Source organism: Pseudonocardia sp. P-1, from assembly GCF_058111925.1.
The window spans coordinates 5,308,485-5,366,155 of sequence record NZ_CM176614.1; the positions used below are offsets into that span (position 1 = coordinate 5,308,485).

Genomic DNA, 57,671 nt, shown 5'->3' on the forward strand with positions numbered 1-57,671 from the left:
GCGCTTCCTCGCGGGGTTCGTCCGGAACAGCACGCCGGCCCGGCACCGGCGGGGGTTGGCCGCCTACCGTGACGTCAACGAGCTGGCGCTGGACGCCGTCGACGAGATCGCCGCCGGCGGTGCCGATCTCGCGATGCGCCCGGCCGGGGAGTTCCTGGTCTGCTTCGACGACCTCGCGGGGCGCGGCGAGCTGCTCGCGGAGCTGGCGGCGATGGCCGAGACCGGTCAGAAGGTCGGACACGACGTGCTCGACGGCGACGAGGCCCGGTCCCGGGCCCCGATGCTCTCCGACCGGGTGGCCGGCGCGGTCGCCCTGCACGACCAGCGGTTCGTGGACCCGCCCCGGTGCCTGGCCGGCCTGGCCGGTGCGGTCACCTCCGGCGGTGCGCTGCTGCGGGAGGGCGCCGGCGTCACCGGTGTGCACGACGACGGCGGTGCGGTCACGGTCCGCTGGACCCAGGAGGGCCGGCCCGACGAGACCCGGTTCGACGCGGTCGTGCTCGCCACCGGCGCGCTCGGCACCGGGCTGTCCCGGCCGTTCGGCGTGCGGACCCCGGTGCAGGCCGGGCGCGGGTACAGCTTCGCCGTACCGGTGACCGAGCTGCCTGAGGGGCCGGTGTATCTCCCGGCCCAGCGGGTGGCCATGACACCGCTGGGGGACCGGCTGCGGATCGCGGGGATGATGGAGTTCCGGGCACCCCAGGAGCCGCTCGACCCGCGCCGGATCGCCGCGATCACCCGCGCGGTGGAGCCGTTCCTGCGGGGTGCCGATCTCACCGACCGGGCCGACGAGTGGGTCGGTTCCCGGCCGTGCACCCCGGACGGACTCCCGTTGGCCGGGCCGACCCGTTCACCGCGGGTGTTCGTCGCGGGCGGGCTGGGGATGTGGGGCATGGTGCTGGGCCCGCTCACCGGCCGGCTGGTGGCGGAGAACATCGTGACCGGCCGGGTCCCCGACGCGCTGCGGCCGTTCGCCCCGACCCGCTGAGGCGGCTCCGCGGGGTCGCCCCCGCAGAGCCTGCCCTCAGTGGTGATCCGTTCAGTGGCAGTTCCTCGACTCCACCGGTGGCACGTCCAGCGCCGGGTTGCGATCGAAGAAGCCGGCCGGCTTCAGGACGAAGCCGGTGTAGTCGACCGGCATGACCGGCCAGTCCTCCGGCCGCGGGAAGTGGGTCAGCCCGAAGGTGTGCCACAGCACGACGTCCTGGCCGTCGAGGTCGCGGTCCGCGGCCACCCAGGACGGCAGCCCGTCCCCACCCGGGTTCTGGTTGACGAAGTCACCGGCCGGGTAGCGCTGCGCCGGGTCGTAGCGGGTCACCCACAGCGCCTTCGAGGCGAACGTCGCCCGCGCGTGGATCGACGACGCCGGGTCCGCCAGCAGGGTGGGCTGCCCGTGCGGGTGCAGGACGTAGCCGACCGGCCGTCCCAGCGCGTTGGTCTTCTCGGTGTTCTCCACGTGCCAGACCCGCCCGGACCCCGGGTCGGCGTCCCGCTGGGCGTGGGACTCCGAGGTCAGCCGGGTCGCCGAGCGGGCGAACGCGTTGCCGTAGGCGTTGCCCTCGCCCATCGGCACGCGGACCGCCTCGACCTCCTCGACGGCGTTGGCCGTGCCGTCGACGGTCATGTCCAGCCGCGCGGAGAACAGATGCTGGTGGAACGGCGCGCCCAGGCCGGGCGCGACCTCGGTGGCGTACTCGCCGGGCGTGCCGGAGGTGAACACGATGCCGGTCGCCTTGCACTCCAGCTCGATGGTGCCGTCGAGGTAGAGGTACCAGTAGAAGCCGTAGTCGTAGTTGCCGATCGGGGTGAAGAACGAGATCACCAGGCGACGCTGGCGGCGCACCTCACGGGCGCCGGTGAAGATGTCGGTGTGCTTCCAGAGGACGCCGTGGTCCTCCTCGTGCATGCAGATGGCGTTGCTGATCGTGCGCGGGTTGCCCAGGTCGTCGGCGACCACCGCGTCGAGGTAGTGGATGTCGCCGAGGCAGTCGCAGCCCAGCTGCAGGGAGTCGGCGTAGCGGGCGAACATGTACTCGCCGCAGTCGAAGTAGTTCTGCCAGAACCGCACCGGCGCCGGGTCGGCATAGGGCACGACCATCTCCGCGACCGAGGCGCGGTAGCAGATCGGGCGCTCGTCGAAGGCGATCTGGTGCAGGGTCAGGCCCTCGCGCTCGTTGAACCCGACCCGCAGGTCCCACTTGCCCCAGCGGACCCGGCCGTCGGTGACGGTGAACGAGCGCCCCTCGGGCTGCGTGATCTCGATCGGCTTGAGCGAGGTCATGTGCTCGCCCTGTACGGCCGGGTCGTCGAAGTTCCCGCTGGTCGCGGGCACCGGCACGACGCCGGTGTCGATCACCCGGTCGACCGTGCGGGCGGTGAGGTCGACGTAGGCGACGAGCCCGTCGACGGGATGTGCCCAGGCGTGGTCGGCCTCGTGGTCCTGGCGGAACCCGAAGGCGCGGGCGAGGCGGCGGCCCTTCTCCCCGGGGATGTCGTAGACGCCGGCCGACAGCGGCACGGCGCGCACCGAGGCGGGCTCCAGCCCGCGCTTCTCCAGCGCGGCGAGCCAGTCCGGCGAGGCGTTCAGGACGTCCTCGATGAACTCGAACTCCGAGTCGATGATCGGCGGCTGCCCCTCCCGCTCGGGCTCCAGCTCGCGGCAGGACACCAGCTCACGACGGGTGGCCGAGACGACCGTGTCGTGGGAGCGCCCGGTGCCCAGGTCCAGCAGCACCGCGCGGAAGCTGCGCTCGGCGTCGGCGCCCTCGGGGTGGGCGAGGACCTCGGACTTGGGCGGCTCCTCGGGGGCGAAGAACGCGAAGCGGACGTGCTCGGTGAGCAGCCCAGCCGCGGCGAGGACCTCGCGGACGACGGTCACCTCGGCCTCCGTGGTCGGGGCCAGCGGGTGGCTCGCGGTAGTGCGCGGCTCCTGGACGGCGGTCATCGGGTCTCCTCCTGGAGGTCGGTTCCGGCGGTGTCGTGCCCGGTGTCGTGCCCGGTGACGGTTCCGGGCGCGTCGGGCGAGGGCAAGGTCCCGGGGCGGTCACCCGTGAACCGGGTCAGGACCGTCCCGAGCACGAACGCGGCGACCAGGACCCCGCCGATGGCGGTGGCCAGCGCGGGGGAGCCGCCGATGAGCGTCGGGAAGTTCGCGACGGTCAGCCACAGGCAGACCAGCAGACCGGCCAGCCCCAGCGCCGGGGCCAGGGCGGTGTGCCAGAACCGGGTGTCGACGCGCGAGCGGCGGAAGAACACGAGCACCGCGGCGCAGGTCAGCGCCATCAGGGCGAGCACCCCGAGGGTTGCGGTCCCGGTCATCCAGGCGAACACCTGGGTCACCGGGTCCATCCCGGTCACCGCGAACACCGCGATCAGCGCCAGCGCGGTGCCCGACTGGGCCGCCGAGGCGGCGTGCGGCGAGGCGTGCCGGGCGTGGCTGCGGCCCAGCGCGGCGGGCATCGAGCCGGCGTTGCCGAGGGCGAACAGGTAGCGCGAGAGCACGTTGTGGAACGACAGCAGCGCCGCGAACAGGCTGGTGACCAGCAGGACCTGGGCCAGGTCGCCGCCGACGGGGCCGAGCACCGCGGTGATCGTCGCGACGATCATGTTCCCGGGGTCCTCGGTCGCGCGGGCCACGGCGCCGTCGTCGCCCCAGGCGGAGACGACCGCCCACGACGACAGCGTGTAGAACGCGCCGATCAGCACGAGGGCCAGGTAGGTCGCGCGGGGGATGGTGCGCCCGGGGTCGCGGGCCTCGTCGCGGAACACCGCGGTGGCCTCGAACCCGATGAACGACGCGATCGCGAACATGATCGCGATGCCGAGCGAACCGGACAGGAACTGCGACGGCACGAACAGCGCCGTCGAGCGGCCGGAGCCGAGCCCGCCGGTCGCGGCGACGACGGCGTCGAACACCAGCACGATCGCGACCTCGGCGACCAGCAGCGTGCCCAGAACCCTGCCGGACAGCTCGATGTGGCGGTAGCCGAGCACCCCGGCGACGACGAGCGCCAGGGCCGCGTAGAGGTACCAGGGCAGGGCGGGCCCGCCGTAGTGCTGCACCAGCGCGTCGACGGTCGCGCCCAGGTAGCCGTACACCGCGGCCTGCACCGCGGTGTAGGTGACCAGCGCGAGGAAGGCCGAGCCCAGGCCCGGCGCGGCGCCGAGCCCGCGGGCGACGTAGGCGTAGAACGCGCCGGCACCCGGCACGTGCCGCGACATCGCGCAGAAGCCCACCGCGAACAGCAGCAGCACCACCGCGCACAGCACGAAGGTCATCGGGAACGCGGCGCCGTTGCCCGCGGCCAGTCCCAGCGGCACCGTCCCGGCGACGACGGTCAGCGGCGCGGCCGCGGCGACCACCATGAACACGATCGACCCGGCGCCCAGCGTCCCGCGCAGACGGTGCCGGTCCGCGGGCTCCGGGGACGGCGACGGTGGTGACGGGCGGGGCGCGGGTGCGCTCACGGTTCCTCCTGGCGGTCGAGGCGGACGTCGGGTGCCGGGACGGTGGCCGGTGCCGCGGACCGTGCACAACGCCGGATCCCGTGTGGTGCGAATCACCGGCGGTGGTGTTCCCGCGCTGCGGGAACGGCGCCGGAGTGTTTCTCGTTCGACCCGTCGTCGCTGGTCATGGCGTCGACACGGGGAGCTAGTGTCCGCGGGCGAGGATCACCGGTGAGGGCGGGAGGGGGCGTCGTGACGTCGTTGCGTGATCGGTCACCGGTGCACGGTCTGGCCCGGCGACGGGTGGGCCCGGCCGACGTCGCGGCGCAGTCGATCGCCGGCTCGGCACCCTCGGCGGCGATGGCGGCCACCCCGGTGATCGTCGCGGGAATGGCCGGGGCGGGGACGGTGTGGTCGTTCGTCGTCGCCGGTGTGCTCGCGCTGCTCGTCGCCGCCTCGGTCGCCCGGTTCACCCGCCGGATGGCGGCACCCGGGGGGATCTACACGCTGACCGCGCAGGGCCTCGGCGCCGGACCGGCGTTCGCGGCCGGGATCGCGACGCTGGCCGGGTACCTGCTGCTGTGCGGCGCGGCGATCGCGGGTGCCGTGGCCTACCTCGGCCCGTTGTGCGGGCCGTGGGCGACCGGGCCGCTCGCGTCGGCACTGCTCGCCGTCGCGGTCGGCGCGGTGGTGACCGCGCTGGTCGTGCGCGGGGTCCGCCCCGCGGCCCGGGTGGTGCTGCTGGTGGAGGCGGTCGCGGTCGCGGTGCTGGTCGGGGTGTTCGTGGTGCTGCTCGTCGGCGGCCCGCTGCCCGGCCCCGGCGCGCCCGTCCCGCCCGCCGGCCCGGGAGCGGTCGCCGCGGGCGTGGTGCCCGCGCTCGCGGCGTTCATCGGGTTCGAGGTGGCGACCTCGCTCGGGGCCGAGGCCCGGCGCCCGTTCCGGTCGGTGCCGCGCGCGGTCACGGCGACCGCGGCGGTGACCGCGGTGCTCTACGTCTTCGCGGCCGCGGTGCAGGTCGCCGGGTTCGCCGCAGTCCCGGGCGGGCTCGCCGGGCAGACCCAGCCGGTGCAGGTCCTCGCCGTCGCCCGCGGCTGGTCCTGGATCCCCCCGCTGCTCGACGCCGCGCTCGTCCTGTCCTTCCTCGCCTGCGCGGTCGCGACGACCACCGCGCTGTCGCGGGTGCTGTTCGCCCTGGCCCGCGACGGCGTCGTGCCCCGCCCGCTGGGGCGTACCCACCGCCGGTTCCGGACCCCGCACGTCGCCGTCGGGCTCGGGGCGCCCGCGGCGACGCTCGCGGTCGCCGTCCCGGTCGCGCTGGGCGTCCCCGTCGGGACGGTGCTCGCCGCGCTGCTCGGCGTCGCGACGGTCGGATTCCTCGTCGGCTACGTGCTGGTCTGCCTGGCCGCGCCGGCGTTCCTGCGCCGCATCGGCGAGCTGACCCCGGCCGCGGTCGCGACCGCGGTGGTGGCCGTCCCGTCGCTGGTCGCGGCCCTGGTCGCGTTCGTCGTCGCCGCCCCGGCCACCGGGATCGCGCTCGCCGCGGCGCTCGGGGCCGGTGCGGTGTGGGCCGTCGTGCTGCGCCGCCGCGGGCGGCTGCACGGCCTGGGCGTCTACGACGAGACCGTCGCCTCCGACGTCTGGGGGCGGGCCCGGTGACGGTGGACCCGGCGACGATCAGCGGACGCCAGCCACGGGCCGTGCGGACCGCGCTCGCGGTGCTCGAGGAGGTCGTCGCGGCCGGACCCGGGGTCACCGCCAAGGAGATCTCGACGGCGCTGCGGCTGCCCCCGGCGACCACCTACCGGGTGCTGAACCTGCTCGTCGGCGAGGAGTACCTGGTCCGGCTGCCCGACCTGCGCGGCTTCGCGCTCGGGCGCCGTGCCGCGCGGCTGTCCCCGGTCGCGGTCCCGCGGTTGCCGACCGCCGCGCGCACCGTCGTCGACCACCTGCGCGGCCGCGTCCGGTGGGGCGTGCACCTGGCGATCTTCGACGGCGCCCGGCTGCAGGTCCTCGACCCGGACCCGGACCACCCGCCCAGCGACGCCGACCTGCTCGCCCGGCTGCCCCAGGCCTCCGCGCTGGGCAGGCTGCTGCTCGCCGAGCAGCCCGACTGGCGGGCCCTGGTCCGCGACCTGCGCCCGGTCACCGACCGCACCGTCACCGACCCGGACGCGCTCGACGCCGTCCTCGACGCCGTCCTGGCCACCCAGACCGGTCAGCTGCGCCCGGACCGCGGGTGCCTGGCCGTACCGGTCCGTTCGCCCGCCGACGGGGCGCTCGTCGCGGGTCTCGCGCTGTCCGGCCCGGCGACCCGGGTCGCCGACCCGGACCCCGAGCTGGTCACCCTCCTGCGCGAGCACGCCACGACACTGGGGCCGCTGCTCGGCTGAGCCACCGCGCCGGTCACCCCGGCGCGGTCACTGCTCCAGCTCGGCCAGGTCCTTGCGGGCCTGCTCCAGCTCGGCCTCCAGCTCCGCCACCCGCGCGGCCTTCGCCGACCGGGCGCCCTCGATGAGCTCGTCGACCGGGCCGGACAGGTCGGCGTGCAGCGCCGCAGCCGCCGCGGACACCGCCGACGCCGTCACCGGCAGGCCGCGGGCCACCCACGTGGTGCCCTGCTTCAGCTCGGCCTGCCAGTCGCCGTCGGCGGAACCGCTGACCGTCAGGGTCATGGTCACGACCCGGGTGGTGCGGGCCGTCGAACCCGGTGGCCTGCCCCGCCTCCGCTTCGGCGGCTCGGGCGCCGGGGTGCTCGCGGTGTCCGCGGGCGGGGTCTCCCCGCCGGTCGTCAGCTCGTCGTCCACGTGCGTCCTCGTCCCTCTCCACCCGGCTGCACGGCCAGGTACAAGGGCGATTCACGAACGCCCGTTCGCCCGTAGCGACCCGCCCGATTGGTCCGTGTGGGTGTCGACGTCGGACGCCCGGTCGCGGTCCGGGGCGGTGGCGGTCACCCACAGGAGGATCTGCGTCCGGGTGGCCCGGCTGCCAGCATCGCGGGCATGCGCATCGACCACCTCGACCACCTGGTGCTGACCGTCGCCGACATCGACGCCACCGTCGCCTTCTACACCCGCGTGCTCGGGATGGAGGCCGTCGAGTTCGGCGGCGGGCGCCGCGCACTCGCCTTCGGCCCGAGCAAGATCAACCTGCACGAGGCGGGGCGGGAGTTCGAGCCGAAGGCCGAGCGGCCCACTCCGGGCAGCGCCGACCTGTGCCTGATCACCCTCGACCCGATCGAGCAGGTCCGGCGCGAGCTGGCCGAGGCCGGCGTGGCCGTCGAGGAGGGGCCGGTCGAGCGGACCGGGGCCCGGGGTCCGCTGCTCAGCGTCTACCTGCGCGATCCGGACGGGAATCTCGTCGAGATCAGCAACGAGGTCTGAGCCTCACGCGGTGTCCGGCGTGCCCGCCTGCGCGCGGGCCCGCGCCGCGCGGTGCTCGGGGAACAGCCGCTCGGCGACGGCCGAGACCGGGACGGTCAGCAGCCAGGACAGCATCGCCCAGGTCGGGCTCAGCGGGGCGATCACCAGCGACGGCAGGAACGACACCACCGGCGCCAGCCCGTTGACCAGCGTGTGGCGGGCCTCGTCCGGGGTCACGTCGGCGCGGGTCAGGCGGCCTCGGTAGGAGCCGTAGGCCCACATCGCGGCGGAGAACGAGCCGATGACGACCAGCGTGGCCGCATAGAGCACGACGGCCGCGGTGCTGTCGCCGTGCCCGCCGAGCAGCGACGTCGGGAACGGCAGGAACGCGATGCCGAACAGGTAGCCGAGGTTGAGCGTCATCATCCGGGCGTCGGCGCGGTCGAAGCGGGCGAACAGCTGGTGGTGGACCGTCCAGTACCGCCCGATCACCGCGAAGCTCAGCGCGAAGGTGAGCATCCGCGGCAGCAGCTCCACCAGCTGCGGGGCGACCGGGCCCGGGCCGATCTCGGCGTCGGTCAGCGGCAGCACCAGCAGCGTGATCGCGATGGCGAACACCCCGTCGCTGAAGAACGTGATCCTTTCCAGCCCGACCTCGACCCGACGCCGCATCCCTGTCCTTTCCCCGTGCAACGGCGCTCATCGTGCCCCACCGGCCGCCATGGACCTAGGCTGGTCCGTCGTGACGTCCCCGCTCGTGCGCACCGTCCGCTTCCACTCCACGGGCGGCCCGGAGGTGCTGCGGATCGAGCGGCTGCCGCTGCGCGCCCCGGGCCCGGGGGAGGTGCGGATCCGGGTGCACTCGGTCGGGCTCAACCGCTCCGAGGTCAACTTCCGCCGCGGCACCTACCTCGTCGCCCCGGTGCTCCCCGCGGGCCTGGGCAGCGAGTGCTCGGGCACCGTGCTCGGGACCGGTCCGGGGGTGACGGGCTGGGCGCCCGGCGACGAGGTGTGCGTGATCCCGGCGTCGTCGCAGAACGAGCACCCGGTCTACGCCGACGAGGCCGTCGTACCGGTCCGGTCGCTGCTGGCCCGCCCGCCCGGTCTCGACGACGACGGCGCCGCCGCGCTGTGGATGCCGCTGCTGACGGTGTGGGGCATGACCCGCCACGCCGTCCGGCTGCGGGAGGGGGACCGGCTCGTCGTCACGGCCGCGGCGAACAGCATCGGGGCCGCGGCGCTGCAGGTCGCGCGGCACCTCGGGGTGCACGCCGTCGCCGTCGTGCCCGACGACCGGCACGCCGCGGTCCTGCGCTCCGCCGGGGCCGCCGAGGTGCTGACCGGCACGCCCGACGCCGAGACGCTGCGGTCCGCGCTCGGCGGCGGTGCCGACCTGGTCCTCGACGCCGAGGGCGGGCCCGGCGTCGCCCGGCTGGTGCGGGCCTGCGCCCCGGGCGGCGCGGTGATCGTCCACGGCGGACTGTCCGGGGAGCCGACACCGCTGCCCGCGGCCGGGTACGCGCCGGTGTGGCTGCGCCGCTTCCACGTCCGCGAGGTCACCGGCGACGCGGCGGTGCTGGCCCGCGCCGAGGCGTTCGCCCGCGCCGGGCTCGCCGCGGGCACGCTCACCCCGCTGGTGGAGCGGGTCTTCGACCTGGACGACGGCGTCGCGGCCGTCGCCGCCGCGCACGCGCACCTGGAGTCACCGGACCGGGCTCCGGGCAAGCCGGTGCTGCGGACCGGTCAGCGGAACAGGTAGGCGCCCAGCAGGGCGTTCCCGACGCCGGCGACCAGGCCGAGGCCGCCGAGCGCGATCGCGACGACGGCGGTGCGCCCCGCACCGCGCCGGCGGGCCGTGACACCCATCCACATCGCGACCGCCCCGCCGGCCCAGCCGAGCACGGCCAGGAGCAGGGCGCCGATCGCGGCGAGCGCGCCCAGGAACGCGGCCTGCCGGGCGAGACGGTCGGCCTCGGCGGCGGTGTGCGGCACGGGGCCTCCTCGACGGCGGGGGCCCCGACCGTAGCGGGACATGGGCACGGTCACGGTCGTTCGCATTGCTCATGACATGTGTTGCGTGATGCAATGTTCACCAGGTCCGATACGTCCATGATCTCTCCGGGGTCCGTTCCCGGGGGAAGGCGATGACATGTCCCGAACATCCGGTGCGGCGCACGCCCCCAGCCCGTTCCGCCAGCCCAAGGCCGTCTGGGCGGTGGCGTTCGCCTGCGTCATCTCGTTCATGGGCATCGGGCTGGTCGACCCGATCCTGCCGTCGCTGTCCGGGCAGCTGCACGCCACGCACGCCGAGGTCGAGCTGCTGTTCACCAGCTACCTCGTCGTGACCGCGATCGCGATGCTGGTGACCGGCTGGGTGTCGTCCCGGATCGGCGCGAAGAGGACCCTCATCACCGGCCTCGCGCTGATCGTGGTGTTCGCGGCGCTGGCCGGGGCGTCGTCGGGGATCTGGGGCATCGTCGGCTTCCGGGCCGGCTGGGGCCTGGGCAACGCGCTGTTCATCGCGACCTCGCTCGCGGTGATCGTCGGCTCGGCCTCGGGCGGCTTCGCCGGTGCGATCGTGCTCTACGAGACCGCGCTCGGCGTGGGCATCGCCACCGGTCCGCTGCTCGGCGGCCTGCTCGGCAACGTCTCCTGGCGGGGACCGTTCTTCGGCGTCTCGGTGCTGATGCTGATCGCGCTCGTCGCGACCGTCGTGCTGCTGGAACCGACGCCGGTCCCGACCCGCAAGGCACGGTTCTCCGAACCGCTGGCCGCCCTGCGCCACCGCGCGCTCGCCACCACCAGCGGGGTCGGGCTGTTCTACAACTGGGGCTTCTTCACCCTGCTCGGCTACGCACCGTTCCTGATGGGCGGGCTCGACCCGATCTCGCTCGGTGCGGTGTTCTTCGGCTGGGGGCTGCTCGTCGCGGCCTTCGCGGTGTTCGGCGCGCCCTGGCTCAAGGACCGCTTCGGCACCGCGCGCACCCTCTACGGCGCGCTCGTCGGCATCGCGGTGCTGCTCGCGGCCATCGGGCTGTTCGACGACGTGCCCGCCGTGGTGATCGTCGCGGTGATCCTGTCCGGCATCGTGGTCGGCGTCAACAACACACTGGTGACGACGGCGGTCATGTCGATCTCGCCGGTGCCCCGCCCGACCGCGTCGGCCACCTACGGGTTCGTCCGGTTCATCGGTGGCGGCCTCGCCCCGTTCGCCGCGGGACTGATGGCCGCGGCCGTCGGCGCCTCGGTGCCGTTCCTGATCGCCGCGGTCGTCGTGCTGGTGGGAGTGGCGCTGCTCTCGACGATCCGCCGTGACCTGGACGCCGCCGACGCCGAGGCCGAGCAGCCCGGCCCGTCGCACGAGCGCGCCGCCGCCGAGGAGGCCGTCCGGGAGGTGCCCGGGCTGCCGACCGAGGCGGTGATCGCCGAGGACGCGCTGCAGCACGACCGGCGCTGAGACCCTCCGCCCCGACCGGGCCCCGTCCGGACCGTCCGGACGGGGCCCCTCCGTGTCGTGCCGCCCGGGCCGGTGGCGCGGTCAGCCGGTGACGAGGGCGGCGAAGCGGTCCAGGTCGACGTTGCCACCGGAGATCGTGACGCCGATCCGCATCCCCGCCCACCGCTGCGGGTCCGCGGCGACGGCCGCCCGCACGCCCGCGAAGGCCAGCGCCCCGGTCGGCTCGACGAGCACCTTGTAGCGCGCCGCGAACAGCGCCATCGACTCGACCAGGGCGGTGTCGGGCACGGTCACGATGTCGGTGACGAGCTGCGCGATCACGGGGAACGTGTGGTCGCCGAGGTGGGTGGTGGCGGCGCCGTCGGCGAGCGTGCGGGGCTGCGGGATGCGCACGACGTGCCCGGCGCGCAGGGACTGCAGGCCGTCGTCGCCGGCCTCGGGCTCGACGCCGTACACCTGGGCGTCGGGGGACAGGGCCTGCGTCGCGAGCAGTGATCCGGAGAGCAGCCCGCCCCCGCCGAGGCAGACGAACAGCGCGTCGAGCGGGCCGTGGTCCTCCAGCAGCTCCAGCACCGCGGTGCCCTGCCCGGCGATGACGTGCGGGTGGTCGTAGGGCGGGACGAGGGTGAGCCCACGCTCCTCCGACAGCGCGGTCGCGATGGCCGCGCGGTCCTCGGCGTAGCGGTCGTAGCCGACGACCTCGGCGCCGTAGCCGCGGGTGGCGGCGAGCTTCGAGGCCGGGGCGTCGTGCGGCATCACGATCGTCGCGGGGACCTCCAGCAGCTGCGCGGCCAGCGCCACGGCCTGGGCGTGGTTGCCCGAGGAGTACGCGACGACCCCCGCCCGCCGCTGTGCCGTGGACAGCCGGGACAGCGTGTGGAACGCCCCGCGGAACTTGAAGCTCCCGGTGCGCTGGAGGTTCTCCGCCTTCACGAACACCTGTGCGCCGAGCTCGGCGTCGGTGAGCCGGGAGGTGAGGACGGGGGTGCGGTGGGCGTGGCCGCGCAGGATCGCTGCCGCGGCACGGACGTCGTCGGGGGTGGGGAGAGCGTTCACCGGACCACCTTCCGCCGCCCGGCGGAGCCGGTTCAAGCCCGTTCGGATCCATTCACGATCGGGTGTAACGACCGACACGTCCGGATCGCTGCTACCTGCGTGGCTCCCCCCACGTTCCCCGGAAGGACACCCCCGATGCGCCTCCGCTCCCTGTCCGCCGCCGTGCTCCTCGCGACCGCGGCCGCCCTCCCGCTCGCCGGTACGGCCTTCGCCCAGGACCGCAACTGCGACGACTTCGCCGGCCAGGCCGACGCCCAGTCTGCCCTGACCCCGGGTGACCCCTACGGACTCGACCGCGACAACGACGGTCAGGCCTGCGAGGACCACGACTACGGCAGCGCGGCGTCCCCGGCCGCGGTCGAGGCCGCCTCCGACGACTCCACCCAGGTCACCGCGACGCCGGTCGGTGGCGTCGAGGCCGGTGGCGGCCCGGCCGACGTGCTGCCGCTGGCGCTCGGTGCCGTCGTCGCCGGTGGCATCGGCGCGGTCGCGGTGCGGCGCGTCGCCGCCGGTCGCCGCGGCTGACCCCGGCACCGTGCCCGGTCCCGTCCTCCCGGTGCCCGGACCCGCCGCACCGCCCGGTGCGCGGGCCGGGCGCCGCCCCGTGGCCGGGGACCGGTCCGGGCGCGGGACGGTGGCCGGGGACCACGCCGAGCGCGGAACGGTGGCCGGGGACCGGGCCGGGACGGTGCGGCGCGGGAGCCCGGACGGCGGGCGACGGGCGCGGCGACGGGCCGGTGCACTGCGCCGGGTGACGCGGGTGCTGGCGCCGGTCGGTGTCCTCACCGCCGCGCTGCTGCTCGCCGACCCCGCGGGCGCACCCGAGCCCGGGGCGACGGCCGTCGCCTCCGTCCCGGTGCCCGCTCCGGCGCCCGCGCCGGGGGCGTTGCTGCCGCCGGGGCCCGCGCCGCTGGTGCGGTCCGAGCCGGCCCGGCTGCGGGTCGACCGGCTCGGGCTCGACACCGTGCCCCGGCCGATGGGGCTGGCCGCGGACCGGTCGATGGAGGTCCCCGCGGATGCGGGCACGGTCGGCTGGTACACCGGCGCACCGACCCCGGGGGAGGTCGGTCCCGCCGTGCTCACCGCGCACGTCGACTGGAAGGGACTGCCCGGCGCCTTCGCCGACCTGGACACCCTCGAGCCCGGCGACGAGATCCGCGTCGACCGCGCCGACGGGACGTCGGTGGTGTTCGCCGTGCGCCGGGTGGGGCGCTTCCCCAAGGCGGAGTTCCCGACCGCCGAGGTCTACGGCGATCTCGACCACGCGGGCCTGCGACTGATCACCTGCGGCGGGGTGTTCGACCGGTCGGCCCGCAGCTACGTCGACAACGTCGTGGTGTTCGCCGACCAGGTCCGCTGAGCGTCCGGACCGCGCCCCACGCCCCACGGAGCGCGGTCCGGACGCACCACGAACGCCGAGATGCAGCTCAGCGGGCTGTGGAGATCGACAATTCCCGCTGAGCTACATCTCGGCGACCGGACCGGCTGGACCGGGTCGCCGGGCGGGGTGCGGGTCTCATCTCCGGCGTCCGGTGCCCCGTCCCGGTGTCGCGGTCCGCGGGTCCTCGGGCCAGGCGTGCTTCGGGTAGCGCCCGCGGAGCTCGGCCCGGACCTGCGGGTAGGCGTTGTCCCAGAACGAGTCCAGGTCCGCGGTGACCGCCGTCGGACGCCCGGCGGGGGAGAGCAGGTGCAGCACCACCGGGACCCGCCCGTCGGCGACGGCCGGGGAGCCGGTCCACCCGAACACCTCCTGGACCTTCACCGGCAGGGCCGGGGCCGCGCCGGAGTAGTCCAGTGCGATCCGGGACCCGGTGGGGACGGTGAGCCGCTCCGGGGCCAGCTCGTCGATCCGCCCGGCGAGCCCGCCCACGGACGCGGCGACGTGGCGGCGCAGCGCGGGGCCGGCGTCGACCCGGGCCAGGTCGGAGCGTCGCCGGGCGGTGGCGAGCGGACCGGCCAGCCACCCGGCGGGATCGGCGGCCGAGTCGAGCAGCGCCTCCTCGGACACGTCGGGCCACGGTGCGCCCAGCACCCGGTGCAGGAAGCCCAACCGCTCGCGCAGGGAGACCGCCCCCGCGCTCCAGCGCAGCAGCCCGGTGCCCTCGGCACGCAGCCCGGCGACGAGCGCGTCACGGACGGCGCCGGGGTCGGGGGAGCGGTCGGGCTTCTCCGACAGCACGATCGCGCCGAGCCGGTCGACGGTGCGGGCGCGGACGTCGCCGTCGCTCCAGACGGCCTCCGAGCCGGTGACTCGCAGCGGTGCGGCGGCCCGCAGCGCGGTCGCGGCGTCGGTGGTCGCGGCGAGGCGGACCCGGCCGTGGGTCTGCCCGGGGCGCCGGTCGGCGACGGCGACGGCCAGCCACTCGGCGTCGCGCAGCGGGCCGGGCGGGACCTCGACGGCGGTGCCACCGGTCATCAGGAACACCCCGGCCGCGGCGTCGCGGCGCCGGGCGAGCCGCTCGGGGTAGGCGAGCCCGGTGACCAGCGCGACGAGTTCGCCGCCCGGTGCCCCCGCGGCGCGCCCGGCCCGTTCGCGCGTACGGCCCGGGGCCGCGGCGGCCGGGCCGGAGTGCGCCCCGGCTCCCGGCGAGGTGCCCGGCGACACGGTGGCGGTCGGCGAGGCGGCGACCGAGGAGGAGGCGGGCGACGAGGCGCGGGCGCGGCGCAGTGCACCGGTCAGGCGGTCCCGGTCCCCACGCCACCGCCCGGCGCCGGGGGCGTCGCCGGAGCGCAGCCGGGTCAGTGCGGCGGTCAGGTCGTCGGCGGGACCGGCGAGGGTGTCGTCGTCGAGGACGGCGACGATCCCGGCGACCTCCCGCGGGTCCCCACCGGCGGCGACGCCGTCGAGCAGGGCCCTGGCGAGGCGCGGGTGCAGGCCCAGCGCGGAGATCCGCCGTCCCCGGTCGGTGACCGCGCCTCGCGTGTCGATCGCGTCGAGTGCGGTCAGCACCGTCCGTCCGGCGGCCAGCGGACCGGGCGGCGGGGCGTCCCACCAGCGCAGACCGCTGCCGTCGGGGGTGCCCCAGACGGCGAGGTCCAGCGCGAGCGCGGTGAGGTCGGCGGTGCGGATCTCGGGGTCCGGGGCGTCGGCGAGGACCTCTCCCTCGGGCCAGCAGCGGTAGGCGACGCCGGGTGCCTCCCGGCCGGCGCGACCCGCGCGCTGGATCGCGACCGCGCGCGAGACCCGCCGCGTCACGAGGCCGGACAGTCCGCGCCGGTGGTCGGTGTGCGGGACCCGGACCAGCCCGGAGTCGACGACGGCCCGGACACCGGGCACGGTCAGGCTGGACTCGGCGACGGCGGTGGCGAGCACGATCCGGCGCCGCGGCCCGTCGCGCAGCGCCGCGTCCTGCTCCGCGGCGGGCAGCCTGCCGTGCAGCGCGAGGACGTCGGCGTCGGGTCCCAGCTCGCGCAGCGCCGACGCGGTCCGCCCGATCTCCGCGACGCCCGGCAGGAACGCCAGCACGCTGCCGTGCTCGAGCGCCCGCACGCACGTCCGGGCGACGGTGTTCTCGATCCGCTCGCTCCCGCCGCGACCGGCCCGGGCGGGCGGGACGTGGGCGACGGCGACGTCGTAGCTGCGTGCGGCGACCTCCAGCACCGGCGCGGGCCGGTCGTCGTCGCCCAGCAGTACGGCCGGGCGGGCCGCGTCGAGGGTCGCGGAGGTGGCGAGCAGCCGCAGGTCGGGCCGCAGCCCGTCGCGGGCGTCGAGCAGCAGGGTGAGCAGCAGGTCGGCGTCGAGGTGACGCTCGTGCACCTCGTCGAGGACGACGGTGGACACCCCGGCCAGCTCCGGGTCCCCGGCGAGACGGCGCAACAACAGGCCGGAGGTGACGACCTCGACCCGGGTGCCCGGCCCGGTGCGGGCGTCGCCGCGGACGCGGTAGCCGACCGGCCCACCGACCTCGGTCCCCAGCAGCGACGACATCCGGGCCGCGGCGGCCCGGGCGGCGACCCGGCGCGGCTCGGCGACCAGCACCGTGCCCCCGGGTGCCGGGCCGGAGCCGTCGAGCCCGGCCAGGGCGAGCGGCACGAGGGTGGTCTTGCCGGTCCCGGGCGGGGCGACGAGCACGGCGGCGCCGCGGTCGTCCAGCGCCGCCCGCAGCTCGTCGAGGACGGCGCGGACCGGCAGGTCGGGGAGTGGGGGCATCACTCCCGAGTATGGGTCAGGCCAGCCCGCTGTAGGACAGCACCATGATCACGACGACGGCGGCGGCCAGTCCGGCGGTGATCAGCAGCAGCACCCAGCCCGGCAGCGCGGTCTCGTCGAGGACGGGGGCCGCGGGACGGTGGGTGGCGGCGGTGGTGGCGGGCATCGTTGCTCCTGCGGTTCGGACTGCGTCAGACGGACGAACCTGATGTCGCGCACGGACCAGGAACCGTTAACCGTGGTCCCCGAAACTGATGACGGCTAGGTTCGGAGCGACGTCGACGACGACCGTCAGGCCCGCCTTCCGGAGGTGCGATGAGCTCGCCCACCACGACCCGACCGGCATCCGACGCGGCCCGCGTGGCACAGGCCGCCCGGGAGGTGGTCGAGGCCCACGACCCGCGGTCGGTGCCGCGCGAGGAGCTGTTCGGCGCCCTCTACGACGCCGGGCTCGCCTGGGTGCACCACCCCGAGGGGCTCGGCGGGCTCGGCCTGTCCCGCGGGCTCCAGCCGGTGGTCGACCAGATCGTCACCGACGCCGGCGGCGAGCGGATGTTCGCGGTCAACCCGATCGGCTACGGCATGGGCGCGCCGACCGTCGTCGAGTACGGCCCGGACCGTGACCGGGTGGCGGCCTGGCTGCGGCCGATGGCCACCGGCGAGGAGATCTGGTGCCAGCTGTTCAGCGAGCCCGGCGCCGGCTCCGACGTCGCGGGCCTGGCCACCTCCGCGGTCCGCGACGGCGACGAGTGGGTCGTCAACGGGCAGAAGGTCTGGACGACCCTGGCCCACGTCGCGCGGTGGGGGATGCTCGTCGCCCGCACCGACCCCGAGCAGCCCAAACACCGCGGCCTGACCTACTTCGTGATCGACATGACCCAGCCGGGCGTCGACGTCCGCCCGCTGCGCCAGATGACCGGGCAGGCCGAGTTCAACGAGGTCCACCTGCGCGACGCCCGGGTCCTCGACGCGCACCGGCTCGGCGAGGTCGGCGCCGGCTGGCAGGTCGCGATCACCACCCTGATGAACGAGCGCACCGCCATCGGCGGGGTCACCGGGAGGCGCGGCAGCGGCGTCATCGGCGAGGCCCTCGGCCTGTGGCGGGCCCACCCCGACCGGCACACCCCGGTGCTGCGCGACCGGCTCGCGGCACTGTGGACCCGCGCCGAGACCCACCGCCTCACCCTCGCCCGCGCGCGGCGCACCGCGAGCGCCGGACAGCCCGGTCCGGAGGGGTCGGTGTCCAAGCTGGTCGGCGCCGAGCTGAACCAGGACGTCTACGAGTTCTGCATGGACCTGCTCGGCCCGGACGCGCTGCTCTACGACGACTGGACGATGGACCGCGCACGGGTGCACACCGACCCGAACTCCACGGTGCAGCAGCGCTTCCTCCGCTCACGCGCGAACACCATCGAGGGCGGAACCTCGGAGGTCATGCGCAACATCCTCGGCGAACGCGTCCTCGGTCTGCCCGGCGAGCCCCGGTCGGACTCCGACCGCCCCTGGAAGGAGGTCCCCCGTGGCTGAGCAGGAGCTCCGGGAGTTCGACGTCACCGACGAGCAGCGCGAGCTGCGCGCGGCGCTGCACCGCTTCGCCGAGCGCCAGCACGACGAGGCCACCCTGCGCCGGCTCGTCGACACCACCGACGGGTTCGACCGGGCACTGTGGGCCCGGCTCGGCACCGAGCTCGGCGCGCTGTCCCTCGCGGTGCCCGAGGACCTCGGCGGCGCCGGCGGGACCTGTGTGGACCAGGCCGTCGCGGCGGAGGAGCTGGGTGCGGCGCTGGTGACCGGGCCGCTGCTCGGCACCGTCGCGCTCGCGGTCCCGGCGCTGGTCGCGGCCCCGGCGGGCGACGGGCGCGACGCGCTGCTCGCCGCGCTGGCCGACGGCTCGCGCACCGCGGCCCTGGTCGCCCGGCTCACCGAGCCCTACGACGGCGCCTCCGCGGCCGGTGTCACCGCCGACGGCGACCGGCTCACCGGCACGGTGGAGCACGTCCCGGACGCGGGCGCCGCGGACGTGCTGGTCGTCGCGGCCGCGGGCCCCGAGGGCCCGGTGCTGGCCGTGGTCGACCCCGGCGCCGACGGGGTGCGGGTGCAGCGGTGCGGCTCGTTCGACGTGACCCGCCCGGTCGCCCGGGTCGTCCTCGACGGGGCGACCGGCACCGTGCTCGCGACCGGCGCGGACGCCGACGGGGCGCTGCGGCACGCCTTCCGCACCGCCGGGGCGCTGCTCGCCGCCGAACAGGCCGGTATCGCCCGCCGCCTGCTCGACCTGACCGTCGCCTACGCGAAGGAGCGGCTGCAGTTCGGCAGGCCCATCGGGTCGTTCCAGGCGGTCAAGCACCGGTGCGCGGACATGCTCGTCGCCGTCGAACAGGCCCGGACCGCGGCGCTGCACGCGGCCTGGGCGGTCGACGACCCGCGCGTCGACGACGCCGACCTCGCCGTGTCGATCGCGCAGGCCACCTGCTCGGAGACGGCGTACCGGGTCGCCGCCGACGCGGTGCAGCTGCACGGCGGGATCGGCTTCACCTGGGAGCACGTCGCGCACCTGTACTACAAGCGCGCCGTCGCCGACGCGGCGCTGCTCGGGTCCGCCGAGGCCCACCGCGAGCGCATCGCCGCACTGGTGCTGGACACCCTCGACGACGACGTCCGCGAGCCCCGGGTGGCGACCGGCTGAGCGCCGGGGGCCGGGTCAGACCTTGTTCAGGCCCGGCTCCCGGTCCGGCACCACGAACGACGCCGCCGTGCGCACCGTGGCACCGGGCTCGCTGACCCGGGACACGGTGCGGAAGTCCGCGCGCATCTGCGCGGGGGTGAACGTCGCCAGCACGTAGCCGCGCCGGTCGAGCGACCACACCGAGCTGCCGCTGCCACCGGACTTCGCGTCGCCGTCGCCGTCGCCGCCGGAGGTGACCGAGGTGGTGACGAGCTCGGTGCCGGCGATCCGGTCGTCGGCACCGGGGATCTCGTTGGCGTGGTGGACATGCTCGTCGCCGGTGAGGACGACGGCGTTGCGCACGCCCGCCTCGGTCCAGCCGCGGACCACCCGCTCCCGGGACCCGGTGAACTCCCCCCAGGTGCCGGACTTGCCGCCCCGGCGCGGGGCGAAGAACACCTGCTGGGCCAGCACGTCCCAGCCCGCGGCGGAGTCGGCCAGCCCGCGCAGCAGCCAGCGTTCCTGGTCGGCGCCGAGCATCGAGCCGCGCATCCGGTACTGGCGGGTGTCCAGGACGTGGAAGGTGGCGAGCGAGCCCCACGCGAGCCGCCGGTAGAGCTGCATGTCCGGGCCGTCGGGCACCGAGGCGCGGCGCAGCGGCATGTGCTCGTAGTACGCCTGGGCCGCGGCCCGTCGCCGGTCGGGCGTCGCGCCGTCCCAGTCGTTGACGACCTCGTGGTCGTCCCACACCACCACCCACGGGGCGACGGCGTGGGCGGCGCGCAGGTCGTCGTCGGAGCGCTGGTGGGCGTGCGTACGCCGGTAGCCGGCGAGGTTCTTCGGCTCCGGCGGGCCCGGGTCGCGGACCTCCCCGCGGTCGATCTCGTAGAAGTAGTCGCCCAGGTGCAGGACGAGATCGGGGGCGTCGGCGGCCATCCCGCGGTAGGCGGTGAAGTGGCCCGCACCGAACTTCGCGCACGACGCCGTCGCGATGGTCAGCGAGGCGGCGGCCGCCCCCGCCGCGGGCGCGGTCCGGGTGCGCGCGACGGGGGAGAGGTGGCCACCGGTACGGAACCGGTAGAAGTACTCGCGGCCCGGGGCGAGTCCCGCGGGCTCGGCGTGCACGCTGTGCGCGAGCTCGCGGGTGGCGGTCTCGGTGCCGCGCGACACGACGCGGGCGAAGCGCTCGTCCTCGGCGACCTCCCACTCGACCTCGACGGCCCGGTCGGGCATGCCGCCGCGGCCGTCCTCGGCGTCGGGCTCGGGGGCGAGCCGGGTCCACAGGACCATCCCGTCGGGCGACGGGTCGCCCGAGGCGACGCCGAGGGTGAACGGGTCGGGCGTCGTCGCCTGGCGCAGGGCACCGGCGAACCAGCGGGGCACGGCGGCGGGCTCACCGCCGGGCGTGGCCGACACCAGCCCGGCGACCGCGGCCCCGAGAGTGCCGAGCAGCACGCTGCGGCGTGGCAGTGCGGTCACACGTCCTCCTGTGCGTGGTGGTCGGGGAGAACCGTCCATGCTCCGCCCCGGCGACCCCGGCGGCGGTGCGCACGCGCCGGGGCCGGTGTCGCCGGACGAGTGAATCACCGCGCGTGCCCGGTCACGGGCGATCGGCCGGAACCGGCCGGGTGCACACCCGGTCCTCCGCGGCGCGCCCGCACCGACGACTGATGCGTAGTGAGCTGCATCACATCCAGGCTCACGTCGAACCTCCGCTCGTCGAGTTACGAAAACAGTTCATCGGGATCGCGTCGGCTCGCGGCCCGCGACCGCGACGCCCTCGACGTCGCGGTCGAAATCGTGCCGCTCTGCCCCGGAAAAGGTGCGAGCCGGGGGTCGGTCGATCATAAAAATTGACTATGTAACGCGCTGGAAATGGTCGACGATTCTGCCCGTACACGCTCGTACTGCCGGGGGATGACGATGGTGTCGAAAGACGGGGTGATGACCGCCGGGCCTGTGCGCGAACAGGAATCGCGCACGGTGTCCGAGTCGGAACACGCTGTCGTGATCGCGTTCACAGCGATCATCACGGAGCTGCTCGACGCACCCGTGCGGCCGGACGACCACTTCTTCGTCGACGCCGGTGCCGACTCGATGGTCCTCGCCCGGTTCTGTGCGCGGGTCCGGCAGCGGCCCGACCTGCCGCACGTCGCGATGACCGACGTCTACGCCCACCCCACCGTGGCCGGGCTGGCCGCGGCACTCGCCCCGTCGGTCGCACGCTCCGCTCGCACCGTCGACGACGTGCGCGAGGGCTACCGGGCGATCCTCGCCGAGCTGGTCGGCGCCGACGTCGGGGCCGACGCCGACGTGTTCGCCGACCTCGGTGCCGACTCCATGACGATGACCCGGTTCTGTGCCCGGGTCCGCCGCCGCGACGACCTGCCCGACGTCGCGATGACCGACGTCTACGCCCACCCCACCGCCGCCGGTCTGGCCGTCGCGCTCGCCGGCGGCGCTGGTCCCGTGCCGGACGAGGCGCCGCCCGCGCCGCCGGTCCCGACCGGCACCACCCGCGCCTACGTGCTGTGCGGCGCGGCGCAGCTGCTCACCTTCGTCGTGTTCACCCTCGCCTACGGCACCCTGCTCGGCGCGGTGTACCAGTGGATCGCCCTCGGCACCGGGCTGGTGGACTTCTACCTGCGCTCGCTGGCCGCGGTGGCGGTGGCCTTCACGGTGTTCGCGGTGCTCCCGATCGCCGCGAAGTGGCTGCTCGTCGGCCGGTGGACCGAGCGCGAGATCCCGCTGTGGAGTGCCGCCTACTACCGGTTCTGGCTGGCCAGGACCCTGGTCCGCACCAACCCGCTGCTGCTGGTCGCCGCGGGCTCGCCGCTGCTGCCGCTCTACCTGCGGCTGCTCGGCGCCCGGATCGGGCCCGGCGTGGTCATGCTGGCGCGCACCATCCCGGCCTGCCCGGACCTGCTCACGATCGGCGCGAACACCGTGCTGCGCAAGGACTCGATCCTGTCCTGCTACCGCGCCGAGCCGGGCATCATCCGGACCGGCCGGGTCACGATCGGTGCCCGCGTCGTCGTCGGCGAGGCGTCGGTGATCGACATCGAGACCGAGATCGGCGACGGCGGACGGCTCGCCCACGCCTCCTCGCTGCACACCGGTCAGGTCGTCCCGGCCGGTGCGACCTGGTGGGGCACTCCGGCCCGCCCGGGCGGCGGAGATCCCGGCGCCGGGGTCTCGGCGACGGTCGGCCGGGCCCGGCGCGCCGGCTATGCGACCGGCCAGCTCGGCTGGCTGCTGCTGGTCTGGCTGCCGCTGGGCACCGGTGTGGTCGACGTCGTGCTGGCGTCCGTGCCGACGCTGGCGGCGGTGATCGGCAGCGGGGCCGCCGGGGTGGTCTCGTCCCAGCTCTGGCTCGACGCCCTCGTCAGCTCGACCGGCCTGCTCCTCGCCGGGACGGCCGTCGGTCTGTTCGGGGCCGCAGTGGTCGCGCGCGTGCTGTCGCTCGGGCTCACCGAGGGTCGTCCGTACCCCCTCTACGGCCTGCGATACACGTTGCAGCGCACCGTGTTACGGATCACGAACGTCCGGTTCTTCACCTATCTGCTCGGCGACAGCTCCTACATCGTCGATTACCTCCGGATCATCGGACACGATCTCCGGCGCACCCCGCAGACGGGAACGAATTTCGGTACCGCGGTGAAGCAGGAGACGCCGTTCGCGAGCTCGATCGGAACCGGCACGATGGTCGCCGATGGTTTGTCCATCGTCAATGTCGACTATTCGGACACCGCATTCGTCGTGAACCGGACACGGATTGCGTCGAACTCGTTCCTGGGCAACAGGATCGTGTGGACGGCCGGCTCCAGGGTCGGCGACGACTGCCTGATCGCCACCAAGACGCTCGTCCCCACCGACGGCCGGGTGCGGACCGGGGTCGGGCTCCTGGGCTCGCCGCCGTTCGAGATCCCCCGCACCGTCGCCCGGGACTCGATGTTCGGCCACCTGCACACCGGGCTCGACCTGCACGACCGGCTGCGCGCCAAGAACCGCTACAACCGCCGCACCATCGCCCTGGCCGTGGCGTTCCGGTGGGGCGCCCTGTTCGGGGTCACCCTGCTCACCCTGGTCGTGGCCGCCCTGCTGGCGCCGCTGGGCCCGGTCGCGGTCGGGGTGCAGCTGCTGTTGTCGCTGCTGTTCACGATGACGTACACGATCACCGTCGAGCGGCTCACCGTCGCCGGGCGCCGCCGGCTCCAGCCGCGCTTCTGCTCGGTCTACGACCCGTACTTCTGGTGGCACGAGCGCTACTGGAAGCTCGTGGTGCAGGGCTGGGACCGGATGCTCGCCGGGACCCCGTTCAAGAACCTCGTCACCCGCGCGCTCGGCGTGCAGATCGGCCGCCGCGTCTTCGACGACGGCTGCAACATGACCGACCGCACGCTCGTGCGCATCGGCGACGACGTCGTCCTCAACGCCGGGTCGGTGCTGCAGTGCCACTCGCAGGAGGACGGCACCTTCAAGTCCGACTTCATCTCCGTCGGCACCGGCGCCTGTCTCGACGTCGGTGCCTTCGTCCACTACGGCGCCGTCGTCGGCGACGCCGCCCGCATCGGCTGCGACGCCTTCCTCATGAAGGGCGAGGAGGTCCCCGCCGGTGCCGTCTGGGAGGGCAATCCGGCCGCCGCCCCGCGCTCCCGCCCCGCCCCGACCCCGCTGCTGAACGGAGAGACCGCACGATGACCGGCACGCTCGCCGACCCCGCCACCACGACCGCCCGCGAGTACTGGACCCGGGTGCTGCTCACCGGCGGTGCCACCCCGGCCCCGTCCTGGACGGCGACACCCCGGCCCGGGACCGCCGTGCACACCGAGCCGATCCCGCGGGACGCGGTCGCCGCCGTCGCCGCGGTGACCGGCGTGGAGGCCGGCGCGGTGCTGCTCGCCGCGCACGCCGCCGTCCTCGCGGCCCTGTCCGGCGACACCGAGGTGACCGCCGGGGTCCCGGCCCGCACCGGCGCGACGCCGCTGCCGGTGTGCCTGGACACGGCCCGCAGCTGGTCCGCGCTGGTCACCGCGGCCGCCGACGCCCTGGCCGGGCTGCGCGCCCACCCCGGGCCCGACCTGGGACGCCTCGCCGCCGAGCTCGGGACCGCGGTGCCGTCGTTCGGCACGGTGCTCGACCCGGGCGCGGACCTGCGCGGCGCAGAGATCGCCCCCGGCGCGCTGGACCGGACCGGTGAGCGCGGTGCCGACCCGGACACCACCACCGGCGACGGGCCGGGTGCCGCCGGGCTGCACGTCGCGGTGTCCGGGTCCACCCTGCGCCTGACCCACCGTCTCGACCTCCTCGACGAGGGCGCGGCCGCCCGGATCGCCGGCTACCACGCCGCGGCCCTGGCGCTCGCCGCCGCCGACCCCGACGCGCCCGTGCGCCCGTCGGCGCTGGTCGGGCAGGCCGAGCGCGACGCCCAGCTCGGCGACCTCGCCGGCCGGCCCCGGGACCTGCCCGACCGCCGTCCGCACGAGCTGCTCGCCGACCGCGCCGCCGCGGCCCCCGACGAGGTCGTCGCCGAGCACGCCGGGGTCACCCTCACCCGCGCCGAGCTGGAGGACCGGGCCGCGCGCGTCGCCTCGACCCTGCTCGACGCCGGGCTGGCGCCCGAGGACGTCGTCGCCGTGGTGTGCGACCGCGACCTCGACTGGATGGTCGCGGTGCTCGCCGTCCTGCGTGCCGGTGGCGCCTACCTGCCGGTGGAGCCGCACTTCCCGGCCGAGCGGATCGCCCGCACGCTGACCCGCGCCGGGTGCCGGATCGCGCTGACCACCGACGCCACCCGCGCCCACCTCGACGAGGCCGGCGTCGCGACGACGGTGCTGACCGTGCCGGACGCGGTCGCCGCCGCCGACGGCCCCGCACCCACCGCCGACGTCCCGGCCGACGGACTCGCCTACCTGTACTTCACCTCCGGCTCCACCGGCGAGCCCAAGGGCGCGATGTGCGAGCACGCCGGGATGCTGAACCACCTGCTCGCCAAGATCGAGGACCTGGAGCTGGAGCCGGGCTGCGTGGTCGCCCAGACCGCGCCGCAGTGCTTCGACATCTCGCTCTGGCAGCTCGTCGCGGGTCCGCTCGCCGGTGGGCGGACCCTGCTCGTCGAGCAGGACGTGATCCTCGACGTCCGCCGCTTCGTCGACACCCTGGTGCGGTCCCGGGTCACCGTCGCCCAGCTCGTGCCCAGCTACCTCGAGGTCGTGCTGACCTATCTGGAGGAGCACCCCACGGCGCTGCCCGACCTGCGGATGATCTCGGCCACCGGGGAGGCGCTCAAGACCGAGCTGGTGCAGCGCTGGTTCCGGGTGCTGCCCGGCGTCCCGCTGGTCAACGCCTACGGCCTGACCGAGACCTCCGACGACACCAACCACGCCGTGCTGCGCGAGGCTCCCGCGGACGGCCGGGTCCCGCTCGGCGCCCCGGTGCCCGGGGTGAAGGTCTACGTCGTCGACACCGACCTGGCGCCGGTTCCGCTCGGCGCGCCCGGGGAGATCGTGTTCTCCGGGGTGTGCGTCGGCCGCGGCTACGTCAACGACCCCGACCGCACCGCGGCGGCGTTCGGCTCGGACCCGCACCGGCCCGGCGAGCGGCTCTACCGCAGCGGCGACCACGGCCGCTGGCGCCCCGACGGTCAGCTCGAGTTCCTCGGCCGGCGCGACAACCAGGTCAAGATCCGCGGGTTCCGGATCGAGATCGGCGAGATCGAGAACGCGCTGCTGGCGGTGCCCGGTGTCCGCGACGCCTGCGTCGTCGTCGCGACGACCGCGGGCGGGCCGCAGCTGGTCGCCTACCACGCCGGCGACGGCCCGGACGCGCCCGAGGTCCGAACCCGGCTGGCGCGCAGCCTGCCCGCCTACATGGTCCCGCCGACGGTCCACCGGCTCGACCCGCTGCCGGTCACCGCCAACGGCAAGATCGACCGCAAGACCCTCACCGCGCACGCGACCGCGGCCGCGGCGCAGGCCGCCGTCGCCGGGAGCGCGTCGGCCGGCCCGACCGGTGGCGAGCTCACCGCGGCCCAGCGCCGCGTCGTCGACGCCGTCACCCGCGTCCTCGACCTGCCCGCCGGATCGGTGGGCCCCGACGACGACTTCGCCGACCTAGGGGGCAGCTCGCTGTCCGCGGTGAAGCTCGTGATCGCGCTCGGCCGGGCCGTCACGGTCCGCCAGGTGCTCGACCGTCCCGTCCTCGCCGACCTCGCCGGGTTGCTCCCGGCCGACCGGCGCTGACCACCACAGGGGGAGACATGACCGGATCACTGCTCGGGGTGCGCCCGCACCCCGGACGACCGCCCGTCCTCGACGCGGGCCCGGGCGGCGATGCCGCCGGCTGGACCGAGCGCCACGGCGACGCGCTGCGTGACCTGCTCGACGACCACGGTGTCGTGCTGGTGCGCGGGCTCGGCCTGCGCACCGTCGCCGACGTCGCCGGTGTGGCCGCCCGGCTGGGGACCGGCAGCTACGTCGAGCGCGAGGCGATCGCCGCCCGGACCCTGCTGTCGGACGGCGTCTACTCGGCCACCCCGTGGCCCGCGCGCCAGCCGATGTGCGCCCACCACGAGCTGTCCTACGTCCTGGACACGCCCGCCACGCTGCTGTTCGCCTGCCTGCGTGCATCCGAGACCGGCGGCGCGACGCCGCTGGTCGACACCAGCCGGGTCGCGGCGGACCTGCCGCCCGCACTCGTCGACCGCGTCGAGCGCGAGGGCTGGATCCTCACCCGCTCCTACGGTGACGACATCGGCGCGTCCTGGGAACAGGCGTTCGGCACCGCCGACCGCGACGCCGTCGAGCGCTACTGCCGGGCCAACGCCATCGATACGGTCTGGACGCCCGACGGCGGGCTGCGCACCCGCCAGCGCCGGCACGGCGTGCTGATGCACCCGGTCACCGGGCAGCGGGTCTGGTTCAACCAGATCGCGTTCCTGTCGGAGTTCGCGATGGACCCCGAGGTCCGCGAGTTCCTGCTGGAGATGCACGGCCCGGACGGGCTGCCGTTCAGCACCCGCTTCGGCGACGGCTCCCCGGTGCCGGAGGCGGTCGTCGACGAGATCAACGCCGCGCACGACCGGCACGCCGTCCGCGAGCCCTGGCAGGACGGCGACCTGCTGGTCGTGGACAACCTGCGGTTCGCCCACGGCCGCGACCCCTACACCGGTGACCGACACGTCGTCGTCGCCATGACCGACGGCGTCGCCGTCCCCGCCTTCGAGGGAGCCCGATGAACGCCCCGGCCGAGTCCGTCCCCGCCTTCTCCGTGATCTCCGGCGCCCAGGTGGCGCGGGCGCTCGGCGGGCGGGAGAAGGAGCTCGTCGAGCTCGTCGAGGACACCTACCGGGTGCACGGCGCCGGCGCGACGGTGAACCCGCCGTCGTACTTCCTGCGGTTCCCCGACCGACCGTCGTCGCGGATCATCGCGCTGCCCGCGTCGCTGGGCGGTACCGGGGACGACACCGGCGTCGACGGCATCAAGTGGATCTCCAGCTTCCCGGAGAACGTCGCCCGCGGCGTCCCCCGGGCCTCGGCGGTGCTGATCCTCAACGACCCCCGCACCGGCTACCCGTACGCCTGCCTGGAGAGCTCGATCATCTCCGCGACGCGCACCGCGGCGTCGGCGGCCTCGGCGGCCGACCGGCTCTCGCGCGACCGGGCCCGCCCGCGTCGCGTCGGGTTCGTCGGGACCGGGCTGATCGCCCGCTACATCCACCAGTTCCTGGTCGGCACCGGATGGACCTTCGACGAGGTCGGCGTGTTCGACCTGTCGGCCGACTCCGCGGAGGGGTTCCGGGGCCACGTCGAGCGGACCGCGCCCGGCGCGGTCGGGATCCACGACTCCGCCGAGTCGCTGGTCCGCGGCAGCGACCTGGTGATCTTCGCGACCGTCGCGGGCACCCCGCACGTGTACGACCCCGCCTGGTTCGACCACCACCCGCTGGTGCTGAACGTGTCGCTGCGCGACCTGTCCGCGGACATCGTGCTCAGCGCCTTCAACGTCCTCGACGACGTGGAGCACTGCCTCAAGGCCGACACCTCCCCGCACCTGGCCGAACAGGCCACCGGGAACCGCGACTTCGTCGACGGCACCCTCGACCAGGTGCTCGACGGCACGCTGGCCGTCCCCACCGACCGCACGGTCGTGTTCTCCCCGTTCGGCCTCGGGGTCCTCGACCTCGCCGTCGGACGGTTCGTCCACGCCGAGGTCGCCCGCGCCGGCGAGCTGCACACCGTCGACGACTTCTTCCACGAGCTGAGCCGGCACGGCTGAGCCGCCACCACTGGTACACGAGGGGTCGACGATGACCGTCATCTCCGCACCCGAAGACTTCAACACCGACGACCTGTACGTCGACCTGACCGGGGTCCTCGGACTGTCGGTCTACCTCAAGTGCGAGGGCTTCAATTTCGCAGGATCGGTCAAGCTCAAGGCCGCGCTCGGCATGGTCACCGACGCCGAGCGGCGCGGCCTGCTGCACCGCGGATCGGTGCTCGTGGAGTCCTCCTCGGGCAACCTCGGCGTCGCGCTCGCCATGATCGCGGCGAGCCGGGGCTACCGGTTCGTCTGCGTCACCGACCCGCGCTGCAACCCGGCCACGCACCGGCTGATGGAGGCGCTCGGCGCGGAGGTCCGCGTCGTCGACACCCCCGACGCCGCCGGGGGCTTCCTCGCCACCCGGATCGCGCTGGTCCGCTCGCTGGTCGCCGGCGACGACCGCTACGTCTGGCTCAACCAGTACGCCAACCCGGAGAACCAGGGCTCGCACCAGGTCACGACCGGGCCGGAGATCGAGGCGGCGTTCCCGCAGCTCGACGTGGTCTTCGTCGGCGCGGGCACGACCGGCACGCTGATGGGCTGCGCCCGCTACTTCCGGTCCCGGCCGCGTCCGGTCCGGGTGGTCGCCGTCGACGCGGCCGGGTCGGTCACCTTCGGCGACCGGCCGACGCCCCGGATGATCCCGGGGCTGGGCACCAGCGTCCGCCCGGAGGCGCTCGACGAGTCCTACATCGACGACGTCGTGCACGTCGCCGAGCCCGACACGCTCGAGGCGTGCCACGCCCTGGCCCGCCGCGGGTTCCTGTTCGGCGGGTCGACCGGCACCGTCGTCGCGGGGGCCGCGGACTGGCTGCGCCGCCACGGCGACGCGACGACCACGGCCGTCGCGCTCGCCCCGGACATGGGGGAGCGCTACCTGGACACGGTCTACCGGCCGTCGTGGCTGGCCGAGCACTTCGGCCCCGAGGCGGCGGCCGGGATGCCGCAGCCGCGCGAGGCCACGATCACCGAGGTCACGCCCGCCGGCGTGGTCACCGAGATCCTGCCCGGTGGCCCGGCCCTGGTCGCGGGGTCCCGCTGATGGCCCGCACCAGGACCCCGCGGGCCCCGCTGGTCCCGCCGCGACGCGAGGCACCGGCGGAGACGTCAGCCGGGTCGTCGCCGTCCCGGCCGACGCCCTACCGCCGCGAGAACGCACCGCGGGAGCCGGCCGGCGGAGCCCCGGGTGCCGTCGACGACGCCTCCGCGACGACGGCGCTGCCCGCGGTGACTCCGTCGCCGGCCGGTGCGGCCCCGGCGCGGGGCGACGAGCGACCCCCGGTGCGCGACGCCGGTACCGGTGCCGCTGAGCTGCCACGGTCGGCTGAGCTGCCGCGGTCCGCCGAGCCGTCGTCGCGCCCCGGCATGCCGGCGCGGGCCCGGTCGCGGCGGCGGGGACTGGTGCCGCCGCCGGGTGCGGTGACCCGGGCCGAGCCCGTCGCGTCGTCGGCGGAGCCCGGTACCCCGGACGCTTCCGGTGTTTCCGGGGTGGAGGACACCGTCCAGACGCGACCGCGCACCGGGGCCGACCCGCGCAGCGGCACCGACGCGCAGCACGGGACCGAGTCGCGCACCGGAGCCGAGACACGCAACGGCACCGACGCACGCAACGGCACCGACGCACGCGCCGGGACCGAGCCGCGCGCCGGGGCACACCGCACCGCGACCCCGACGTCGCTGCCGACCTCACCCCGCACCGGCACCCAGTCCCCGCCCCGGTCCCCGGCCCCGGGTCCGGGTTCGGTGGACGGCGCGAAGGGCAGGAACGGCGCGGACGATGCGCACGGCGCGGTGTCGGCCACGACGCCCGTCGGACCGTCGGCGGTCACGGGGACGGCGTCGGTCACCGGCTCCTCGGCCCTGCCCACCCGGTCCGCACCGCTGGGCGCACCGGCGCCGACGGCACCGTCCCGTCCGTCCCCGGCCACCTCGTCGATCCCGCGGGTGCCGCCGACGGCGTCCGTGCCCACCCCCGCACCGACCCCGCAGCGGTCCCCGGTCGCACCCCTGCACCCGGCCCCGACGGGGTCCGGACCGGCGCTGCCGGCGGGATTCGACGGTCCGGCCCCGCCCGGTGCGCCCCGGCCGGACCGGACCGCGGCACCGGCCCCGTCGACCACCCCTGCGGCCGCACCGGTCCCGGCCGCGGCACCGGCAGCCGTCCCGTCCGGGGCGGACCGCAACGGCGCCCTGGCGGAGATCGGCGCGACCCTGCGCCGTCGCCGCGCGCCCGTCACCGGAGCCGTGCTGCTCGCGGCCGCGGGCGCGGCGGGCCTGGCCGTGCTCCTCCCGCCGCCCACCGTCGCGACGACGTCGGTGCAGGTCGGCTCGGTCGGCACCGCCGACCCCGGGCCGGCCACCGCCCGCGCGCTCGCCGCGGCCGGCAGCGCCGCCTTCACCGATCGCGTCGCCCAGCTGACCGGCTCCACCGTCACCGACGTCGCCGGGCGCCTCGTGCTCACCGCACCCGAACCGGGTGTGGTCGCCGTCCGCGCCACCGGCACCGACTACGCGACCGCCACCGCGCTGGCCGACGACGCGGTCACCGCGCTGCGCGAGCGCATCGGCGCCCTCGACGCCGCCGTCACCACCGGCGGAACCCAGCCGCTGCGCGCCGAGATCGACCGGCGGGCCGCCGACGCCCAGGCCACCGGCAGCTCCGGCACCACCGGGACCGATCCGGTCGCCGAGCAGCTCGGCCGGACACTGGCCGACCGGACCGGGCAGGTCACCGTCGTCGTCGACGGGCCCGATCCGGTCGTCGCGCCGGAGGTCCCGACCGCGTGGTGGGTCGGCGGCGCGGCCGGGGTCGGCGCCGGTGCGGCGCTGCTGCTGGCCGGTCTCGGGGTGCCCGCGGTCCGCCGCGGCCGCGGACTGCTGCCCGAGGCCCACCCCGAGGACCGGCTCCGGGCCCGGCTCGACGTGCCGGTGCTCGCCCCGGGCACCGCACCGGACGCGGTGCCGCGCCTGGCCGGTGCCTACCGCGACCTGCTGCGCCACGTCGACCGCCTCACCGTCGTCCAGCTGACCCGCGAGCCCGCCTGCGACGTCGCGTCCGAGCTGGTCAAGGCGGCCGCCCTGGTGGGGGACCGGCGTGAGTACCGCGACCTCACCCCCGGCGCCCCGGCGACGACCGTCGCCCCCGGAACGCCGGTCGTGCGGGCCCTGCGGGTCCCGCGGCTCGCGCACGAGGACCTGTGCAGCGTGCGCGACGGCGGGCCGAGCGTGCTCGTCGTCGAGACCGCCGCGACGACCACCGAGGACGTCGTGACGGCCGTCGCCGCGCTGCGGGCGGTCGGTGCGCCGCCGCTGCTCTGCCTGGTCTGGCCCGGACGCCTGCCCCGGGACCCGGCCCGCGTGCCGCTGCCCGCGGACGCCCGGATCCGGTCGCAGCACCCGTGAGGCGGGCCGGGTCGGTCGAGTGCGCCGTCGTCGGGCTGGGTGTGCTCGGCGCGGCGTCGCTGCTCGCGCTGGCCCGCGCCGGGGTGTCCTGCGTCGGGGTGGAGTCCGGGCGCGTCGGCCACCCCGACGGCGGTTCCGGCGGCGGGACGCGGATCTTCCGCACCGCCGTCGCGACCGGGCCGGACCACGTCCGCCTGCTCGACCGCAGCCGTGAGCTCTGGACCGGACTGCCCGGCGCGCCGTTCACCGCCTGCGGCGCGCTCACCCTCGGCCCCCGCGACGACCCGCGGGTCCGGGCGGTCGCGCTGCCGGGCCGGACCACCGTGCTCGACGCGGCCACGGCGGCCGCGCGCTGGCCCGCGCACCTGCTCGGCGCGGACGAGGTGGCCGTGCTCGACCCGGGCGGCGGGCTGCTCGACGCCGGCACCGCCACCCGCGGGCTCGTCGCGGAGGCCCGCCGGGCCGGGGCGGCCGTCCGGGAGGGCGTCACCGTCGTCGGCGTCGGCAGGCGGCGCGGGCGCGTCGTGCTGCACACCGTCGACGGCGAGACCGTCGCCGACCACGTCGTGATCGCCACCGGTCACGGCGCCGGTCTCGTCCCGGGCGTCACCGGGATCGAGCAGCGCCGTGTCGTGCTGAGCTGGTTCGGGGTGCGGGACCCTGCCCGGTTCGCGCCCGCGGTCTTCCCGCCCGGGATCCACACCGCGGCACCGGTGCACACGTTCTTCCCCGCCGTCGACGGCGCGACCGTCAAGATCAACCACCAGCAGCCGCAGCCCCGCGTCCACTCGCCGGCCGACCACCACCCGTTGGTCGAGGCCGGCTACACCCGGGACTGGGCCGGTGCGGTCGCCGCCCGCCTCGCCGGCATGTCCGACCGGCCCGCCCGGCTGGAGTCCTACGTCGAGGGCTACACCCCGACCCGCCGCGGGATCGTCGCGCTCGCCCCGTGGGAGCCGCGCACCGTCGTCCTCGGCGGGTTCTCCGGCCAGGGCTTCAAGTACGCCCCGGCCGTCGGCGAGCTCGTCGCCGGCCTGGTACGGACCGGCCGGTCCGGGTCGCCGGCGTTCGCCCCGGCGCTCGCGGCCGGGGGCTGAGCGGCCCGCTTCCCCGGACCCGCCCCGGGGTGCGATCGTGGGTGCCGTGCGAGCGCAGCTGATCTCCCGTGCCGACCTCGACTTCCTGCTCCACGACTGGCTGCGGGTGGTCGAGCTCTGCGACCGCGAGCGCTACGCCGAGCACGACCGCGGCACCATCGACGCCGTCGTCGACCTCGCCGCACAGGTCGCGACCGAGCACTTCGCGCCGCACCGCAAGGTCTCCGACACCCGCGAGCCCGAGTTCGACGGCGAGCGCGTCACGCTCCCCGACGAGGTCCGCGCCGCGCTGAAGGTGCTGGGCGACACCGGGATCGTCGGCGCCGGGCTCGACGAGCGGGTCGGCGGGATGCAGCTGCCCGCCGTCGTCGTCCAGGCGTGTTTCGTGTGGCTGCACGCCGGCAACGTCGCCACCGCCGCCTACCCGATGCTCACCGTCGCCGCGGCCAACCTGCTGCTCACCCACGGCAGCTCCGAGCAGGTGCAGACCTGGGTGCGCCCGATGGTGGAGGGCCGCTACTTCGGCACGATGTGCCTGTCCGAGCCGCAGGCCGGGTCGTCGCTGGCCGACGTCACCACCCGGGCCGAGCCGCGCGACGACGGCACGCACCGGATCACCGGCACCAAGATGTGGATCTCCGGCGGCGAGCACGAGCTGGGGGAGAACATCGTCCACCTCGTGCTGGCGAAGATCCCCGGCGGACCGGCCGGGGTGAAGGGCATCTCGCTGTTCGTGGTGCCCCGGGTGCTGGAGAACGGCGAACGCAACGACATCGCCCTCGCCGGGCTCAACCACAAGATGGGCTACCGCGGCACCGTCAACACGGTGCTGAACTTCGGCGAGGGCCGCGCGACCCCGGGCGGGGAGGCGGGCGCCGTCGGCTACCTGGTGGGGGAGCCGCACACCGGTCTGGCCCAGATGTTCCACATGATGAACGAGGCCCGGGTCGGGGTCGGGGCGGGTGCCACCGCACTCGGCTACGCCGGCTACCTGCTGGCCCTCGACCACGCCCGTACCCGCACCCAGGGCCGCCCGGCCGGGGCGAAGGACCCGGCGAGCCCGCAGGTGCCGATCGTCGCCCACACCGACGTGCGCCGGATGCTGCTCGCGAGCAAGTCCTACGTGGAGGGTGCGCTCGCGCTGAACCTGTACTGCGGGCGGCTCCTCGACGAGGAGCGCACGGCGGGGACCGACGCGGAACGCCGCCGTGCGCACCTGCTGCTGGAGGTGCTGACCCCGGTCGCGAAGAGCTGGCCGTCGCAGTGGTGCCTGCACGCCAACGACCTCGCCATCCAGATCCACGGCGGCTACGGCTACACCCGCGACCACGACGTCGAGCAGCTCTACCGCGACAACCGGCTCAACCCGATCCACGAGGGCACCCACGGCATCCAGGGCCTGGACCTGCTGGGCCGCAAGGTCGTGATGCAGGGCGGCGCCGGGCTGACGCTGCTGCGGGAGACGATCGGGCAGACCGTGGAGCGCGGACGCGCGGTCGGCGGGGAACTCGCCGTGCACGCCGACGCCGTCGCGGCGGCCGTGGACCGGGTCGTCGAGGTGACCGGGATCGTGCACGGCCAGGACGACCCGGCGCTGGCGGTCGCACACTCCTCGGTCTACCTGGAGGCCGTCGGGCACGTCGTGCTCGCCTGGATCTGGCTGGAGCAGGCGCTCGCCGCCGAGGGTCGCGACGGCGACCTGTGCGAGGGCAAGCGTGCCGCGGCCCGCTACTTCGTGCGCCACGAGCTGCCCCGCACCGGCCCGCAGCTGGACCTGCTCGCGTCGCTGGACCGGACCACGCTCGACGTCCGCGACGCCTGGCTCTGACCCTCCTCAGCCGGGGAACACCGGGACGCACGCTCCGGTGGCCCGGCCGTCGGGGTGCAGCAGCCACCCCATCCGCTTGCGGGTCCGCAGGATGACCGAGGTGTCCACGATCTGCGCCTGCGGCAGCGACCGCTCCAGCGCCGACTGCATCCCGACCAGCTCGCCCAGCGAGTGCGTCCACGCCGTGACCAGAAGGTTCTCCGGCCCGGTGAGCGACAGGCACAGCCGCACCCGCGGATCGGTCCGGACCCGGCGCACCGCGTGCTCGACCGCGGCGGTCGGCAGCCGGATCCACCACGTCACGCAGATCGGCCACCGGGTCAGCAGCTGTGCGACCTCGCAGCGGAACACCAGTGCCCGCGAGCGCACCAGCGCCGACAGCTGCCGGCGCACCGTCGACGCCGGCCGCCCGACCCGGTCCGCGAGCTCCGCGGCGCTCGCCCGGCCGTCGGCGCACAGCTCCCGCACCAGCGGCGCGTACACCGGCCCCCGCAGGTCGACACCCGCCGCCTGCGGTGTCGTGTCCGCCCGGCGCAGCGCGCGCACGGCCGCGACCTGCCGGGTGTCGAGCGCGTCGAGCCGCCACCGGCTGCCCTCCCGGTGCACCCGCGACGCCAGGTGCGTGCGCACCGACGCGACCCCGGCCACCCGTCCGATCCGGTCCAGCACCAGCCCCGACAGCTCCGTGAACGACGCCGCGTTCACCGTCAGCAGCAGGTCCCGGCCGCGGGCGGCGTACTCGATGGTCATCACCGACGGCTCGGAGTCCAGCGCCGCGACGACCCCGGCGAGCCGCCCCGGCGCGCAGTCCACCTCGACCAGCGCCACCTGCATGGCGTCCTCGCCGACCACCGGATAACAGCTGATCCACGCGTGCCCGGACCCCTGCAGGCGGGCCCAGCGCCGGGCCAGCGTCACCGGCGCCGCGTCGAGCACCGGGCCGAGCCCGGCCCAGCTCGCGCGCGGGTGCAGCTGCAGCGCGTGGACGAGCGCGAAGTCGTCCTCGGACAGCGGATGACGGTCGGTTCCGTCCACGGGGCCCCCGATTCGGATCGGATCCGTCGATGTTACGTGCCGTAACGCGCGGGCTCCGAGACTCGGGCAGGACCTCCGGCGGGCAGCGTGGCCCGCCGGTACGACCCGAGGGGACGCTTGTGGATCTTCGTGACGACGCCCGGTCGCTGCAGCCGGACCTGGTGCACCTGCGCCGGGAGCTGCACCGTGACCCCGAGGTCGGGCTGGCCCTGCCCCGGACCCGTGACCGGGTACTGGCCGCGGTGCAGGGGCTCCCGCTGGAGATCACCGAGGGGACGACGACGACGTCGGTCACCGCCGTCCTGCGCGGCACCGCCCCGGGCGCCGGCGCGGACGCCCCGGTGGTCCTGCTGCGCGGCGACATGGACGGTCTCCCGGTCGCCGAGGGCTCCGGCGAGGACTTCGCCGCGCGGACCGGCACCATGCACGCCTGCGGGCACGACCTGCACACCGCGGCGCTGGCAGGGGCCGCACGGCTGCTCAGCGCCCACCGCGACCACCTCGCCGGCGACGTCGTGTTCATGTTCCAGCCCGGCGAGGAGGGCTTCGACGGCGCGGGCCACATGCTCGCCGAGGGCGTCCTGACCGCCGCCGGGCGGCGCGTCGACCACGCCTACGGCCTGCACGTGTTCGCCAACCGGATGCCCGCCGGGCTGGTCACGACCCGGCCCGGGGTGTTCCTGTCCGCCTCGCACGCGCTCGACGTCGTCGTGCACGGGGCGGGTGGTCACGGCTCCAACCCGCACACCGCCCGGGACCCGATCGCCGCCGCCGCCGAGATGATCACCGCCCTGCAGACGATGGTGACCCGCCGCTTCGACATGTTCGACCCGGTCGTGCTGACCGTCGGCGTCGTCGCCGCGGGCACCCGGCGCAACGTCATCCCCGACACCGCCCGCTTCGAGGCGACCGTGCGCAGCTTTTCCGACGCCCACGCCGCGACGCTGCCGGTGCTGGTCCGCGAGGTCTGCGACGGTGTCGCCGCCGCGCACGGCGTCCGCGCCGAGGTCGTCTGGACCGACGAGTACCCGCGCACCGTCAACGACGCCGACGAGGCCGGGTTCGCCGCCGGGGTGTGCGCCGAGCTGCTCGGCGAGGACCGTTTCCGGCTCGCACCGAACCCGGTCAGCGGCTCCGAGGACTTCTCCCGGGTGCTCGCCGCGGTCCCGGGCGCGTTCCTCGGGATGGGCGCCTGCCCACCCGGCGCCGACCCCGACACCGCACCGATGAACCACTCGCCGCTCGCCCGCTTCGACGACGGCGTCCTCGCCGACGCGACCGCGCTGTACGCCGCGCTCGCCACCACCCGCCTCGCCCCGGCCGCGGGGGTGGCGGCATGACCGAGCGCACCGAGCGGCGTCGCACGATCCTCGGGATCGGCGCCGGCAACGCCATGGAGTGGTTCGACTGGAACGTCTACGCGACGTTCTCGGCGTTCTTCGCCCCGCAGTTCTTCGCGGGCGACGACACCGGCACCGCCCTGCTCAAGACGCTCGCGGTGTTCGCCGTCGGGTTCGTCGCCCGCCCGTTCGGCGGCTTCCTGTTCGGCTGGATCGCCGACGGCCGCGGCCGGAAGCTGTCGATGGCGCTGTGCGTGGCGACCGCCGCGGTGGGCAGCCTGGTGATCGGGCTCGTCCCGACCCACGCCGTCATCGGCATCGCCGCACCGGTCGTGCTGGTCCTGGCCCGGCTGGCGCAGGGCCTCGCGCACGGGGGCGAGCTGCCCGCCGCACAGACCTACCTCGCCGAGATGGCCCCGCCCGCACGGCGCGGGCTGTGGTCGAGCCTCATCTACTTCTCCGGCACCGCGGGCATCCTGGTCGGGACGGTGCTCGGAGCCGTCCTGTCGAGCGTGCTCACCCGCGAGGAGATGGCCGCCTACGGCTGGCGGGTGCCGTTCGTCCTGGGCGGGCTGTTCGGGCTGTACGCGCTGGTCATGCGGCTGCGGATGCGTGAGTCCGACACCTACGCACGGGAGGAGGAGGCCCGCGCCGCGACCCCCGGCCGCCCGTCGCTGTGGCGCCAGGTCCTGGCCCGCCCGAAGGCGCTGGCCCGGGTGGTGTTCCTGACCAGCGGTCTGACCGTCGTCTACTACGTCTGGTCGGTCGCGGCCCCGGCGTACGCCATCACCGCGCGCGGGGTGGACCCGGCGGCGGCGCTGTGGGCCGGCGCCGGTGCGCTGGCGGTGTTCATGGTGCTGCTGCCGCTGTGGGGCGCCGCCTCGGACCGGTTCGGCCGCCGCCGCACCCTGCTCGTGCCCGGCGCGGTGCTCGTCCTGGCGCTGTTCCCGCTCGACGCGATGATCCACGACGGGCCGACGCTGTTCGTCGCGATGACCGTCGCGCTCGCGCTGATCGGGGCGGGCTGCGCCGTCGGGCCCGCCCTCTACGCCGAGATGTTCCCGACCGGGGTGCGCGCCGCCGGGCTCGGCGTGCCGTACTCGATCGCGGTCGCGTTGTTCGGCGGGACCGCCCCCTACCTGCAGACGCTGTTCGCCGAGATCGGCAGGCCCGGCCTGTTCCTCGGCTACGCGATCGTGCTGCTGCTGGTGTCCGGGCTGACGGTGTACCTGCTGCCCGAGACCCGGGGGATCGACCTCGCGACCGCGGGCCGCGACGGGGCCGAGCCGGCCGCGCACGCGACCACCCCACCGGTGCGGTGACGGCCCAGGACGGAGGTACGGGTCACGCTGCGTGCCTCCGTCCTGCGGGAAGAACGCGGCGAACGGGTGCGTTGCTCGCTCCTGTGCGGGGGACGGGTGTGTGGCTGGTGTGCCGGCGGGTGATCGACCTGTGCCGCCGTCCCGCCACGGGCTGTCGGCGCTGACCGCCGCCCACACCCGTACCGCACCTCCTGGGGGAACCCGTGTCACTCGTCGTCCGTGCCGCACGCGCCTGGCAGCGCCCGCGCGTGTTCGCACTGCTCACCGTCGCCGGGCTCGTGCTCGGCGCCCTGCTCGGGCTGACCGCCCGGGTCACCGGGTCCGCGGGTCTCGCGACCACGCTGGACACCGTCGGCGGGCTGTTCACCGGCCTGCTGCAGTTCACGGTCGCGCCGCTGGTGTTCCTCGCGATCGTCGTCGGCATCGTCAGCCTGCGTGACCTCGGCGGCGGCCGCACCGCGGCCCGGCTCGGCGGGCGCACCGTCGCCTGGTTCGCCGGGACCTCCCTGGTCGCGGTACTGATCGGCATCACGATCGGGCTGATCGGGCGGCCCGGTGAGGGCGTCACGATCGCCGCCGACCCGGCCGACGTCGAGGCCGTGGGCGCGAGGACCGCGGGATCGTGGGAGGCGCTGCTGTCGAACCTGGTGCCGGACAACCCGGTCGCCGCGTTCGCCGACGACAACGTGCTGCAGGTCGTCGTCGCCGCGCTGCTCATCGGCGCCGCCGCCTACGCGCTGGGGGAGAAGGCCGAGCCGTTCGTCGCGTTCTCCCGCTCGGCGTTCGAGATCGTCCTGACGGTCATCCGCTGGATCGTCGTGCTCGCCCCGATCGGCGTGCTCGGCCTGATCGGCACCGCGTTCGCCACCTACGGCAGCGGCGTCGTCTCCTCGCTCGCCGGGCTGATCGTCACCGTCTACCTCGGCTGCGCGATCGTCCTGTTCGGGGTCTACCCGCTGCTGCTGAAGGTCGTGGCCGGGATCGGGCCGCGCCGCTTCTTCGGCACCACCTGGCCGGTGCTGCAGTTCGCCTTCGTCTCCCGCTCGTCCGGCGCCGCCCTGCCGATGTCCCGGCAGGCCGCGATCGACCTCGGCGTGGACCGCAACTACGCCGGGTTCGCCGTCCCGCTGGCCACGACCACCAAGATGGACGGCTGCGCCGCCGTCTACCCGGCGCTCGCGACGATCTTCATCGCGCACATCTCCGGGGTGCAGCTCGCGGCGTGGCAGTACCTGGTGATCGTCGCCGTCGCGGTGTTCGGGGCGCTGGCCACCGCCGGGACGACCGGCTGGTTCACCATGCTGACCCTGACCCTCGCCGCGGTCGGGATGCCGCCCGCGGTGATCGCGGCCGGGATCGCGGTCGTGATCGGCATCGACCCGATCCTCGACATGATGCGCACCGCCACCAACGTCGCCGGGCAGATCACCGTGCCGACGCTCGTCGCGGCGCAGGAGGGGATCCTCGGGCGCGACGCGGCCGAGCCCGCCGACGTCACCGCGGCCACCGAGGCCACCGCCTCCGCCGAGGGTGCGACGGCCGGCCGGGTGTCGGCCACCTCCGCCTGACCCCGGTCCCGTACCGGCCCGCCGCGTCCGTGCCGCGCCGCCGGTCCGGGACAGACCGGTACCTCGGCGTCGCCCCGGCGGCGTCGAGGTACCGGTGGACGGTGGCGCGCCGGTCGAGGGAGCTCCGTGGCCGGCGTGACCCGGGTCGCACCGCTCCGTGGCAGTCAACACTGACTGTTTCCTGCTACCGTCGTGGCGAGCCGACGGCCCCCTCCCGGGCGCCGTCCACCGTCGCGAAGGAGCGGACACCGTGCGAGACGCAGTCATCGTCGAGGCTGTACGCAGCCCGGTCGGCAAGCGCAAGGGCGGCCTCGCCGGCATCCACCCCACCGACCTGTCGGCCCACGTGCTGCGCAGCCTGGTCGAGCGGTCCGGCGTCGACCCGGCGCAGATCGAGGACGTCATCTGGGGCTGCGTGTCCCAGAGCGGCGAGCAGACCTTCGACATCGGCCGCAACGCCGCGCTGGCCGCGGGGTTCCCCGAGACCGTCACCGGTGTGACCGTGGACCGGCAGTGCGGGTCGAGCCAGCAGTCGGTGCACTTCGCCGCGGCCGGGTTGATCGCGGGTCAGTACGACGTGGCCGTCGCCGGTGGTGTCGAGTCCATGACCCGGGTCCCGATGGGTTCCTCACGTCAGGACCAGGACCCGCTGGGCTCGGACTTCGCCGCGCGCTACGGAGTGGCCCCCAACCAGGGCGTGGGCGCGGAGATGATCGCGGAGAAGTGGGGCTTCTCCCGGACTCAGCTCGACGAGTTCGCGCTGCTGTCGCACGAGCGTGCCGCGCAGGCGCAGGACGAGGGCCGCTTCGAGGGCCAGATCGCACCCATCGCGGGGGTCTCGGCCGATGAGGGCATCCGCCGGGGCGGCACGCTGGAGGGGCTGGCCCAGCTCAAGACGGTGTTCAAGGACGCCGACCAGGGCGGCGTCATCCACGCCGGCAACTCCTCGCAGATCTCCGACGGCTCCGCCGCACTGCTCATGACCACCAGCGAGAAGGCGCGCGAGCTCGGACTCACCCCGATCGCCCGGGTGCACACCGCGGTGCTGGCCGGCGCCGACCCGGTCATCATGCTGACCGCCCCGATCCCGGCGACGGAGAAGGCGCTCAAGCGCTCCGGGCTCTCGCTCGACGAGATCGGCGCCTTCGAGGTCAACGAGGCGTTCGCGCCGGTGCCGCTGGCCTGGCTGGCCGACATCGCCGGCGACGACGCCGGGGTCGCCGACCGGCTCAACCCCGACGGCGGCGCGATCGCGCTCGGCCACCCGCTCGGCGGCTCCGGCGCCCGGATCATGACCACCCTGGTCCACCACATGCGCGACAACGGCATCCGCTACGGCCTGCAGACCATGTGCGAGGGCGGCGGCCAGGCCAACGCCACCATCCTCGAGCTCCTCTGACACCCGCTCCCCACCCGGAAGGAAACAGACAGAACATGGACATCAACGGCTCCGTCGCCGTCGTCACCGGCGGCGCCTCCGGCCTCGGCCTGGCCACCACCGAGAAGTTCGTGGAGCTCGGCGCGAAGGTCGTCATCATCGACCTCCCGTCGTCGCAGGGGGAGGCCGTCGCCGACAAGCTGGGCGAGAACGTCCGCTTCGTCGCCGCCGACGTCACGAACGAGGAGCAGGTCTCGGCCGCCCTCGACGCCGCCGAGGAGCTCGGCACCGTCCGCGTCGCGGTCAACTGCGCCGGCATCGGCAACGGCATCAAGACCTACGGCAAGAAGGGCCCGTTCCCGCTGGCCGACTTCACCAAGGTCGTCTCGGTCAACCTGATCGGCACGTTCAACGTGATCCGGCTGGCCGCCGAGCGCATCGCCAAGGCCGAGCCGGTCGACGGCGACCGCGGCGTCATCGTCAACACCGCCTCGGTCGCGGCCTTCGAGGGCCAGATCGGGCAGGCCGCGTACTCGGCCTCCAAGGGCGGCATCGTCGGGATGACCCTGCCGATCGCGCGCGACCTCGCCGACCTCGGCATCCGTGTCAACACCATCGCCCCGGGCCTGTTCGAGACCCCGCTGCTGGCCGGCCTGCCCGAGGACGTCAAGACCTCGCTGGGCAAGCAGGTCCCGCACCCGTCGCGGCTGGGCCGGCCGGCCGAGTACGGCAAGCTCGCCGCACACATCGTCGAGAACCCCATGCTGAACGGCGAGACGATCCGTCTCGACGGCGCCATCCGGATGCAGCCCCGCTAGTCACCACCACCCGAGGGGAGGCGGCGCCGTGAAGCGCACGCTCTACGAGTCCGACCACGAGGACTTCCGGGAGGCGTTCCGCGCCTTCGTCGGGAAGGAGATCGTCCCGCACGAGGCGCAGTGGGAACGCGACGGCGCCGTCGCGCGGGAGCTGTTCACCACCGCCGGTGCGAACGGCTTCCTGGGCATCGACGCGCCCGAGGAGTTCGGCGGCGGCGGGGTCGAGGACTTCCGGTTCAACGCCGTCATCAGCGAGGAGCTGCTGCGTGTCGGCGCCGCCGGGTCCGGCCTCGGCCTGACCCTGCACAACGACATCGTGCTGCCCTACCTGCTCACCTACTGCACCGACGAGCAGAAGCAGCGCTGGCTGCCGGGTGTCGTCAGCGGTGAGACGATCCTCGCCATCGCCATGACCGAACCGGGCATCGGCTCGGACCTGGCGTCGATGTCGACGACCGCGATCCGCGACGGCGACCACTACGTCGTCAACGGCGCGAAGACCTTCATCACTAACGGGATCAACGCCGACCTGATCGTCGTTGCGGTCAAGACCGACCCGTCGCAGAAGCACAAGGGCATGAGCCTGCTCGTGCTCGAGCGCGGGATGGAGGGCTTCGAGCGGGGCCGCAACCTCGACAAGCTCGGGATGCACGCCCAGGACACCGCGGAGCTGTCCTTCACCGATGTCAAGGTCCCGGTGGAGAACCTCCTCGGGCCCGAGGAGGGGAAGGGCTTCGTCCAGCTGGTCGAGAAGCTGCCCCAGGAGCGGCTGTCGATCGCGATCGCCGGTGTGGCGGCGGCCCGGGCGGTGCTCGACGGGACCCTCGCCTACGTCAAGGAGCGCAAGGCCTTCGGCTCGCCGGTGGGCTCGTTCCAGAACTCCAAGTTCGCCCTCGCCGAGATGGACACCGAGATCGACCTCGCCGAGCACTACGTCGACGACTGCGTGCGCGCGCTCAACGCGGGCGAGCTCACCGCCGTCGACGCCTCGAAGGCGAAGTACTGGTGCACCGAGCTGCAGGGCCGGGTCGCCGACCGCTGCCTGCAGCTGCACGGCGGCTACGGCTACATGAGCGAGTACCCGGTCTCCAAGGCCTACGCCGACGCCCGCATCACCCGGATCTACGGCGGCACCACCGAGATCATGAAGGAGGTGATCGGCCGGGGTCTGGGACTCTGAGCCGATGACCGACAGGCGATCATGACCACATCATGAACACCGAACCCACCCCGGTGGCCAGGAGCCGGGCGCAGCGGTCCTCGGACAGCCGCGCCCGGATCCTGGACGCCGCCGTCGCCTGCCTCATCGACGGCGGCTACTCCGGATCCACGACCCTGACCATCCAGTCGGCCGCCGACGTCTCGCGCGGCCGGCTGCTGCACCACTTCCCCAGCCGGGACCGGCTGCTGGTCGCGGCGGCGCAGCACCTCGCGGTCAAACGCGTCGCCGACACCGAGGAGCGCGTGCGACGGGTGCTCCAAGCCGACCAGGTCGGCCTGTTCGAACGCGCCGACCGGGTCATCGAGCTGCTGTGGGAGAGCTTCTCCGAGCCGCACTTCTGGGCGGCGGTGGAGCTGTGGACCGCGGCCCGGTCCAACTCCGAGATCGCCGAGGCGCTGCGCCCCGAGGAGAAGCGGCTCGGTGCGGCGATCCGCGCGTCGATGGCCCGCATGTTCGGCGACGAGCTGGCGGGCCGCCCGCGGTTCAAGCAGCTGCGCGACCTGCTGCTGACCTCGATGCGGGGGACCGCGCTGACCTACACCTTCGACCCGCGCGACCCCGCGGGCGACGCGATGCTGCCCCAGTGGAAGGACCTGGCGCGGGTGCTGCTGGGGCCGTGACCCGGCGCCTCAGGTGCCGAAGCTCAGCCCGAACGGCGGCGTCGCGCCCTCGGCGGCGACCGGTGGTGCGGGGCGCCGGACCGCGACCCGGTCGCGGCCAGCGTGCTTGGCCTCGTAGAGCGCGGCGTCCGCGGCGGCCAGCAGGCCGTCGAGGTCCGTGCCGTGGTCGGGCGTCGTCGCGACCCCGACCGACACCGACAGCCCGGTGACCAGCCCGGCGGTCGCGGTGTCGACCTGCAGCGCGCGCACGCCCCGCCGGATCCGCTCGGCGACCTCGCGGGCACGGGCGGCCGGGGTGTCGTCGGCGCGCATCCCGCCGAGTGCGACCACGAACTCCTCGCCGCCGAACCGGCCGGCCAGGTCCTGGTCGCGGACCTCGGCGGTGAGGACGTCGGCGACGGCCTGGAGCACGTCGTCGCCCGCCAGGTGGCCGTGCCGGTCGTTGACCGCCTTGAAGTGGTCGAGGTCGAGGATCAGCACCGCGGCGGCCCGGTCGGTACGCGTGTCGCGCTCCAGCATCTGCTGGCTGCGCCAGCGCCACGCCGCCGGGTTGAGCAGCCCGGTCTTGGCGTCGGTGTCGACCTGCGCCTCCAGCTGGCGCACCAGGGTGGTCTGCTCGACGACGAGCAGCGGCAGCACCGCGAGCAACGCGAACCAGGGGGAGGTGTTGGCGAGCACGACCGCGACCAGCCCGCCGATCGACAGCGTCGCCAGCTCCAGGCCGATGTCGCCGCCCAGCAGGATCGCGAGGAACCGCGAGCCCGGTGCGGTCAGCCGCAGCACCGACACGACCAGGAGAGTGTTCACCGTCGTGTAGGCGACCAGCGCGCCCAGCACCAGCGCCGCGTTCTGCGGGGTCGCCAGCGCCCCGGCCCGGCCGTCGACCAGCGCGAGCAGCCCCGCGACGGCGTGCACGGCGAGCAGCACGGTGGCCGCGCTGTAGACCTGGCGGTGCGGCGGCGTGCCGCTCGGGCGGGCCACCCGCAGGTAGAGGTGCAGGTAGATGACGACGACGACGACCGTCGCGAGTCCCGGCGGCAGCAGCAGCGCGGCCGCGAAGGTCCACACGGAGGTCATGTTGATGTAGCGGGTCGCGGCGATCCGGCGCCGCAGGCGCTCGGCGTTGACCGACAGCTCGGTGTGCGCCGCGGCCACCAGCACCAGCAGCCCGCAGAGCAGCACCTCGGTCCGTCCCGGCAGGTCCCCGGTGAGCAGGCCCGCGACGACCGCGGACACCGCGGCGGTCTCCACGACCAGGACCAGCAGCAGCGGGCGCAGCGGCAGGCCGAGCAGCGACCGGGCGTCCGGCGCACGACGGCGGCGCCCAGCCGGGCGCGGTGCCACCGGGCCAGAGGTCACGTCGCCTGCCTGTTCGTCTGCTGCGTCAGGGGATGGACCGAGGCTACCCGCGGGTAAGGCAAGCCCTTGCCGTTCGTCCCCCGGTGGCCGGAATCCGCGCCGAACGGCCCGGAACCGACGGCGAACGCCTCAGGTCCACGTTAAATCGTGACGGAGCGTTGTCCGTCGCTTACTCTGGCCATGTCATCACTCGATCGTGGAGCACGCCGTGCGTCCTCACGTGCGGAGCGCAACGGCGTCCGTTCCGGGACGGGGAGAAGCACTCCGATCGAGGGGGGATCGCTCGTGCGCAACTGGGACTGGTGAACCGTCATCGGCGCCGCGCGGGACACGACCGTCCCGCGCGGCGCCGCCGTTCCGCGGCGCCGCGCGGCCGGGGTCGCCACCGGCCGGCGCGCTCACGCCCCGGGTGGCAGGGGAGGCCCTCTCATCAGATCTGATGACGCGCGGACGGGGCGTGCGACACCCTCGTGCGGCGGTACGTGCACCGTGACGTCGTGTACTCCCAATGGGTGACACCTGCGTCACGTCAGAGCGCTGACCAGTGCGGACGGCCCCTCGCGGCCGGGCCTCGGCGATCACCCCCTAGGCGGGACATCCACCTTCGTGTTGCAGTTAGCCTCGCCTTATCTGAGGCGTGCCGAAGCAACGAAAGGACCGTGATGGCGAACCCCGCGAACGCGAACCCCCACTCCACCCCGGAGGTACTCGACGTGGTGGGGGTCGGGTTCGGGCCGTCGAACCTCGGCATCGCCATCGCCCTGCTCGAGCACAACGCGACGGTCCCGGCCGACGCGCGGGTGAGCGCCCGCTTCGTCGAGCGCCAGGAGCGGTTCGGGTGGCACCGCGGGATGCTGCTCGAGGACGCCACCATGCAGGTCTCGCACCTCAAGGACCTGGTCACGCTGCGGAACCCGACCAGCGGCTTCTCCTTCCTGTCCTACCTCCACGACCGGGACCGGCTCGCCGACTTCATCAACTACGGCTCGTCGTTCCCGACCCGCCGCGAGTTCCACGACTACCTGGAGTGGGCCGCGGCACGGCTGGGGGAGATCAGCGCGGCCGCCGGGTCGGCGGTGACGGTCGACTACGGCAGCGAGGTCGTCGAGATCGAGCCGGTCCGCGGCGGGAACGGCGTGGAGCTCGTCGACGTCGTCGTCCGCACCGGGGACCGGGTGGAGCGCCTGCGCGCCCGCAACGTCGTCCTGGCCTGCGGGCTCACCCCCGTCCTGCCGCGCGGGATCACCGTGGGCGGCCGCGTCTGGCACAACCGCGACCTGCTGTTCCGCACCCGCGAGCTCGCCGGGACCGAGCCGACCCGCTTCGCCGTCGTCGGCGCCGGGCAGAGCGCCGCCGAGACCGTCGAGCACCTGCACCGCACCTTCCCGACCGCCGAGGTGCACGCGGTGTTCGCCCGGTACGGCTACAGCCCCGCCGACGACACCTCCTTCGCCAACCGGATCTTCGACCCGGCCGCCGTCGACGACTTCTACACCGCGCCGGACGAGGTCAAGGACCGCATCCTCGGCTACCACGCGAACACCAACTACTCCGTGGTCGACCCGGAGCTCATCGAGGGCCTCTACCGCACCCACTACCACGAGCGGGTCGCCGGGACCGAGCGCCTGCGCTTCCGCAACGTGTCCCGGGTGGCCGACGTGGTCGACGTCGGGGACCGGGTGGAGCTGGCCGTCGAGTCGCTGATCGACGGCTCGCGCGAGGTCATCACCGCCGACGCCGTCGTCTACGCGACCGGCTACCGCCCCGCCGACCCGCTGTGGCTGCTGTCCGGCGGCCTCGACGAGGCCTGCGCCCGCGACGCCCGCGGCCGGCTCGACGTGCACCGCGACTACCGGCTCGGCACCACGGCACTGGCCGACGGCACCGCGGTGCGGGCCGGCTTCTACCTGCAGGGACCGACCGAGCACACGCACGGCATCACCTCGACACTGCTGTCCAACATCGCGGTCCGGTCCGGTGAGGTCGTCGCCTCGCTGACCGGCGCCCCCGTGCCGTCGACGGCGCCGACGCCCGTCGTCGTCTGAGCGCGACCCCACCCGTTCCGCCGATCCCAGGGAGAGCCATGTCCACGAACCCCTTCGACGACCCCGAGGGCAGCTTCTACGCGCTGGTCAACGACGAGGGCCAGTACTCGCTGTGGCCCGCGTTCGCCGAGGTCCCCGCCGGCTGGACGGTCGAGCACGGGCCGGCCGACAAGCCGTCGTGCCTGTCCTTCGTCGAGACGCACTGGACCGACCTGCGGCCGCGCAGCCTGCGCGAACGCGCTGCCGGCTGACCCGTCCCACACCGCCCGTCCCGCATCACCACCCCTGGAGCGCCTCCCGTGACCCGCACGCTGCCGTCCCCGTCCGACCCGCGCCCGGGACCGCTGCCGGACGGTGCGCTCGCGACCTGGCCGGAGCTGTTCGCCCGGCAGGTCGCGGCCACGCCGGACGCCGTGGCGGTGCAGTGCGGCTCGGGGGAGCGCCGCGAGCAGCTCACCTACGCCGGGCTCGACGAGCGGGCGGGGCGCCTCGCGTCGGTGCTGCGCGGGCGCGGCGCGGGACCGGAGGGGCTGGTCGCGCTCGCCGTACCGCGTGGGGTGGACCTCGTCGTCGCGCAGGTGGCGATCCTGCGTGCGGGCGCGGCGTACCTGCCGGTCGACCCGGATCAGCCGCCGGCGCGGACCGCGCTGGTGCTCGACGACGCCCGCCCGGCCGTCGTGCTGAGCACGGCCGGTGTCGCCGCCGAGCTGCCGCTGCCCGACGGGACCCCGACCGTGCTGCTCGACGACGACGCCGACCGGGCGGCGATCGCCGCCGCCCCGGTCGCCCCGGTGCCCGACGTCGACGTCCTCGGCGCCGCCTACGTCATCCACACCTCCGGCTCCACCGGACGGCCCAAGGGCGTCGTGCTGACCCACAGCGGTGTCACCCAGCTCGTCGCCACCCAGACCGAGCGGCTCGGGCTCGGCGCGGACGACCGGATCCTCGGGTTCGCCTCGACCGGCTTCGACGTCGCGTTCTGGGAGCTGTGCATGGCACTGCTCTCCGGCGGGCGGCTGGTCGTGGTGCCCTCGGAGCTGCGGCTGCCGGTGCCCGAGCTGGCCGACTACGCCCACGAGCACGCGGTGACGGTGATGGTGCTCCCGCCCGCGCTGCTCGCCGCGCTGGGCCCGGACGTCACGCTGCCCCCGGCGACCCTGCGCGCCGGTACCGAGCGGGTGTCCCCGGAGCTGGTAGCGCGCTGGGCACGGGGCCGGACGATGTTCAACGCCTACGGTCCGACCGAGGTCACCGTCAACTCCACGCTGGGCCGGTGCGACCCGGCGCGGACCGGGCCGGTGGTGCCGATCGGGGTCGCCGACCCGATGACCGACGCGTACGTGCTGGGCCCCGACCTGGCTCCGGTCCCGGACGGCGAGCAGGGCGAGCTCTACCTCGGCGGCCCCGGTCTGGCCCGGGGCTACCTGAACAAGCCGGGCCTGACCGCGGAGCGGTTCGTCGCCGACCCGTTCGGGCCCGCGGGCGGGCGGCTCTACCGCACCGGCGACCTCGTGCGCGTCGACGAGCGCGGCGAGCTCGAGTTCCTGGGCCGCGTCGACGACCAGCTCAAGGTCCGCGGCTACCGGATCGAGCCCGGCGAGATCGAGTCGGCGCTGCGGGCCCACCCCCACGTCGCCGAGGCCGTCGTCGGCGTGCACGAGGCCGCGCCGGGGGACCGGCGTCTCACCGCGTGGGTCGTCCCCGCGACCGCCGGGGACACCCCCGCCGACGACGGTGCCGAGCGCGTCGCCGACTGGCGCGACGTCCACGAGCTGCTCTACGCCGCCACCTCCGCCGACGACGGCGACCCCACCGGCTACGAGGGCGGCTTCGCCGGCTGGAACTCCACCTACGACGGCACCCCCATCCCGCGCGCGGACATGCAGGCCTGGCGCGACGCCACCGTCGCCCGGATCCGCGAGCTCGGCCCCGGCCGGGTCCTGGAGCTCGGCGTCGGCAACGGTCTGCTGCTCGCGGAGCTGGCCCCGGACTGTCCCCGCTACGTCGGCACCGACGTGTCCGCCGAGGCCGTCGCCGCGCTGTCGCGGTGGGTCGCGACCCGCCCCGAGCTGCACGGGCGCGTCGAGCTGGCCCCCGCCGCCGCCCACGAGCTCGACGGCATCACCGGTCCCTTCGACACCATCGTGATCAACTCCGTCGCCCAGTACTTCCCGGGCCCGGAGTACCTGACCGACGTGCTGACCCGGGCCGCGGCGCTGCTCGCCCCGGGCGGCGCGATCGTCGTCGGCGACGTCCGGCACGCCGGGCTGCTGCGCACCTTCCGCGCCGGGGTCGTCGCCGCCCGGCGGCCCGACGCCGAGCCCGCCGAGCTGCGCCGCGCCCTCGACGGCGCCGTCGCCTGGGAGGGCGAGCTGCTCTGCGCGCCGCGGTTCTTCACCGCCCTCGACGGGTTCGACGCGAGCAGCATCCGGATCAAGCGGGCCCGCGCGCACGACGAGCTCTCGCGCTACCGCTACGACGTCGTGCTCCGGCCCGGCGCCGCCGCGCGGCCCGATCCGGCGACCGCGCCGCTCGTCCTCGACTGGGAGGCGGTCGGGGCCGACCCGGCCGCGCTCACCGACGCCCTGCGTGCCGCGCTGGGCGCCGGGCCCGGCCCGGCGGGCGACAGCGGCCCGGCCGCGGGCCGCGACGGTGACGGCGCGGCCCGTGCCGACGCGGACGTGGTGCGCGTGGTCGGGGTCCCCGACCTGCGATCGGCCGCCGACCGCGCCACCCGCGCCCGCATCGACGGCGAGCCCGAACCGCCCGCCGGCGCCGACCCCGAGGAGCTGCTGGCCCTCGGCGAGTCCCTCGGCTACACGGCCGAGGGCACCTGGGGCACCGGGGCGACGGTCGAGCTGCTGTTCTCCCGGCCCGGCGTCGACCCCGGCCCACTGCACCGCGCGAGCACGGACCCGACCGGCCCCGCGTTCCACCGCCCGGCCCCGTTCCGGGACGTCGACGCCCTGGTCGGCGCCCTGCGCGAGCACCTGCGCGACCTGCTCCCGGACTGGATGGTGCCCGCCGCCGTCGTCCCGCTGCCGTCGGTGCCGGTACTGGCCAACGGCAAGACCGACCGGGCCGCGCTGCCCGCCCCCGACCTGTCCGCGCAGGTCCGCGGCAGCCGTCCCGGCACACCACGCGAGGCGCTGCTCTGCGACCTCGTGTCGGAGGTCCTCGGGGTGCCCGGCTTCGGCGTCGACGACGACTTCTTCGCCCTCGGCGGCGACTCGGTCCTGTCGATCCGGCTGGTCGTGCGGGCCCGCGAGTCCGGCCTGCTGGTCACCCCGCGGCAGGTCTTCACCCACCGCACCGTCGCCGAGCTCGCGCCGCTCGTGACCGAGCACCACGCCGTCGCCGCGCCCACCGGGCCCGACACGACCGTCCTCGACGACGCCGCGGCCGCCGTGCTCGGCCCCGTCACCCTCGCCGGGCCGGTGTCCCCGCTGCAGGAGGGCTTCTTCTTCCACGCCGCGCTCGACCCGGCCGACACCTCCTACGTCGTGCAGGAGGTCCTCGACCTGCCCGCCGACGTCGACCCGGGCACCCTGCGCGCCGCGCTGTCCGACCTGCTCGAACGGCACCCGCAGCTGCGTGCCGGGTTCGCCCAGCGCGCCGACGGCCGCGTCGTCCAGGGCGTCGCCGACCGCGTCACGCTGCCGTGGACCGAGCACGACGTGCGCGGCACCGACCCGGCCGCCGTGCTCGACGCCGAGCGGGCCCGCCCGTTCGACCTCGCCCGCCCGCCGCTGCTGCGCGCCGCGCTGCTGCACGACGACGGCCGCACCCGCCTCGCCCTGACCTTCCAGCACGCCGTCCTCGACGGGTGGTCGGTGGCGCTGCTGGTCACCGAGCTGGAGCAGGCCCACGCCGCCCGGGCCGCCGGCACCCCGCAGGACCCCGGCGGGCCGCGCGCCCGCGCCGAACAGCGGCTGCGCGCCTGGTTCGACCACCTCACCGCCCTCGACACCGGCGACGCCCGGGCGGCCGCCCGCGCCGTGTGGGACGCGGAGCTCGCCGGCGCCGAACCGGTCCGGCTGCTCGACGCCCTCCCCGCCCCGCGGACCCGCCCGGACGGCGGGGACCGGCCGCACGCCCAGCGCGCACTGACCCTCGACGCCGGCGCGACCGCCGCCCTCGACCGCGCCGCCCGCGCCCGCGGCGTCACCCCGTCGACGGTGCTGCACACCGCCTGGGCCCTCACCGTCGGCGCGCTCACCGGCAGCCGGGACGTGCTCGTCGGCAGCACCGTGTCCGGCCGCGACGCCGCCGTCGACGGCATCGGCGAGGCCGTCGGGCTGTTCGTCAACACCGTCCCGGTGCGGATGCGCTGGGCACCCGGAGAGCCGCCGGCCGCGCCGCTGCGCCGGATGCAGGACGGCCGCACCGCCGTCCTCGACCACCCGCAGGTCCGGCTCGCGGAGCTGCAGCGCGGCCGCGGGGAGCTGTTCGACTCCATCGTGGTGATCGAGAACTACGCCGCGGAGCAGACCGCGAACGGCCTGGTCACCGGGGTGGAGGTGCGTGACGCGGTGCACTACCCGCTCGCGCTGGTCGTGCGGCCGGGCCGGGAGACCTCCGTCGTGCTCAAGCACGACACCGCCCGCGTCGACGACGCCACCGCGGGCCTGTTGCTCGAGATGTTCGAGCGCACCCTGACCGCGCTGGTCACCGGCCCGCAGCGCACGATCGCCGCGCTGCCGCTGCGCACCCGTCCCGAGCAGGGTGTGCACGGCCCCGAGCGGGCCGCCGACCCGCGGACCCTGGCCCGCCGGGTCGCCGACGGGCTGGCCGCCGACCCCGGCCGCACCGCCGTCGTCGCACCGGACGGGACGCTCACCGCCGCCGAGCTGGACCGCCGCTCGGCCGCGCTGGCCGGGGCGCTGCGCGAGCGCGGTGCCGGACCGGGCAGCGTCGTCGGGATCGCCGTGCCGCGCTCGACCGAGCTGATGGTCGCGCTGCTCGGCGTCGTCCGCGCCGGGGCGGCGTACCTGCCGCTGGACCCGGAGCATCCGGCGGAGCGGATCGCGTTCACCGCCGCCGACGCGGGCGTCGACACCGTGCTGATGCCCGCGGGCACCGACCCGCTGCCCGACCTGCCCGGGGTGCGCCGCCTCGCCGTCGCCGAGCTCACCGACGGCCCGGTGCCCGCCGCGCTGCCCGACCCGGACCCCGACGACGCCGCCTACCTGATCTACACCTCCGGCTCGACCGGGCGGCCCAAGGGCGTCGTGGTCAGCCACCGCGCCATCGGCAACCGGCTCGACTGGATGCAGGACGCGTACCCGCTCACTGCCGACGACCGGGTGCTGCAGAAGACCCCCGCCGGGTTCGACGTGTCGGTGTGGGAGTTCTTCTGGGCCCCCTCGACCGGCGCGACCGTGGTGCTCGCCGCCCCCGGCGGGCACCGCGACCCCGAGTACCTGGCGCGGCTGGTCCGCGACGAGCGGATCACCACGCTGCACTTCGTGCCCTCGATGCTGGAGGGCTTCCTCGCCGCCGAGCAGGTCGTCGCCGACCCGCGGTGGGCGGCCACGCTGCGGCGGGTGTTCTGCTCCGGCGAGGCGCTGTCCGCGGCCGCGGCCCGGCGCTGGCACGCGCTGACCGGGGTGGCGCTGCACAACCTCTACGGGCCCACCGAGGCCGCCGTCGACGTCACCGCGCACACCGTCGCCGCCGACCCGGGCGCCGTCGTCCCGATCGGCGTGCCGGTCGCGAACACCCGCACCCACGTCCTGGACGCCTGCCTGCGCCCGGTCCCCGACGGGGTCCCCGGCGAGCTGTACCTCGGCGGCGTGCAGCTGGCGCGGGGCTACCACGCCCGCCCCGGGCTGACCGCGGACCGCTTCGTCGCCGACCCGCTCGGCGCGGCGGGGGAGCGGCTCTACCGCACCGGCGACGTCGTGCGCCGCGTCGACGGCGAGCTGGTCTACCTCGGCCGCTCCGACGGCCAGGTGAAGATCCGCGGGCAGCGCATCGAGCCGGGTGAGGTCGAGGCGGTGCTCGCCGCAACCGACGGGGTCGGCCGCGCGGCGGTCGTCGTCCGCCGGGACGGGCCGTCCCCGTCGCTGGTCGGCTACGTCGTGCCCGCCGCCGGCGCCGCTCCCGACGGCGACGGGCTGTGCGCCGCGCTGGCCCGGGTGCTGCCCGAGGCCATGGTGCCCGCCGCGGTCGTCGTGCTGGAGCAGATGCCGCTGACCCCCAACGGCAAGCTCGACCAGGCCGCGCTGCCCGCCCCGGACGTCGCCGCGGGCGGGTCGGACCGCGAGCCCGCCACCGAGGTCGAGCGCGTGCTGTGCGCGGCGTTCGCCGAGGTCCTGGGCCGCGACCGGGTCGGCCCCGACGACGACTTCCTCGCCCTCGGCGGGGACTCCATCACCTCCATCGCGGTGTCCTCGCGGGCGCGACGGGCCGGGCTGGACGTCGGGCCCGGCGACGTGCTGGCCGGGCGCACCCCGGCCGCCGTCGCCGGTCGGGCCGGGACGGCCGCCGAGCCGGTACCGCCGCTGCCCGACCCCGACCCGGCCGTCCTCGCCCGGGTGCGGGAGATCGCCGGCGACGACGTCGAACGGGTCTGGCCGCTGTCCCCGCTGCAGGAGGGCCTCTACTTCCACGCCACCCTCGACGGCACCGCGGGCACCGTCACCGCCGCCGGTGACGCCTACACCGTGCAGGAGACCGTCGAGCTCGACCACGAGATCGACCTCGACCGGCTGCGCGACGCGGTGACCGCGATGCTGCGCCGCCACCCCACGCTGCGTGCCGGGTTCACCGCCGACGGCCTCGACGGGCCGGTGCAGTTCGTCGCCGCCGACCCGGCCCCGCCGGTCCGTCTGGTGCACACCGGCTCGCAGGCGGAACGGGACCGGCTCACCGCCGCCGACCGGACCGCGCCGTTCGACCTGAGCGCCCCGCCGCTGTTCCGGATCACCGTGCTGCGCGGCGACGGCCGCGACCGGCTGCTGATCCACCGCCACCTGCTGATCTGGGACGGCTGGTCGGCCTGGCTGTTCCTGGAGGGGCTGTTCGACACCTACGCCGGGTCGCCGCCCCCGCCACCCGGCGGCGGCTACGACGACCTGCTGGCCTGGATCGCCGCCCGCGACCCGGAGCCCGGCCGGGCCGCCTGGCGGGACGCACTCGCCGGGCTCGACGAGCCCACCCTCACCGCGCCGGTCCCCGCCGCGGGCCCGCGGGAGGTCGCCGAGACCCACCTCGACCTCGACGCGGACACCTCGGCGCGGCTGCGGGAGCTGGCCCGCGCCACCGCGGTCACCCCCAACACCGTGCTCTCCACGGTCTGGGCGCTGGCCCTGGCCGCCGGCACCGGCCGCGACGACGTCGTGTTCGGCACCTCGGTCGCCGGGCGGCCCGCGACCGTGCCCGACGTGGAGAACGTGATCGGGCTGTTCCTCAACACCGTGCCCGCCCGGGTCGCGTTGCGCCCCGGCGAGACCGGCGCGCAGCTGCTCGCCCGGGTGCAGGCCGAGCGGCTCGCGCTGCTGGGGCACGAGACCGTCGGGCTGGGGGAGATCCAGCAGGTCTCCGGGCACCGGACGCTGTTCGACACGCTGTTCGTCTACCGCCCCGAGGGCGGTGAGCAGCGGGTCGCCGACCTCGGCGCCCGGCACGGCATCACCGACCTGACCAGCACCGACACCACGCACTACGCCCTGACCCTCGCGGTCACCCCCGGCGAGCGGTTCCGGCTGACCCTGTCGCACACCGTCGGGGAGCGGTCCGCGGCCCGCTGGGTCGAGCGGGTGCGCCGCGTCCTGCACGGTCTGCTCGACGCCCCCGACTCCCCGGTCGCGCGGATCGACCCGCTCGGCGACGACGAGCGCACCGAGGTCGAGGCGCACCGCACCGGGCGCCGGGTCGACACCGGCACCGCGACGGTCGCCGACCTGCTCGCCGACCGGGCCGCGCTCGCCCGCGACGACCTCGCCGTCGTCGCCGGGGACGTGCGGCTCACCTACGCCGAGCTGGACGCGGCGGTGAACCGCACCGCGCGGCTGCTGCGCGCCCGCGGCGCCGGGCCCGAGACCGTCGTCGCGCTGGGGCTGCCGCGCTCCGCCGAGACCGTCGTCGCGCTGTTCGCGGTGCTGCGCGCGGGCGCGGCGTACCTGCCGCTGGAGCTGGACCACCCGGCCGCGCGGCTGGTCGAGACCCTGCGCGACGCCCGCCCGGTCGCGGTGCTCACCACGACCGCGGTCGCCCCGGCCCTGGCCGACGCCGGTGTGCCCACGGTCGCGCTGGACGACCCGGCCGTCGCGGCCGAGCGCGCCGCACTGGACCCCGGCCCGATCCCCGACGCCGAGCTGGGCAGCTTTGCCCGCGGGAACCCGGCACGGCTCGACCTGCCCGCCTACGTCATCTACACCTCCGGCTCCACCGGGCGGCCCAAGGGCGTCGTCACCCCGTACCGGGGGCTGACGAACATGCAGCTCAACCACCGCCGCGAGATCTTCGACCCGGTGGTCGCCGAGGTCCGCGCCCGCCGCGGGCCCGACGCCCGGCTGCGGGTCGCGCACACCGTGTCCTTCGCGTTCGACATGAGCTGGGAGGAACTGCTCTGGCTGGTCGAGGGGCACGAGGTGCACGTGGCCGATGAGGAGCTGCGCCGCGACGCGCACCGGCTGGTGTCCTACTGCGACACCCACGAGGTCGACGTCGTCAACGTGACCCCGACCTACGCCGCGGCGCTGCTGGAGACCGGGCTGCTCGCCCGGCGCCCGATGCCGCTGGTGCTGCTCGGCGGCGAGGCCGTGTCCGACGCCGTCTGGTCGACCCTGCGCGATGCCGACGGCGTGCTCGGCTACAACCTCTACGGCCCCACCGAGTACACGATCAACACCCTCGGCACCGGGACCGCGGACTCGGCCACCCCGGCGGTCGGGAAGCCGATCAGCAACACCGTCGCGCACGTCCTGGACCCGTGGCTGCGCCCGGTGCCCGACGGCGTCGCCGGTGAGCTGTACATCGCCGGCGACGGCCTGGCCCGCGGCTACCTCGACCGGTTCGCGCTGACCGCCGAGCGGTTCGTCGCCGACCCGTGGAGCCCGGGCGGGCGGATGTACCGCACCGGTGACCTGGTCCGGCGCCGCCCCGGCACCGGCGGGCTGCTCGACTTCCTGGGCCGCACCGACGACCAGGTGAAGATCCGCGGGCACCGCGTCGAGCCCGGCGAGGTCACCGCCCGCCTCGACCGGCACCCGCTGGTGTCGCGCTCGGCGGTCGTCCCGGTCCCCGCCCCGGACGGCGGGTCGCTCCGGCTGGTCGGCTACGTCGTCCCCGCCGCCCCCGACGAGGCCGACCGCGCGGCCACCGCCGCCGGCGCCGTCGACGAGTGGCGCGCGATCTACTCCGAGGAGTACTCCCGGATCCCGGTCGCGGTGTCCACCGAGGACTACGCCGGCTGGGACTCCTCCTACACCGGCGATCCCATCCCGTTCGCGCAGATGTCGCAGTGGCGGGCCGCGACCGTCGACCTGATCCGGGCACTGAGTCCGCAGCGGGTGCTGGAGATCGGGGTGGGCACCGGGCTGCTGCTCGGCCCGCTCGCCCCCGAGGTCACCGAGTACCGCGGCACCGACCTCGCCGAGCCGGTGATCACCGCGCTGCGCACCGCGCTCGCCGACGACCCGGCCCGCTACGGCCACGTCGAGCTCGACACCCGGCCCGCCGACGACCTGTCCGGGCTGCCGCGGGGCCACTTCGACACCGTCGTGATCAACTCGGTGGTGCAGTACTTCCCCGACGCCGGCTACCTGGAGCGGGTCCTCACCGGCGCCGCGGAGCTGCTCGCCCCCGGTGGCCGGATCGTCGTCGGCGACGTGCGCCGCCCGGACACGCTGCACGCGTTCCACACCGCGATCGCCCGGACCCGGCTCGGAGACGGGGCCGACCCCGCCGCGGTCGACGCCGCGGCGGAGCGGTCGCTGGCCCTGGAGAAGGAGCTGCTGCTCGCCCCGGCGTTCTTCGACCGGGTCGCGGCCGGTCTCGGCGCGGAGGTCGCGGTGCGCGCCAAGCGCGGCGACGCCCACAACGAGCTGACCCGCCACCGCTACGACGTCGAGCTGCACCTGCCCGGCGCCGACGTGCGCCGCGCCGACCCGGCCCGCACCCTGCGCTGGGGCACCGACCTGTCCTCGCTCGACGACCTCGACCGGCTGCTCGCCGA

39 protein-coding genes (2 of these 39 cut by a window edge) are annotated in these 57,671 nt (G+C 75.4%); 28 read left to right on the forward strand and 11 right to left on the reverse strand.

Annotated features, from left to right (window positions below; all coding sequences use genetic code 11):
- A protein-coding gene (locus AC0GKK_RS26045) for an NAD(P)/FAD-dependent oxidoreductase (RefSeq protein ID WP_405416661.1) crosses the window boundary here: on the forward strand, positions 1 to 988 show its 3' portion. It extends 281 nt beyond the left edge of the window; the window shows 988 of its 1,269 coding nt (coding positions 282-1,269); its start codon lies beyond the left edge, outside the window; it ends in the stop codon at positions 986 to 988.
- A gap of 51 nt (positions 989 to 1,039) precedes the next feature.
- On the opposite strand, the gene AC0GKK_RS26050 is transcribed toward AC0GKK_RS26045, so the two are convergent.
- Positions 1,040 to 2,944 (reverse strand): primary-amine oxidase, encoded by a 1,905-nt coding sequence (locus AC0GKK_RS26050; protein WP_489882788.1) that lies wholly within the window; start codon positions 2,942 to 2,944, stop codon positions 1,040 to 1,042.
- The gene (locus AC0GKK_RS26055) at positions 2,941 to 4,467 is read right to left on the reverse strand and encodes an APC family permease (protein WP_489882789.1); all 1,527 of its coding nucleotides are present in this window, start codon (positions 4,465 to 4,467) and stop codon (positions 2,941 to 2,943) included. The genes AC0GKK_RS26050 and AC0GKK_RS26055 overlap by 4 nt, the downstream gene beginning before the upstream one ends.
- Before the next feature lie 210 nt (positions 4,468 to 4,677).
- Here AC0GKK_RS26055 and AC0GKK_RS26060 point away from each other — a divergent pair, with 210 nt between their 5' ends.
- Both AC0GKK_RS26060 and AC0GKK_RS26065 read left to right on the forward strand, forming a co-directional pair.
- Complete coding sequence (locus AC0GKK_RS26060) at positions 4,678 to 6,102, forward strand: APC family permease (protein WP_251782216.1); 1,425 nt, start codon at positions 4,678 to 4,680, stop codon at positions 6,100 to 6,102.
- Positions 6,099 to 6,836 (forward strand): IclR family transcriptional regulator, encoded by a 738-nt coding sequence (locus AC0GKK_RS26065; protein ID WP_489882790.1) that lies wholly within the window; start codon positions 6,099 to 6,101, stop codon positions 6,834 to 6,836. The genes AC0GKK_RS26060 and AC0GKK_RS26065 overlap by 4 nt, the downstream gene beginning before the upstream one ends.
- Positions 6,837 to 6,863: 27 nt before the next feature.
- Here AC0GKK_RS26065 and AC0GKK_RS26070 read toward each other — a convergent pair whose 3' ends face one another.
- Positions 6,864 to 7,250: a DUF6319 family protein gene (locus AC0GKK_RS26070; protein ID WP_307799818.1), complete on the reverse strand. Its 387-nt coding sequence runs from the start codon at positions 7,248 to 7,250 to the stop codon at positions 6,864 to 6,866.
- 195 nt (positions 7,251 to 7,445) lie between these two features.
- Between AC0GKK_RS26070 and AC0GKK_RS26075 the strand changes: the two genes are divergently transcribed.
- Positions 7,446 to 7,826, forward strand: a complete 381-nt coding sequence (locus AC0GKK_RS26075) for a VOC family protein (protein WP_476651740.1) — start codon at positions 7,446 to 7,448, stop codon at positions 7,824 to 7,826.
- Between the two features lie 3 nt (positions 7,827 to 7,829).
- Here AC0GKK_RS26075 and AC0GKK_RS26080 read toward each other — a convergent pair whose 3' ends face one another.
- Positions 7,830 to 8,477 carry a TMEM175 family protein gene (locus tag AC0GKK_RS26080; protein WP_346104851.1) on the reverse strand — a complete coding sequence of 216 codons (648 nt, stop codon included), beginning with the start codon at positions 8,475 to 8,477 and terminating at the stop codon, positions 7,830 to 7,832.
- Between the two features lie 70 nt (positions 8,478 to 8,547).
- Between AC0GKK_RS26080 and AC0GKK_RS26085 the strand changes: the two genes are divergently transcribed.
- A complete protein-coding gene (locus tag AC0GKK_RS26085) occupies positions 8,548 to 9,564 on the forward strand; it encodes an alcohol dehydrogenase catalytic domain-containing protein (protein WP_489882791.1) in 1,017 nt (338 codons plus the stop codon).
- Here the strand turns inward: AC0GKK_RS26085 and AC0GKK_RS26090 are convergent.
- Positions 9,549 to 9,797 carry a hypothetical protein gene (locus AC0GKK_RS26090; protein ID WP_489882792.1) on the reverse strand — a complete coding sequence of 83 codons (249 nt, stop codon included), beginning with the start codon at positions 9,795 to 9,797 and terminating at the stop codon, positions 9,549 to 9,551. The genes AC0GKK_RS26085 and AC0GKK_RS26090 overlap by 16 nt on opposite strands.
- 157 nt (positions 9,798 to 9,954) lie before the next feature.
- Between AC0GKK_RS26090 and AC0GKK_RS26095 the strand changes: the two genes are divergently transcribed.
- Positions 9,955 to 11,262 carry an MFS transporter gene (locus tag AC0GKK_RS26095; protein ID WP_489882793.1) on the forward strand — a complete coding sequence of 436 codons (1,308 nt, stop codon included), beginning with the start codon at positions 9,955 to 9,957 and terminating at the stop codon, positions 11,260 to 11,262.
- An 81-nt stretch (positions 11,263 to 11,343) separates the two neighbouring features.
- Here AC0GKK_RS26095 and AC0GKK_RS26100 read toward each other — a convergent pair whose 3' ends face one another.
- A complete protein-coding gene (locus tag AC0GKK_RS26100; RefSeq protein ID WP_489882794.1) occupies positions 11,344 to 12,318 on the reverse strand; it encodes a threo-3-hydroxy-L-aspartate ammonia-lyase in 975 nt (324 codons plus the stop codon).
- Between the two features lie 135 nt (positions 12,319 to 12,453).
- Here AC0GKK_RS26100 and AC0GKK_RS26105 point away from each other — a divergent pair, with 135 nt between their 5' ends.
- Both AC0GKK_RS26105 and AC0GKK_RS26110 read left to right on the forward strand, forming a co-directional pair.
- Positions 12,454 to 12,843 carry a hypothetical protein gene (locus AC0GKK_RS26105; RefSeq protein WP_482637726.1) on the forward strand — a complete coding sequence of 130 codons (390 nt, stop codon included), beginning with the start codon at positions 12,454 to 12,456 and terminating at the stop codon, positions 12,841 to 12,843.
- 31 nt (positions 12,844 to 12,874) lie between these two features.
- A complete protein-coding gene (locus AC0GKK_RS26110; protein WP_489882795.1) occupies positions 12,875 to 13,678 on the forward strand; it encodes a class F sortase in 804 nt (267 codons plus the stop codon).
- 156 nt (positions 13,679 to 13,834) lie between these two features.
- Here the strand turns inward: AC0GKK_RS26110 and hrpB are convergent, their stop codons facing one another.
- Positions 13,835 to 16,468 (reverse strand): ATP-dependent helicase HrpB, encoded by a 2,634-nt coding sequence (gene hrpB / locus AC0GKK_RS26115; RefSeq protein ID WP_489882796.1) that lies wholly within the window; start codon positions 16,466 to 16,468, stop codon positions 13,835 to 13,837.
- Between the two features lie 16 nt (positions 16,469 to 16,484).
- Positions 16,485 to 16,634, reverse strand: a complete 150-nt coding sequence (locus AC0GKK_RS26120) for a hypothetical protein (protein WP_208825523.1) — start codon at positions 16,632 to 16,634, stop codon at positions 16,485 to 16,487.
- A gap of 149 nt (positions 16,635 to 16,783) precedes the next feature.
- On the opposite strand from AC0GKK_RS26120, the gene AC0GKK_RS26125 reads away from it, so the two are divergent.
- A complete protein-coding gene (locus AC0GKK_RS26125; protein ID WP_489882797.1) occupies positions 16,784 to 17,995 on the forward strand; it encodes an acyl-CoA dehydrogenase family protein in 1,212 nt (403 codons plus the stop codon).
- Positions 17,988 to 19,154: an acyl-CoA dehydrogenase family protein gene (locus AC0GKK_RS26130; protein ID WP_337831755.1), complete on the forward strand. Its 1,167-nt coding sequence runs from the start codon at positions 17,988 to 17,990 to the stop codon at positions 19,152 to 19,154. Before AC0GKK_RS26125 ends, AC0GKK_RS26130 begins: the two co-directional genes overlap by 8 nt.
- 15 nt (positions 19,155 to 19,169) lie before the next feature.
- Here the strand turns inward: AC0GKK_RS26130 and AC0GKK_RS26135 are convergent, their stop codons facing one another.
- On the reverse strand, positions 19,170 to 20,651 hold the full coding sequence (locus AC0GKK_RS26135) for an alkaline phosphatase D family protein (protein ID WP_489882798.1): 1,482 nt from the start codon (positions 20,649 to 20,651) through the stop codon (positions 19,170 to 19,172).
- 489 nt (positions 20,652 to 21,140) lie between these two features.
- On the opposite strand from AC0GKK_RS26135, the gene AC0GKK_RS26140 reads away from it, so the two are divergent.
- From AC0GKK_RS26140 to AC0GKK_RS26175, 8 genes are read left to right on the forward strand one after another with little or no spacing between them, the layout of a single operon-like run.
- Entirely contained in the window at positions 21,141 to 23,834 is a 2,694-nt protein-coding gene (locus tag AC0GKK_RS26140) for a Pls/PosA family non-ribosomal peptide synthetase (RefSeq protein WP_489882799.1), read from the forward strand.
- Positions 23,831 to 26,374, forward strand: a complete 2,544-nt coding sequence (locus AC0GKK_RS26145; RefSeq protein WP_489882800.1) for a non-ribosomal peptide synthetase — start codon at positions 23,831 to 23,833, stop codon at positions 26,372 to 26,374. The genes AC0GKK_RS26140 and AC0GKK_RS26145 overlap by 4 nt, the downstream gene beginning before the upstream one ends.
- A 17-nt stretch (positions 26,375 to 26,391) precedes the next feature.
- Entirely contained in the window at positions 26,392 to 27,369 is a 978-nt protein-coding gene (locus tag AC0GKK_RS26150; RefSeq protein WP_489882801.1) for a TauD/TfdA family dioxygenase, read from the forward strand.
- Positions 27,366 to 28,409 (forward strand): 2,3-diaminopropionate biosynthesis protein SbnB, encoded by a 1,044-nt coding sequence (gene sbnB, locus AC0GKK_RS26155; protein ID WP_489882802.1) that lies wholly within the window; start codon positions 27,366 to 27,368, stop codon positions 28,407 to 28,409. Before AC0GKK_RS26150 ends, sbnB begins: the two co-directional genes overlap by 4 nt.
- A 31-nt stretch (positions 28,410 to 28,440) precedes the next feature.
- Entirely contained in the window at positions 28,441 to 29,496 is a 1,056-nt protein-coding gene (gene sbnA, locus AC0GKK_RS26160; protein ID WP_489882803.1) for a 2,3-diaminopropionate biosynthesis protein SbnA, read from the forward strand.
- Positions 29,496 to 31,856: a hypothetical protein gene (locus AC0GKK_RS26165; protein WP_489882804.1), complete on the forward strand. Its 2,361-nt coding sequence runs from the start codon at positions 29,496 to 29,498 to the stop codon at positions 31,854 to 31,856. Before sbnA ends, AC0GKK_RS26165 begins: the two co-directional genes overlap by 1 nt.
- On the forward strand, positions 31,853 to 32,953 hold the full coding sequence (locus tag AC0GKK_RS26170; protein ID WP_489882805.1) for an FAD-dependent oxidoreductase: 1,101 nt from the start codon (positions 31,853 to 31,855) through the stop codon (positions 32,951 to 32,953). Before AC0GKK_RS26165 ends, AC0GKK_RS26170 begins: the two co-directional genes overlap by 4 nt.
- A 46-nt stretch (positions 32,954 to 32,999) precedes the next feature.
- The gene (locus AC0GKK_RS26175; protein ID WP_489882806.1) at positions 33,000 to 34,781 is read left to right on the forward strand and encodes an acyl-CoA dehydrogenase; all 1,782 of its coding nucleotides are present in this window, start codon (positions 33,000 to 33,002) and stop codon (positions 34,779 to 34,781) included.
- A gap of 6 nt (positions 34,782 to 34,787) precedes the next feature.
- Here the strand turns inward: AC0GKK_RS26175 and AC0GKK_RS26180 are convergent, their stop codons facing one another.
- Positions 34,788 to 35,816, reverse strand: coding sequence for an Lrp/AsnC family transcriptional regulator (locus AC0GKK_RS26180; RefSeq protein WP_083474155.1), 1,029 nt, complete (start codon positions 35,814 to 35,816; stop codon positions 34,788 to 34,790).
- A gap of 119 nt (positions 35,817 to 35,935) precedes the next feature.
- Between AC0GKK_RS26180 and AC0GKK_RS26185 the strand changes: the two genes are divergently transcribed.
- The 7 genes from AC0GKK_RS26185 (at position 35,936) to AC0GKK_RS26215 (ending at position 44,084) form a co-directional block, all read left to right on the forward strand.
- Entirely contained in the window at positions 35,936 to 37,156 is a 1,221-nt protein-coding gene (locus tag AC0GKK_RS26185; RefSeq protein WP_100877496.1) for a M20 metallopeptidase family protein, read from the forward strand.
- Positions 37,153 to 38,478 (forward strand): MFS transporter, encoded by a 1,326-nt coding sequence (locus tag AC0GKK_RS26190; RefSeq protein WP_489882807.1) that lies wholly within the window; start codon positions 37,153 to 37,155, stop codon positions 38,476 to 38,478. Before AC0GKK_RS26185 ends, AC0GKK_RS26190 begins: the two co-directional genes overlap by 4 nt.
- 203 nt (positions 38,479 to 38,681) lie before the next feature.
- A complete protein-coding gene (locus AC0GKK_RS26195; RefSeq protein WP_489882808.1) occupies positions 38,682 to 40,046 on the forward strand; it encodes a dicarboxylate/amino acid:cation symporter in 1,365 nt (454 codons plus the stop codon).
- Positions 40,047 to 40,296: 250 nt separating this feature from the next.
- Positions 40,297 to 41,445: a thiolase family protein gene (locus tag AC0GKK_RS26200; RefSeq protein ID WP_489882809.1), complete on the forward strand. Its 1,149-nt coding sequence runs from the start codon at positions 40,297 to 40,299 to the stop codon at positions 41,443 to 41,445.
- A 35-nt stretch (positions 41,446 to 41,480) separates the two neighbouring features.
- A complete protein-coding gene (locus AC0GKK_RS26205) occupies positions 41,481 to 42,242 on the forward strand; it encodes a 3-hydroxyacyl-CoA dehydrogenase (protein WP_405416692.1) in 762 nt (253 codons plus the stop codon).
- A gap of 28 nt (positions 42,243 to 42,270) precedes the next feature.
- On the forward strand, positions 42,271 to 43,422 hold the full coding sequence (locus AC0GKK_RS26210) for an acyl-CoA dehydrogenase family protein (RefSeq protein ID WP_405416693.1): 1,152 nt from the start codon (positions 42,271 to 42,273) through the stop codon (positions 43,420 to 43,422).
- 32 nt (positions 43,423 to 43,454) lie between these two features.
- On the forward strand, positions 43,455 to 44,084 hold the full coding sequence (locus AC0GKK_RS26215; protein ID WP_489882810.1) for a TetR/AcrR family transcriptional regulator: 630 nt from the start codon (positions 43,455 to 43,457) through the stop codon (positions 44,082 to 44,084).
- 9 nt (positions 44,085 to 44,093) lie between these two features.
- Here the strand turns inward: AC0GKK_RS26215 and AC0GKK_RS26220 are convergent, their stop codons facing one another.
- Positions 44,094 to 45,443 (reverse strand): GGDEF domain-containing protein, encoded by a 1,350-nt coding sequence (locus AC0GKK_RS26220; protein WP_489882811.1) that lies wholly within the window; start codon positions 45,441 to 45,443, stop codon positions 44,094 to 44,096.
- Positions 45,444 to 46,105: 662 nt separating this feature from the next.
- Here AC0GKK_RS26220 and AC0GKK_RS26225 point away from each other — a divergent pair.
- The 3 genes in view from AC0GKK_RS26225 to AC0GKK_RS26235 are tightly spaced (at most 48 nt apart) and all read left to right on the forward strand, a layout consistent with a single transcriptional unit that may run on beyond the window.
- Positions 46,106 to 47,488, forward strand: coding sequence for a lysine N(6)-hydroxylase/L-ornithine N(5)-oxygenase family protein (locus tag AC0GKK_RS26225; RefSeq protein ID WP_208819121.1), 1,383 nt, complete (start codon positions 46,106 to 46,108; stop codon positions 47,486 to 47,488).
- 38 nt (positions 47,489 to 47,526) lie between these two features.
- A complete protein-coding gene (locus tag AC0GKK_RS26230) occupies positions 47,527 to 47,739 on the forward strand; it encodes an MbtH family protein (protein ID WP_062395825.1) in 213 nt (70 codons plus the stop codon).
- 48 nt (positions 47,740 to 47,787) lie between these two features.
- On the forward strand, positions 47,788 to 57,671 hold the 5' portion of the coding sequence (locus AC0GKK_RS26235; RefSeq protein WP_489882812.1) for an amino acid adenylation domain-containing protein. It continues 5,221 nt past the right edge of the window; the window shows 9,884 of its 15,105 coding nt (coding positions 1-9,884); the start codon lies at positions 47,788 to 47,790; the stop codon falls past the right edge of the window.

What these genes read in the sequence shown, in the direction of transcription:
- AC0GKK_RS26050 (WP_489882788.1), bottom strand. Translation starts at nt 2,944, where the DNA reads ATGACCGCCGTCCAGGAGCCGCGCACTACCGCGAGCCACCCGCTGGCC.
- AC0GKK_RS26075 (WP_476651740.1), top strand. Translation starts at nt 7,446, where the DNA reads ATGCGCATCGACCACCTCGACCACCTGGTGCTGACCGTCGCCGACATC.
- AC0GKK_RS26080 (WP_346104851.1), bottom strand. Translation starts at nt 8,477, where the DNA reads ATGCGGCGTCGGGTCGAGGTCGGGCTGGAAAGGATCACGTTCTTCAGC.
- AC0GKK_RS26095 (WP_489882793.1), top strand. Translation starts at nt 9,955, where the DNA reads ATGTCCCGAACATCCGGTGCGGCGCACGCCCCCAGCCCGTTCCGCCAG.
- AC0GKK_RS26105 (WP_482637726.1), top strand. Translation starts at nt 12,454, where the DNA reads ATGCGCCTCCGCTCCCTGTCCGCCGCCGTGCTCCTCGCGACCGCGGCC.
- hrpB (WP_489882796.1), bottom strand. Translation starts at nt 16,468, where the DNA reads ATGCCCCCACTCCCCGACCTGCCGGTCCGCGCCGTCCTCGACGAGCTG.
- AC0GKK_RS26120 (WP_208825523.1), bottom strand. Translation starts at nt 16,634, where the DNA reads ATGCCCGCCACCACCGCCGCCACCCACCGTCCCGCGGCCCCCGTCCTC.
- AC0GKK_RS26125 (WP_489882797.1), top strand. Translation starts at nt 16,784, where the DNA reads ATGAGCTCGCCCACCACGACCCGACCGGCATCCGACGCGGCCCGCGTG.
- AC0GKK_RS26135 (WP_489882798.1), bottom strand. Translation starts at nt 20,651, where the DNA reads ATGGACGGTTCTCCCCGACCACCACGCACAGGAGGACGTGTGACCGCA.
- AC0GKK_RS26145 (WP_489882800.1), top strand. Translation starts at nt 23,831, where the DNA reads ATGACCGGCACGCTCGCCGACCCCGCCACCACGACCGCCCGCGAGTAC.
- AC0GKK_RS26150 (WP_489882801.1), top strand. Translation starts at nt 26,392, where the DNA reads ATGACCGGATCACTGCTCGGGGTGCGCCCGCACCCCGGACGACCGCCC.
- sbnB (WP_489882802.1), top strand. Translation starts at nt 27,366, where the DNA reads ATGAACGCCCCGGCCGAGTCCGTCCCCGCCTTCTCCGTGATCTCCGGC.
- sbnA (WP_489882803.1), top strand. Translation starts at nt 28,441, where the DNA reads ATGACCGTCATCTCCGCACCCGAAGACTTCAACACCGACGACCTGTAC.
- AC0GKK_RS26165 (WP_489882804.1), top strand. Translation starts at nt 29,496, where the DNA reads ATGGCCCGCACCAGGACCCCGCGGGCCCCGCTGGTCCCGCCGCGACGC.
- AC0GKK_RS26190 (WP_489882807.1), top strand. Translation starts at nt 37,153, where the DNA reads ATGACCGAGCGCACCGAGCGGCGTCGCACGATCCTCGGGATCGGCGCC.
- AC0GKK_RS26205 (WP_405416692.1), top strand. Translation starts at nt 41,481, where the DNA reads ATGGACATCAACGGCTCCGTCGCCGTCGTCACCGGCGGCGCCTCCGGC.
- AC0GKK_RS26215 (WP_489882810.1), top strand. Translation starts at nt 43,455, where the DNA reads ATGAACACCGAACCCACCCCGGTGGCCAGGAGCCGGGCGCAGCGGTCC.
- AC0GKK_RS26225 (WP_208819121.1), top strand. Translation starts at nt 46,106, where the DNA reads ATGGCGAACCCCGCGAACGCGAACCCCCACTCCACCCCGGAGGTACTC.
- AC0GKK_RS26230 (WP_062395825.1), top strand. Translation starts at nt 47,527, where the DNA reads ATGTCCACGAACCCCTTCGACGACCCCGAGGGCAGCTTCTACGCGCTG.